Source organism: Achromobacter sp. Bel (assembly GCF_012928505.1).
Taxonomy (GTDB): Bacteria; Pseudomonadota; Gammaproteobacteria; order Burkholderiales; family Burkholderiaceae_B; genus Achromobacter.
In genome coordinates, this window is record NZ_JABBJN010000041.1 from 1 (window position 1) to 53235 (window position 53235).

Genomic DNA, 53235 nt, shown 5'->3' on the forward strand with positions numbered 1-53235 from the left:
TTCCTGGCGTTCGAACGCGGCGGCGCTGGTGGGCGACGGCGTCCAGCCTTCGATGGGCTTGCGCTCGATCGTCTTCTTGATCAGGCGTTCGATGTCCTTCAACAGCTTGATTTCGCTGTTGTCGACCAGCGAGACCGCGGCGCCGGTGGCGCCGGCGCGGCCCGTGCGGCCGATGCGGTGCACGTAGTCTTCCGGCACATTGGGCAGTTCGAAGTTCACGACCTGGGGCAACTGGTCAATGTCCAGGCCGCGGGCGGCGATGTCGGTCGCGACCAGCACGGTCACGGTGCTGTCCTTGAAGCCGGCCAGCGCGCGGGTGCGGGCCGACTGGCTCTTGTTGCCGTGGATCGCGGCGGCGGTCAGGCCGTCCTTGACCAGCTTTTCAGCCAGGCGGTTGGCGCCGTGCTTGGTGCGCGTGAACACCAGCACCTGGTGCCAGCCGCTTTCGCGGATGATGTGGCTGATCAGGTCGCGCTTGTGGTGCTGTTCCACCATGTGCACCGTCTGGGTGACCAGTTCGGTGGCGGTGTTGCGCGGGGTGACCGAGACTTCGCCCGGGTTGTTCAGGACGCCGCGCGCCAGCGTACGGATCTCTTCGGAGAACGTGGCCGAGAACAGCAGGTTCTGGCGTTGCTTGGGCAGCAGCGCGAGGATCTTGCGGATGTCGCGGATGAAGCCCATGTCGAGCATGCGATCGGCTTCGTCCAGCACCAGGATTTCCACGCCCGACAGGTCGACCGTCTTCTGGCCGCAGTGGTCCAGCAGGCGGCCGGGGGTGGCCACCAGGATGTCCAGCGGCTTGCGCAGCGCGGAGATCTGGGGGTTGATATTGACGCCGCCGAACATCACCATGGACGTCAGCGAGGTGTACTTGCCGTAGGTCTGCACCGATTCCGCGACCTGCGCGGTCAATTCGCGCGTCGGGGTCAGGATCAGGCAGCGGGGGCGGCCAGGCTTGCGCAGTTCCGGCTTCTGCTGCATCAGCAGGTGCAGGATGGGCAGCGTGAAGCCGGCGGTCTTGCCGGTGCCGGTCTGTGCGGCGGCCAGCAGGTCGCCGCCTTTGAGCACTTGCGGAATGGCTTGGGCTTGAATGGGGGTGGGTGCGGTGTAGCCGGTATCGGCAATGGCGCGCAACAGGGAATCAGCCAGCCCGAGGTCGGCAAAAGGGGAAGAGGTAGTCAAAACAACTCCAGCGGCAGCCCGTCGCTCAAGTTGAGAGACTCCAATCCAGGCGGACGAATAAGGAGAAAAGGGAAGCGCCCTGATGGGCGAAGCTTGGCAGCGAAGGGCCTAGCGGACGTGTGCAGATTGGCAAAGCACACAGGGCGATTGTAGCTGATGTGGCATTGCAGCACCGGGGGTTTTTTTGCTGGGCGGTATCACCACGTAACATATTGCATCGCCTATGCACGAAATAAGTGTTTTCCCTAGGCGGCACTCCCTATAATCCCTGCGCTTATATCCATTTGAAGAATAAAGGATCGCTATGAAGAAATCGGCATTAGTGGGTGTCGTTGTCGTACTGGGTGCAGTGTGGACCGGCACGGCCTGGTACACGGGCCAGAAGGCCGAGGACTTCGTCAATCAGTCGATCGCGAACGCCAACGACAGCCTGAAGACGTTTAGCGACAAGTGGGGCATCGCGTCCAAGGTCGAGTTGGTGTCGTTCGAGCGCGGCGTGTTTTCGTCTACCGCGCGCTACCGCGTGAAGTTCACCGCGCCGGCCACCGAAGGCAAGCCGGCCGAAGATCGCGACGTACTGTTCGTCGAGCACCTGAGCCACGGCCCCCTGCCCCTGTCCAACCTGAAGACGGGCGCCTTCGTGCCGGCCATGGTGGCCAGCGACTTCGCGTTGGAAGAGACCCCGGCCGTCAAGGAATGGTTCGCCGCCGCCAAGGGCGCCACGCCGCTGACCGGCCACTACAGCGTCAGCTACGCCAAGAACATCACGGGCACGTTCAACCTGGCGCCGGTGGAAGTCGCCAAGGGCGACACGAACCTGAGCTTCTCGGGCATGACCGGCAACGTCGAATACGCCACGGGCACGAAGCACGGCGTGGTCGACCTGAAGACGGACAAGCTGGTGCTGTCCGGCCAGTCGGAGAACAGCGACATCGTCAGCATGGCCCTGCAAGGCATCACGCTGACCAGCGACATGACGCCGGCCTCCAACGACATGTACGTGGGCAGCCAGAAGGTGACGTTCAAGGATTGGACGATCACGTCCAAGGAAAAGCCGCCTGTCCAGTTCAAGGACACCACGATCGCCGTGGACGTGACCGAAGCCAATTCGCTCATGGGCGCCAAGATGGCCATGGACTTCGGCATGATCAACGTGCAGGCCAAGGACATGGCCGGCATGAAGCTGGCCATCGACGTGCAGAAGCTGGACTCCAAGGCGTTCAAGGCATTGAACGACGTCTACGAAGCCGCTTCGCGCCGCATGATGCAAAGCAAGGGCGAGGAACAGACGCCGCAGTTCACGCCGGAAGAGCAGCAGGTCCTGAAAACCAACGTCGAACTGCTGCTGGCCGGCAATCCGACGCTCGCCGTGTCGCCGCTGGAAGTGCGTACGGCCAACGGCACCTCCACGTTCAACCTGAACCTGGACCTGACCAAGCCGGCCTCCATGGAAGGTGAATTCACGGATACGCTGACGCAGGCGATTCGCAAGCTGGACGCCAAGGTGGTGCTGTCCAAAGGCAACCTGAGCGACCTGATGGCGATCGAACCGCAGATGCGCGGCGTGCCGGCCGAGCAAGCCGCCCAGACCGCCAAGGGCCAGGCCGAAATGGTCGGCACCATGGCGGCCGCGATGGGCATGGCCAAGGTCGAGAACAACAACATCGTTTCGTACCTGAACTACGCTGACGGCCAGGTCGACTTCAACGGCAAGAAGATGCCGGTCGAGCAGTTCCTGATGATGGTGATGAGCGGCGCGATGGGTGGCGCGCGCTAAGGCGCGGGTACCGCAATCCACGCAACGAAAAAAAGGCCGCCGCGCCGATGGGCGCGGCGGCCTTTTTTTATCGCCGGGGCGTTGATATTTGCTAGAACGGCAAGGCGCCCGCCGCCAGTTCCCCGTTGCGCAGCACCGCCACATGGAAGCGCTTGTCGGCCGCTTTCAGGATGTCTTCCGTGGGGTCGCCCTGCACCAGCAGCAGGTCGGCGACTTTTCCCTCGGCGATGATGCCGTGCTGATCCAGGCCCATGAGGTCATGGCCGCGCGACGTGCCGGCGATCAGCGCGTCCACCGGCGTCATGCCGAACTCCACCATGTAGGCCAGTTCCATGGCGTTTTCGCCATGCAGGTTGAATGGCGTGCCGGCGTCCGTGCCCATCGCGATCCGGCCGCCGGCCTTGTAGTACATCTGGAACGACTCGCGGTGGCGCTGTTCCACCGCCCGCGCCTTTTCCACGGCATAGGCCGGGATGCCGTTGTCGGCGTTGGCGATGATGTTGCGCACGGCGGCGATGGTGGGCACCAGGTACGTCTGGGCCTCCAGCATTTCGCGCAGGCAGTCATCGTCCATGAAGATGCCGTGCTCGATGGAATCGATGCCGGCGCGAACCGCGTTCAGGATGCCTTGCGTGCCCTGCGCGTGGCTGGCGGTGCTTTTACGGAAGCGCTTGGCTTCATGCACGCCCGCCTTCATTTCGTCGAAACTGTAGTGCGCGTCCATCGGGCTGACGCCCGGCGTCATGACGCCACCGGTCGCCATGATCTTCACCAGGTCGCAGCCGGCGTGCACCTGTTCGCGCACGGCCTTGATGACGTCTTCACAGCCGTCGGCGATGCGGCCGATGCGGTTGCCGTGTCCGCCCGTCATGCAGATGATGCGGCCCGACGCCTTGATGGTGGGGCCAGGGAACACGCCGCGCGCGATCGCGTCGCGCACGCCGAATTCCAGATAGTCCTTGCCGCCGCAATCGCGCAGCGCCGTGACGCCGCCGCGCAGGCTGGCCTGGGCGTTTTCCAGCGCGGTCAGCGTGATCTGGGCGGGGCCTTGCTTGCTTAACTGCGCGTTGGGGTCAGCGCCGCCGGTGTAGACCAGGTGGACATGGCAATCCGCCAGGCTGGGCATCAGCGTCATGCCCGCCGTATTGACCCGCGCGCCGGCGTAGCCGTCGAATTCGCCCGCCGGCGCCACGCGCGCCACCCGCTGGCCGTCGACCAGCACGCCGTGGCCTTGCAGCATCTTGCCCTCGCCATCGAATACCTGTCCGCCGATGAAGAGGGTCTGTCGTGTCGCCGTCATGTCTCGCTCCGGTTGCGCTCAGGCGTCAGCCTTCCACCACGTCCAGCCCCTGGCGGGACATGGATTGCAGGCGGGGCATCAATCCAAGCAGGTGTTGGCTATAGGGGTGTTGCGGATGGTCGAACAGGCTTTCCGTTTCGGCCACTTCCAGCAGTTCGCCGTAGCGCATCACGCCGACGCGGTCGCACATCTGGCGGATCACCGGCAGGTCATGGCTGATGAACAGCATGGTCAGGCCCAGCTCTTCCTGCAGGTCTTTCAGCAGGTTCAGGATCTGCGCCTGGATGGACACGTCCAGCGCGGAAGTGGGTTCGTCGCAGATCAGGAAGCGCGGACGCGTGGCCAGCGCGCGGGCGATGCAGATGCGCTGGCGCTGTCCGCCCGAGAATTCGTGCGGGAAGCGCTCGGCCGCCCGGTCACCCAGACCCACCACGTCCAGCAGGTCCGCCACGATGCGGCGGGCCTCGGCTTCGCTTGCGGCCAGCTTGTGAAAGCGGATGGGCTCGGCCACGATGTCCAGCACGCGCATGCGCGGATTGAGCGACGAGAACGGATCCTGGAAGATCATCTGGATCTGGCGCCGGAACGGATTAAGCTGCTTTTCGCCCTTGAGGGCGGTCAGGTCGGTGCCGCCGAACGTGACCGATCCTTCCGAGGGCGTGTACAGCCCCGAGATCAGCCGTGCCACGGTGGATTTGCCGGACCCGGATTCGCCCACCAGTCCGAAGACCTCGCCTTCACCGATCGAGAAGTTCACGCGCTTGACCGCGTCCAGCGTGCGCTGGTTGCGTTTGAACAGCGCGCTCTTGAGCACGAAGCGCATGGAGAGGTCCTGCACCTGCACCAGCGGGCCGCCGGTATGCGCGCCGAAGTCGCGCCGTTGGCCCAGCCAGTGCGTGGCCAGGTCCAGGGGCTGCGACGGCGTCTTCACGTCTTCAATGTAGGTGACCAGCGGAAAGCGCTTGAGCTTGATGTCCGGGCGCGGCACGGCCGAGATCAGGCTGCGGGTGTAGGGGTGGTCGGGGTCGCCCAGGATCTTGGCGGTGGGGCCTTGTTCCACGAGCTTGCCGTGATACAGCACCGCCACGCGGTCGGTGACGTCCGCGATCACGCCCATGTCGTGCGTGATGATGATCATGCCGACCTGCTCTTCGCGGCACAGCTTTTTCAAGAGCTCGAGGATCTGCGCCTGGATGGAGACGTCCAGCGCGGTGGTGGGCTCGTCGGCGATGATCACCTCGGGCTCGCAGCACAGCGCCAGCGCGATCACCACGCGTTGCCGCATGCCGCCCGAAAACTGGTGGGGGTACTGCTGCACGCGCAGCTCGGGCTGGTCGATACCGACCTGCACCAGCAGCTGCACCGCGCGTTTCTTGGCTTCGGCATGCGACAGATTCAGGTGCACCTGCATGGTTTCGACCAACTGGCTTTCCACCGTCTGCAAGGGGTCCAGCGAGGTCAGCGGATCCTGGAAGATCATGCCGATGCGGCGTCCGCGCACGCGGCGTTTCTGCGCCGGCGTCAGCGTGTCGATGCGTTCGCCATTGAGCAGCACCGCGCCGCCGGCCAGGCGCCCGGGCGCTTCCAGCAGGCCGATCACCGCGTTACCGATGGTGGACTTGCCCGCGCCGGATTCACCGACCACGCCCAGGATCTCGCCTTTTTCCAGGGACAGCGATACGCCGTCCACCGCCACGAGCGTGCCGCGGCGGCTGGGGAATTCAATACGGATGTCTTCGATGTTCAACAGGGCCATGACGTCCTCAGCGCAGCTTGGGGTTGAGCGCGTCGCGCAGCCAGTCGCCCAGCAGGTTGACCGATAGCACCAGCGCCACCAGCGCAATGCCGGGGAAGATCGATATCCACCACATGCCCGAGAACAAGTAGCTGTTGCCGATGCGGATCAGCGTGCCCAGCGACGGCGACGTGACCGGCACGCCGACGCCCAGGAACGACAGCGTGGCTTCGGTAATGATGGCGATCGCCAGGTGGATGGTGGCGATGACCAGCACCGGCCCCATGACGTTGGGCAGAATGTGGCGGCGCAGGATGGTGACGGGGCCGATGCCGATGAGACGTGCGGCCTGCACGTATTCCTTGTTGCGTTCCACCAGCGTGGAGCCGCGCACGGTGCGCGCGTACTGCACCCAGCCGGAAATGCCGATGGCGAAGATCAGCACATACAGGGCCAGCTGGTCATGCATGTCGCGTGGTAGAAGGCCGCGCGCTACGCCGTCGATCAGCAGCGCGACGAGGATGGCGGGAAACGACAGCTGCACGTCGGCGATGCGCATGATGAAGCTGTCGATGCGGCCGCCGGCATAGCCGCTGATGAGGCCGAGCGTCACGCCCAGCACCATCGAGAAGAGCACCGAGGCAAACCCGACCAGCAGCGATACGCGAGAGCCATACAGCACGGCCGACAGGATGTCGCGGCCCTGGTCGTCGGTGCCCAGCAGGAAATCGGGGCTGCCGCCCTCTTCCCAGGCCGGTGGCGTGTTGGCGTCCATGATGCTGAGCGACGCCAGGTCGAAGGGGTTGTGCGGCGCGATGATGGGCGCGAACAGCGCACCCAGCAGGATGGCCAGCGTCACGGCGGCGGCAATCATGGCGCCGGGCGAACGCTTGAAGCTGTGCCACAGGTCGCTGTCGGCGGCGCGGGCAAACATTGGAGCGATGCGAGCAATCATGTGATTTCCTTATTTGCTCTGCACGCGCAGACGCGGGTCCACGGCGAAATACAGCAGGTCGACGACCAGATTGATGACGACGAACATGAACGCGATCAGCACCAGGTAGGCCGCCATCACAGGAATGTCCACCATGCTGATCGCCTGGATGAACAGCAGGCCCATGCCGGGCCACTGGAACACGGTTTCGGTGATGATCGCGAACGCGATGATCGACCCCAGTTGCAGGCCGGTGATGGTGATGACGGGCACCATCGTGTTCTTGAGCGCGTGGCGGAAATTGATCAAGCGTTCCGGCAGGCCGCGGGCGCGCGCGAACTTGATGAAGTCGGCGCGCAGCACCTCCAGCATCTCGGCGCGCACCAGGCGCATGATCAGGGTCATCTGGAACAGCGCCAGCGTGATGGCCGGCATGATCAGCGCGAGCCAGCCTGACTTGGTCAAAAAGCCGGTGGTCCACCACCCCAGGCTGACGACGTCGCCGCGCCCGAAGCTGGGCAGCCATCGCAGCTGCACGCCGAAGACCAGGATGAGCAGGATGCCGATCAGGAACGTGGGCAGCGAAATGCCGGCCAGCGAGATTGCCATGAAGGCCTTGGACAGCACGCCGTGCCGCTTGAGCGCGGTGTAGATGCCCATCGGAATGCCCAGCGCCAACGCCATGACGGCGGACACGAAAGACAGTTCCAGCGTGGCGGGCATGCGTTCTTCAAGCAGTTCGCTGACGGGCCGGCGCTGGCGGTACGAGATACCGAAGTCGCCCTGCACCGCATTGCCGACGAAGCGGGCGAACTGCACCACGAAGGGATCGTCCAGGCCGAGCTCGACACGCAGCTGCGCGCGTTGTTCAGGCGTGGTGTCCTGGCCGACCATGCTGGCGATCGGGTCGCCCACATAGCGGAACATGGAGAACGCGATCAGCGCCACCGTCAACATCACCAGCACCGACTGGATAAGCCGTTGCGCAATAAAGGAAAGCATTATCAGGTGCCCTCGTTTGCAGATAACGCCGGGCCGCGCGTCCGTTGATGGCGGGAAGCGGGGCTGGGCCGGGCGCGCCCGGACGGCTGTCGCCGTCCGGGGCTCACATCGTCAGAAAATCAAAGCAGCGATTACGGCAACGGGTTACGGCAATACCACGTCGCGCAAGTCCAGCACGTCGTCGGCGCGCTGGATGACCTTGATGTTGTCCTTCACGCCCCAGGACATCGGCTGCTGGTGCAGCGGCAGATAGCCGAAGTCCGTGCGCACGATCTCGAAGGCCTCTTTGATCATGGCGTTGCGCTTGGTCTGATCGGTTTCGACGCCGATCTTGTTGGTCAGGTCGTCGACCTTCTTGTTGCAGTAGCCGCCCAGGTTGAACTGGCCGGCTGCCGTCTTCGCGTCGCGGCAGGCCGCCAGGTTCAGCAGCGCGTTGTGCGCGTCGGTGGAGCTGGGCGTCCAGCCCAGCATGTACATACTGGTCTGGTTGCCTGCCTGCAGCAGGATCTTGCCGAAGTACTTGGACTTGGTCTGCGCCAGCAGGTTGATCTTGATGCCAACGCGGGCCAGCATGCCGGCGACCGCCTGGCAGACCTTTTCGTCGTTGACGTAGCGGTCGTTCGGGCAGTCCATCGTGACCGTGAAGCCCTTGGGGTAGCCGGCTTCGGCCAGCAGCTTCTTGGCGCGTTCGGGGTCGGGCTTGTACGGCGCGCCGTAGGAATCGGCATAGCCGTTGATGGCGGTGGCCACCAGCGAACCCAGCGGCTTGGCCGCGCCGCGCATGATCTTTTCGTTGATGGCCTTGGTGTCGACGGCCAGCACGACGGCTTCGCGCACCTTGGCATCCTTGAAGGGGTTCTTGCCCTTCACGTCCGAGAACAGCAGTTCGTCGCGGTCCTGGTCCATGCCGATGAAGATGGCGCGCGCTTCGGGCGCCGTCAGCGGCTTGACGCCCTTGGCGTCTTCCAGGCGCTTCCAGTCCTGCACGGGCACGGGCTGCACCAGGTCCATTTCGCCGGAGATCAGCGCGGCCACGCGCGTGGCTTCCTGCGTGATCGGCTGGAAGATGACTTCGTCGACGTTGGTCTTGATGTCCTTGTTCCAATAGCCGTCATAGCGCTTGAGCACCGTTTTCACATCGGGCTGGCGCGAGACCAGCATGAAGGGGCCGGTGCCGTTGGCGTTCAGGTTGGCGTAGTTGCCCTGGTTGTCGCCTTTGACGTTGGTGGCTTCGGTGGTCTTGTTCTTCTCGGCCCACGTCTTGCTCATGATGTACAGGAACACCCATTCGCGCGGCAGGATGGGGTTGGGCGTGGGGGTGGTGACTTCAATGGTGTAGTCGTCCACCTTCTTGATGTCGGAGGCCTTGGCGCCATAGCCCTTCATGTCGGAGCCGGGGGTCAGGCTGCGTTTCCACGAAAAGATCACATCGTCCGCCGTGAAGGGCGAACCGTCATGGAACTTCACGCCTTTGCGCAGCTTGAACACCCATTTGGTCGGCTCGGGGTTTTCCCAGCTTTCGGCCAGCAAGGGGGTCAGTTTCAGGTTGCCGTCGTAACCGGCCAGGGTTTCGTAGATGTTGCCTTGGAAGCCCAGCGTGAAGGTCTCGTTCAAGGCCATCGGGTCCATCGACGTGGCGTCGCCTTGATAGGACCAGTGGAACGTCTTGGCGGCCGCGCCGGCGCTGAATGCCAGCGATGCTGCAACGGCAGCCGCGAGCGCAGCTTGCTTTAGGTGGGGGAAAGTACGCATAGCCCTCATGCTCCGTGTGGTGCGCGGATCGCGCGACAGAAGTGACAGGGCCCCGGCCCCATCGGGATCCGGGGCATGGCGTTGCTGCTTACGACGAAAGACGGCGTGGGGTCGGATGGCGCGCGGCGCGGACTGCGCACGGACCGTGGAGGACGATGCCGGGAATCACTGCCGAAGACTTCGACTTCACGATAGACCCAACCCCTTGTGAATGTCATGGCGGGGACGGACCGCGCCGATGCAGAACGAATCTTATAGATCGATTCGTTTAAGCGTCAATCGGTTTGGATTGGGGTTAGTCCGCGCTTGCCGCCGGCGTTGAATGGTGCGTTCCTCGCCGGGAACGGCGCGGTGATCAGGCGTCCGGACGAGGCGCGGCGGCAAGGGTTTTCGCCAACTCGTGGACGGTGCGCTTCCTGCGGTCGCTGTCTTCGTAGTGCTTGCCCAGCGCCGACCATTCGGGACGGCTACGCGCTTCTTTCAGCGCGTCGGGTAAGGGGCCTTTCCGCCAGGTCTCGTCATCCGGAAGGGCTAGTTTCAATGGTTCGCGCGCGGCATGGCCGCGGCGTTCCAGTGCGTCGATCAAGTGCCGCTGGCGCAGGGCCAGCAAGCGCAGCACAGCGTCGTCCACGCTGATCTCGCGCCAGCCGCGCAGTTTGCCGGCGACACGCTTGCCCAGTTTCTCGACGCCTTGCCACAGCCCGCCGGCCGCCGCGCCGATCAGCATGCCGGTACCCAGGCTGAGGCCGGCGCTGAGCAGGTCCACCGCGGCGCCCGCCATTGCGCCGGCGGCGGCACCCATGCCGACCTGCACGCCCATGTCTTTCAGCGCCTGTGGATGGAACAGATCCATGCCCCAGCGTTCGCCTTGCAAGGGCAGCGCGTTGTCCGAAAAATCAGACGGACGGAAGTTATAGAGCGCCAGTAAGGCATTCACGCAGGTCTGTTCGCGTTGCCGGACCTGATCGCGTAACTGATTCGACGTGGCGGCTAGTGCCGCTTCGTCGCTGGCGCTGGACAGGTGCAGCGCCGCGACGTCGACCAGCAGATCGGCCAGCAGTTCGTAGGCGGCGGCGTGGCGTTCGCGGCGTTGCGCGGACAGGCTGTCGGCAAGCCGCGCCAGTGCCTCGGCTTGCCGGTCCAGCAGCACGCCCAGTTTGGCGTACAGCTGCTGTTCACCATCGAGCGGCGGCGCGACCGTGTCGAATTCCACCACCGCATGCAGGCCCAGCCGCGCCATCGCACCACGCCATTCGTCGGCACGGTGGGCGGGCGCGTTCACGAAATTCAGCACCGGCAGCAAAGGCCGGCCGCAGGCGGCCAGGATGGAGAGTTCGTCGCGATGCTTGCCTAGCACGGGATCGCGCGCGTCGATCACATACAGCGCGGCGTCGCAGTCCAGCATCTTCGTCAGGACGCGGGCTTCTTGCTCGTAGCGGCCATGCGCCTCGGGCGTGTCCAGGAAGCGGCGGATGCGCGCCGGCCCGTCCAGCCGTTCGTCGGGGCCGTCCAGCCGTTCCAGGTATTCCAGCAGGGCGATGCTGTCTTCCATGCCCGGCGTGTCGAACCATTCCAGTACGGCGCGGCCTTCCAGGCGCAGCCGCGCGCCTTCTACGTGGCGGGTGGTGCCGGGGCTGTCGGCCACCTCGCCGAACGCGGTGTCCCGCGTGAGGGTGCGCAAAAGCGAGGTCTTGCCGGTGTTGGTGTGGCCCACCACCGCGATTTTGATGACGTCGTCAGCCATGGCCGGACTCCAGCCACGCCAGCGGCGCGGCGGGGGGTTGCAGGATGGCGTCGGCGGCCAGGCCCAGGGCGAGCAGGCGTTCGCGCCACAGTGCGGCGCGCGTGCCGTCCCCGGTCGTCTCGTCCGGGGACGGGGCCGTGATGAGCCAGACGCGGGTGGCTTGCGCGTGGGCGGACAGTTCGGCGATCAGGGACAGGGTGCCGCGGTCGGGCGTCTGGCGGGCGTCGCAGGCGATCAGCAGGCGCGAGGCCGCGGCCTGGGCCAGTGCGTCCAGCACGTGGTTGCGTTCTTCCCGCGTGTCCAGGTTGCCGGCCAGCCGGATGCCCTCGGGTACCTCGGTGGGCGGCCAGGCCACATCGGCGGGCAGTTCCAGGCCCAGCAGCACGGGTTGCCCGGCCAGCCCGGCCAGCGACGGCGCACGCATGCGGGGTTCGTGCAGCGGGTCTACGGGGCGGTCGATGCCGATCGATTGCGCCGGGGGCTCAAGGCGGTCGCGCAGCGGCGCGAAACCGGCCAGCGACGGGTCGATGCGCAAATGGCGCAGGGCGCGCAGCGCGGCGGCCACGCACAGCGTGCCCGCCAGCAGGCGGGGCAGGATGCCGTAGACCACCAGCACGCCGATCAGCCACAGCGACCATTGCACCTGCGCGTCGGCGGACAGCGTCTGCGCGCCGTCGCTGGCGCGGATGACGGCGGCGTCCGGCATGGGGAAGCCCAGGTGCGCGGGCAACCAGCCGATGGCCTGCGTCAGCCCGACGAAGGTGTCGGGCGCCAGAAGCGTGGTGGCCCAGATGAAGCGGTAGCTGGCGGTGGACAGCACCGCCAGCAAGGCCGCCAGCGCGGCGCACAGGGCCGTCAGCCACAACAGATGGCTCACGGCCCCGAAGAGCCAGCGCAACGCGCCTGCGCGTGCCAGGAGGTTCAGGAGGGCCTGCGGCACCAAGGCGCCATCGGGGCCGCGCGACAGCTTGCGGGTGGCCCACAGCCAAAAGCGGCCCAACCCGGTCACGGCCGACGGCCTGAGAAGAAAGCTGGCCAACCACAGCAGGAACGTCAGCGCGTGCAGGCCGAGCAAGGCGCCCAGCGCCCAGAGCACGTTGACGGGGCGCGAACCGTCGCCCAGCGCGCCCAGGGCTACGCCGATGCCGGATATCAGGGCCAGCGCGAACAGCGCGGCCAGGATGCCGCGTGCGCTGCGGCGCCAGGCGTCGACCATCGGGGTGAGGTGTTCGCGTTGCGCCAGCAGGTCGGCGCGGGCCAGGATGCGCGAGGGCAGGTCGGTGTCCAACTGCCGCACGCGCCGGACGGCGTCGGCGTCGTCCAGCGGGCCCCAGTGGGTTTCGCGCAGGCGGATGAGTTCGGCCAGCCAGTGTGCGCGCAGCGGGCGCGAGGCGGCCGGGCCGGCCAGGGGTTCGGAATCGCGAGAGGGCGAAGGCGGCATCGCGTCGTGGGCAAGCGCGGTCGGACCGCGGTGTCAGGCCGCTAAGGGCGATGCGCCATTGTAGACCGCGCGGGTCGGGAAACGGGGCCGGACAGGCGCCGCGTTCAGTGCTGGCGGCGCGCGCTGCGGTACTGGCCAGGCGTGACGCCGATGGCGTCGCGGAACACCCGTGACAGGTGACTGGCGTTGCCGAAGCCGCTGGCCTGTGCGATGCCGGCCAGGTCACCCTTGCCGGCAGCCAGCAGGCTGCGGGCGCGCGCCAGGCGGCGTCCGCGCACCCAGGCGTGGGGCGGCTCGCCGAACGAGGTGTGGAACATGCGGGCGAAATGGTAGGTGGACAGGGCGGCGATTCCCGCCAGTTGGTCCAGCGTCAGGGGCTCTTGCAAGTGCGCGTCCACGTAGTCCATGATGCGCCGGCGCACGGCGGGGGCAAGGCCGCCGCGGGCGGGCGGCGCGGTCTTGCGGGCCACGCCCTGGTTCAGCAGGTGGTGCAGCACGGTTTCCGCGGCGCTGCTGGCCGCCAGCCGGTCCGCCGGCTGCGCCCAGTCGGTGCCCAGCAACTGCCGGCACACGTCGATCAGCGAATCGTCCTGGATGTAGGTGCGGTCGCGCAGTTCCAGGGTGCGGGGCTCGCAGTCCAGCCGCATGACGGCTTCGCGCGCCAGGCGTTGGGGCGCGATGTACAGATGCAGGAAATGCACGGTGTCGTTCATGCACCAGCGCGAATAGTGTTCGGCGGGCAGCACGCAGAATTTGCCGGCGCCGCCGTGCAGCGTGTCGTGGCCGACCCGAAACGACTTGTCGCCGCCGTGCAGGTACAGCGACAGCGTGTGATGGCCGGGCGCGTCATAGCCCAGGGTTTCGTTGGCGCTGCGGCCCCATTGTGAAATGGCCATCCCTTCGCCAAGCGGCGCGGCGCGCTCCAGCGTGGCGGTGGAGCGCGACAGCGTGCGGAAAACGGAGAAGTCGGCGAGGGCCGAGGCGATGGTGCCCATAGGACTGAAATGCTACTGCGATCTCGCGCGCGGCGCGCGCGCGATCACGTAAAAACCGCAAGAACCGGCAATCCCGGGCGGTGGCGGTGGCGCACACTCGTGGCGAACGGACCGGTTGTCTGGCAGGTCCGTATCGCGTCCCTATTTATCTGCCTATCGCATCGTGAATCTCTTCCTGTATTTCCTGACCGTCGTCATCTGGGGCACCACCTGGATCGCCATCAAGCTGCAACTCGGCGTGGTGGCCATTCCCGTGTCCATCTTCTACCGCTTCGCGCTGGCCGGCCTGGTGCTGTTCGCCGCCCTGTTGTTGACCCGCAAACTGCAGAAGCTGGACCGGCGCGGCCATTGGCTCTGCGTGGGGCAGGGCCTATGCCTGTTCTGCCTGAATTTCCTGTGCTTCTATACCGCCACGCAGTGGATCCCCAGCGGACTGGTATCGGTGGTGTTTTCCGCCGCGACGCTGTGGAACGCGCTGAATGCCCGTCTGTGGTTCGGCACCCGCGTCGCGCCGCGCGTGATGCTGGCTGGCGCGTTCGGTTTTTCAGGCCTGGTGCTGCTGTTCTGGCCCGAGTTGGCCAGCCAGCAGGCCAGTCACGAAACGCTGTTGGGCCTGGGCTTCGCGCTGCTGGGCACGTTCTGCTTTTCCACCGGCAACATGTTGTCGTCGTTGCAGCAGCGCGCCGGCATCCGTCCGCTGACGGGTAATGCCTACAGCATGGTCTACGGCGCGTCGATCCTGTTGGCGGGCTGCCTGGTGGCGGGCCTGCCGTTCCAGCTCGATTCGTCGCCGGCGTATGTCGGCGCCCTGCTCTACCTGGCGATTCCCGGATCGGTGATCGGCTTTACCGCTTATCTGACCTTGGTGGGTCGCATGGGGCCGGCCCGCGCCGCGTATTGCACGGTGCTGTTCCCCGTCGTCGCGCTTACCGTGTCGACGGTGGCCGAGGGCTATCAATGGACGTCGTCGGCCTTTGCCGGCTTGGCGCTGGTGATGGTCGGCAACCTGCTCGTCTTCACGAAGTGGTCGCCCTTCATGCGCCGCGCGGTGGCTTAAGGCGGCAACGGCCGGGCTAGCGCGCCAGTTGCCGCAGCCCGTCCAGCAAGCGGGCGACTTCGGCATCGCTTGTCAGATAGCTGACCGAGGCGCGCGCGATCTGGGTCAGGCCGCGCGCCTGCATGTCCAACGGGGTGTAGGGCACGCCGTTGCTGCCGATGGTGATGCCGTCCGCCGCCAGGGCGCGTTGCACGGCCGTCGCTTCCCTGCCGGCCAGGTTGAAGGACACCAGGCTGGATAGTTCCCGGCCCTGATCCAGCACGGTGATGCCCGGGATGGCCGCGATTTCCGTTCTGAGCGACTGGGCTTTCGCATCGATGGTGGCGCGGATGGCCTCCAATCCGATGTCCAGCGCTTCCTGCAAGGCGTGTGCCAGGCCGCAGCGCAACGCCAGCGAGTTTTCAGCGGATTCCAGGCGGGCGGCATCGGCGCGCAATTGCGGCTGGCCGTCCGCGCCCAGCGGGGCCGAATGGGTATCGACGAACGCAGGCGTGAGCTGGTCGAGGAAATCGCGCCGCACGTACAACAGGCCCGTGCCGCGGGGGCCGCGCAAGGCCTTGCGGCCGGCGCCGCTCAAAACGTCGCAGCCGATCTCCGCCACGTCGACGGGCAACTGACCCACCGCTTGCGCGGCGTCGACGAAATACGGGATGCCGTGTTGCCGCGCCACGCGTCCGATGGCGGCGGCGGGGTTGATCAGGCCACCGTTGGCGGGCAGCCAGGTCAGCGCGATCAGGCGCACGCGCTCGTCCAGCATGCTGGCCAGCGCGTCGGCGTCCACGCAGCCGCTGTCGTCCGACGGAATGGTCTGCAGCACCGCCCCAGCGCGTTCCGCCCGCAGCCGCATGGCTGCCAGGTTGCCGCCCCATTCATGGCGGCCGACCAGGATGCGGTCGCCGGGTTGCCAGGGTGGCATGGCGGCAAAGGCCGCGCCCCAACCCGGGGAATTGCCGGTGGTCAGCGCGATCTCTTCGGGCTGCGCATTGAGCAGGCGGGCCGCCAGCGTGCGGGCGCTTTCGGTCAGCGCGCGCGAGGTCACGCCGGCCTCCATCGGGCCCTGCGCCGCTTCGCGCTGCAGATGCGCGTAGATCGCTTCCAGCGTGCCGGAGGACGGCAGCGACGAGCCTGCGTGGTTGAAGTGGACGCTGGTTTGCGTGCCGGGCGTCCGGGCGCGTAGCGCCTGGATGGCGTCGGGGGTCAGAGGGGCTGGCATGGCAGGGGCGCTCAGGCGGGCGTCAAGGCGATGACGGCTTCGATTTCCACGGACACGCCTTGGGGCAGGGACGCCACGCCGACCGCGCTGCGCGCATGGCGCCCGGCATCGCCGAATACGTCCACCATCAGGTCGGATGCGCCGTTGGCGATGGCGCTCTGGCGGTTGAAGTCGGGTGTGCTGGCCACGAAGACACCCAGGCGCACGACACGTGCCACCCGGTCCAGGCGGTCGCCGGTAGCCGCGGCGATCTGCGCCAGGATGCCGAGGCCCGACAGCTTGGCGGCTTCGACGCCGTCAGCGTCGGACACCTGGTTGCCCAGCTGGCCCAGGTAGCGCGGCTTGCCGCCCTGGCGCGAGATCTGGCCCGAAATGGTGAGAAGGTTGCCTTCCAGGACGTACGGCACGTAGTTGGCGGCGGGGGCGGCGGCGGCTTCCAGGGCGTAGCCCAGTTCGGCCACGCGGCCGGAGATGGTGCGGGTCATGTCGATTCACCTGCGAAAGAGGTTAGCGGAAAAGGGGCAAGCTTCGATGCTATCGGCCGCAGCGGTGCGTGACCAATCAATTCTTGTCTTGTACGCATGAGTAAAACTAATGCGTGCCGCGGCCACCGGGGGGCGCGTCCGCCGTTGCCGAGGCGGCCAGCCAGTCATGCAAGGCCCGCGCCGGCGGCGTCAGCGTGCCGCGCGGGGCGACGAACCACCAGCCGATGCGGGGATCTTCCAGCATCGTGCCGGGCAACGCTTCCACCAGCGCGCCGCTGGCCAGTTGCGCAGCGATCAGCCGGTGCCGGCCCATGGCCAGGCCCTGGCCGGCCAGGGCGGCTTCGACGACGATGTTGTAGTCGTGCAGGTGCACCGTCTGCGCGCGGCCCAGGTCCATGCCGAAACGCCGCGACCAGGCATCCCACTCAAAGGGCTGCTTGGCGTGCGAGGCCAGGAGCGGGTGGCGCAGCAGGTCGTCCGCCGTGCGCGGGCGCTTGCGGCCGGCGACCAGGGCGGGGGCGCACACGACGGACAGCCGTTCGGCCATCAGCAGCCGCGAGGCGACGCCGGGCCAGCCGCCGCGGCCGTAGCGGATCGCTACGTCCACTTCGCCACCGGCCACGTCGGCCAGGCCAATGTCGGTTTGCAATTGCAGGTCAATGTCCGGGTGCGCGGCGGCGAATGCCGGCAGGCGCGGGGCCAGCCAGCGTGTGGCGAACGACGCCAGCAATCCGACCTTGAGTGTGCTGCGGGCCGTGGCCGGCGCGCGGATGCCGTCGGTGCCCTGGCGCAGCAATTCAAAGGCCGCATGCACGTGTTCGTAATAGGCCTGCCCGGCAGGCGTCAGCGCCACCGCGCGCGTGCGCCGTTCGAAGAGCGCAACGCCCAGTTCGCTTTCCAGTCGCTGGATGTGATGGCTGACCGCGCTTTGCGTGACGAAGAGTTCTTGGGCCGCCAGCGAAAAGCTCAGGCGCCGCGCCGCCGCTTCGAAGGCGCGCAGGGAAACCAGGGCAGGCAGGGATCGCGTGGAACGCATGGGCGGTAGTGGACAGCGTCGGGACGGGATGCGCGTCATGCTACGCGTTGTGGACCGCAATGCAAAAAGCCCGCAAACAGGTTGCGGGCTTTTTTAGGGGTACTGCGGGTACTGTTTGTCTTGCTAGCCATGCGGGTAAACATTGCATGGCTGAATTCTTGGCTCCCCGAGCTGGGCTCGAACCAGCGACCTGCGGATTAACAGTCCGTCGCTCTACCGACTGAGCTATCGGGGAACAGGTAGAGGGGCCGAATTATGCACAAAAAATCGGAAGAATGCAAAACGGCCTGAAAAATTCCGGTCAGGCGTGTTGGATCGCCTGCGCCGTGCGGAACAGCTGCGGCACGATATCGCTCAGCAAGCGGTCACTGGGATAGTCGTGGCGCGGCGCCCTCACGCTGATCGCGGCCAGCGGCGTGTCCCGCGCGTCGCGCAGCAGTACCGCCGCGCCCACCTGATTTTGCAGCACCTGGTCTTCGGTCAACGCGTAGCCGTCGTCGCGGGCCTGGCGGATCAACGCCAGCAAGGCGTCCGGGTCCACGACGGTACGCGGCGTGAAAGCGCGTGGCGGCACGCTCCGGAGCACCTGCCGGATGGCGTCATCGTCTTGCGCGGCGAGCAGCATGCGCCCGCCGCTGTTGCACCAGGCGGGCATGCGACGGCCAGGCAGCATTTCGGCCAGGGTCAGTTGCCGGCTGGGCAGGCGCAGCAGATAGATCATGTCGCCGCCGGCCAGCACGCTCAGGTGCACGGCCAGGCCGCAGCGGTCGCGCAGCGCCACCAGATGCGGCGCGGCCATGGACACCAGCCGGTCGCTGCGCAGGAAGAAGTAGCCCAGTTCCACCACGCGGGGCGCCAGGCGGTAACGGCGCGAGGCCGGGTCCTTGATCAGGTAGCCCATGCGCTCCCACGTGTGGATAAAGCGTTGCGCGGCGCTTTTACCCAAGCCCGTGACCGTGGCGATATCGGTCAGGCCCAGTGAATCCGAGGCGTCGCGGAACGCGTCCAGCACTCGCATGCCCTTTTCCAGCGACGCGACGAACAAGGGGTCGTCGGCATCTGCGGGGGCGGGATCGGCAACGGGGGGCGGGCGTGTCGTCATGAGGTTCCGCGCCGGGCGGCGCAAGGGATCGGATGCGGTGGCGTCAGAGGGCAGCGCTAGTTTCCCCGAATTGTCCGGGGGCGCAATACCCACTATAAAGTTGATTATTCAATACTTTATATCGCATAGCAATACATCGACGCTGCACATGACCCAGATTTCTTCCCTTTGTGAAATGACCGCCGTGGCCCTGCGCGCCGACATCGCCGCCGGCCATGTCAGCGCCCGCGAGGTGACGGCCGCGCACCTTGCGCGCATCGACGCCTGCAACGCCCATGTAAATGCGGTCGTCACCCTGGACGCCGAAGGCGCCCTGGCGCGCGCCGCCCAGGCTGATGAACGCCAGGCGGCCGGCCATCCGCTGGGCCTGCTGCACGGCTTACCCATCGTGCACAAGGATTCCTTCCTGACGGCCGGCATGCGCACCACTTACGGTTCGCCGCTATATCGTGATTTCGTGCCCGAGCGCGACAGCCTGATCGTCAGCCGCGAGCGCGCGGCAGGGGCGATCACGCTGGGCAAGACCAACCTGCCCGAGTTCGGCGCCGGTTCGCAGACGTTCAATCCGGTATTCGGCGCCACCCGCAATCCCTACGACCTGCGCCTGACCGCCGGCGGCAGCAGCGGTGGCGCCGCCGCTGCGCTGGCTGCCCGCATGGCGCCTTTGGCCGATGGCACGGACATGGGGGGATCGCTGCGCAACCCGGCCTCGTTCTGCAACGTGGTGGGCCTGCGCCCGTCGCCGGGGCGCGTCCCGCAATGGCCCACCGCCAGTCCCTACAACGCCTTGACCGTCGCGGGCCCCATGGCGCGCACGGTCGCCGACGTGGCGCTGCTGCTGGCCGCCACGGCGGGCGCGGATGCGCGCGACCCGCTGGCCATCGAGCAGGACCCCGCCCGCTTCCTGGATAGCCTGTCGCGCGATTTCAAGGGCGTGCGCATCGCTTACGCGCCGACGTGGGGCGGCCTGCCAGTACAAGCCGCGGTAGTGCAGGCGCTCGCGCGCCAACTGCCGGTGTTCGCGGACCTGGGCGCCCAGGTGGAACCGGCCTGCCCGGATTTCACCGGCGCGGACGCTGCCTTCCAGGCCTTGCGCGGGCAAACCTTCGCAGTGGGCTACGAGGCGGTGCTGCGCGAGCACAGGCACCTGCTCAAGGAAAGCGTCATCTGGAACATCGAGCTGGGCCTGCAGCAACCGGCCGCGGCCGTCGTGCAGGCCGAGCGCGACCGCGCGGCCCTGTTCGCGCGCATGCACGCCTTCATGCAGAACTACGAATTCCTGATCGGGCCGGTCAGCCAGGTGCTGCCGTTCCCGGTCGAACAGGAAACGGTGAGCCGAATCGACGGCACGCCGATGCACAACTACATCGACTGGATGCGTTCGGGCTACTACCTGTCGCTGACCGGCCATCCGGCCATTTCGGTGCCCTGCGGCTTCAGCGATGCGGGCCTGCCCGTCGGCATCCAGATCGTCGGCCGCTATCGCCAGGAACATGCGCTGCTGCAACTGGCGCACGCATTCGAACAAGCCACGCAGTATTGGCGCCAGGCGCCCGTGCTGCCGCATTGACCACTACGCCAACAACACAAGGGGAAAACCATGAACCACACTGCCGCCCGCGCCCTCGCGCTGTGCGTCCTGGCTGCGATGCCGCTGATGGCCTCGGCACAGGCCTATCCGGAAAAGCCGATCACCATGGTGGTCCCGTTTCCACCCGGCGGATCCACCGACGTCATTGGCCGCCTTTTCGCCGTGAAGCTGGGCGCGCGCCTGGGCCAGACCGTCGTCATTGAAAACAAGCCCGGCGCCAATACCGGCATTGGCGCCGCGGCCGTCGCCCGCGCCACGCCTGACGGCTACGCGCTGATGATCACCGGCGCCCCGACCTTCACGTCGAACCCGCTGCTGTATCCAAACCTGAACTACGACCCGATCAAGAGCTACGAATACGTCGCCGTCGCCGGCAGCACGCCGTTCGTGATCCTGACGAACCCGCAGACAGGCATCGGCACCGTGGCCGACATCACGAAGCAGTCAGCCGCGCAGCCGCTCAGCTTCGGGTCGTTCGGCAACGGCTCCACCCCCCACATGGCGGGCGAATCGCTGGCCCAGCGCACCGGCGCCAAACTGCTGCACGTGCCCTACCGCGGCAGCGCCCCGGCCATGACCGACCTGATCGGCAACCAGATTCCGTTGTCGATCGACACGCTGGTGGCGGGCCTGCCCCAGATCAAGGCCGGCAAGGTCCGCGCCGTGGCGCTGACGGGCCGCGCGCGCTCGTCCCTGGTGCCCGACGTGCCCACCGTCGCGGAAAGCGGCGTGGCCGGCTACGACTTCGAGACCTGGTTCGGCGTTGTCATGCCCAAAGGCACGCCCGCGCCCATCGTCGCCCGCATGTCCAAGGAGATCGAAGCGGTGATGGCGGAACCGGATACCCGCGCCAAGCTGCAGGAGCTGGGCTTTGACGCCACCTATCAGGACCCGGCCGCGTTCCGCCGCAAGGTGGAAACGGAACTCGAGCGCAACGCGGCGATCATCAAGGCGGCGGGGATCAAGCCGGATTGACGTGTGAGGGGATGGGCCGCGCAGCGCGTCCTGACGCGTGGTCCCCCGCCCGCCGCCCTGTGACCGGCGGGCGTAAGGCCGATCCCTTATGATGGCACCCGGAAGGCTCGCGACCTCTCTCGTTTTTTCTGGGTTCACACATGTCATCGTTCGACATTCAATTGCTGCTCACCGCCCTGGTGAGCGTCCTGGTGCTGGTCGCGCTTATTGTTTCGCGCATTCGCATGCACCCGCTGCTGGCGCTGCTGATCGTTTCCATCGGCGTCGGCTTTGCCACCGGCATGGAGCCGGTGGCCATCGTCAAGAACCTGACCGATGGCGCGGGCAAGACCCTGGGCGCGGTCGGCGTGGTGATCGCGCTGGGCGCGATGCTGGGCAAGATCCTGGCCGACTCGGGCACGACCGAGCGCCTGGCTAACGCCATCCTGCGCCACACGTCCCCCCGCATGATCCCGTGGGCCATGACGCTGGTGGCGTTCGTCATCGGCATCCCGATGTTCTTCGAAGTGGGCCTGGTGGTGATGCTGCCGCTGATCTTCAGCGTGGCGCGCAAGCTGGAAAGCCAGCAGCGCTTCAAAGGGTCGGCCTATGTGTATGTGGGCGTGCCGGTGATTGCCGCGCTGGCGGCCATGCACGGCATGGTGCCTCCGCATCCGGGGCCACTGACCGCGATCGCTACGCTGAAGACCACGGTCGGTCCGACCATGATCTATGGCTTCATCGCCGCGCTGCCGGCCATGGTCTTCGGCGGTCCGCTGTATGGCGCATTCATCGCGCCGCGCATGACGACCCGTCCGGACGAGGCCCTGCTTGAGCAGTTCACCGCCACCCGCGAAGCGGCTGCCGGCAATGGCGTGCCCAGCGTGGGCCTGGGGATCCTGGCGGCCCTGCTGCCGGCGCTGCTGATGCTGGTGCACGCCGTGGCCGAAATGCTGTTGCCCAAGGGGTCTACCGGGCTGCATGTCGCCGCCTTCCTGGGCAATCCCGTCGTCGCCATGCTGCTGGGCGTGCTGTTCGCGGCCGTCACGCTGGTGTTCATGCGCCGCGGCGACGCGGAAAAGCTGCGCGAGGCGCTGGGCCAGAGCTTAAAGCCCATCGCCGGCATCATGCTGATCATCGCCGGCGGCGGCGCTTTCCAGCAGGTGCTGACCAGCGCCAAGGTCGGCGACGCCATCGTCCACCTGACGCACCAGTTCGCCTTCCCGCCCCTGATCCTGGGCTGGTTGATCGCCATGCTGCTGTCTGTGTCCACGGGGTCGGCCACGGTCGGCATCGTGGGCGCTGCCGGCCTGCTGGCGCCGCTGGCGGGCGCTGATCCCACATTGAATCTGCCGCTGCTGGCGCTGTCGATCGGTTGCGGTTCGTTGTTCTTCAACTATGCCAACCACGCCGGTTTCTGGATGGTGAAAGAATCCTTCGGCATGACGATGGGCGAAGCCACCAAGACGATCTCGGTGGTGCAGTCGATCGTGTCCGTGGTGGGCCTGATCATGGTGCTGCTGTTCAACCTGCTGCCCCCGCTGGGCTGAAGGCGCCGGGGCCGGATGCGGCCGTGTAAAACGCAAAAAGCCCAACCGGACGGTTGGGCTTTTTGTTGGGCGCATTTCGTTGGATGCGATGGGATATTCTTGGTGCCGGTGAAAGGAATCGAACCCTCGACCTTCTCATTACAAGTGAGCTGCTCTACCAACTGAGCTACACCGGCACGGCGTGCCGGGGCACGCGCAGGGACTGCATTGTAATGAAAAAACGCGGCCGGCGTGCATGGGCCGATGCGCCCCGGAATATGGCATTCCCTGTTGCGGTGGTTCAACGCGACCGTGTCGCGGCGATGCGCGTAAACGGCGCGCAGCAAAACACTCCGCGCGGGCAGGATGGACATCCTGTCTGGCACGGAGTGCGGAAATCCGTCTGGCTTGCAGGGACATCGCGCCAGGCGCGCTGTCCCTGCTTCGCGGCGGCTATTTGACGATGGTCAGGCGCGGACGCTTGGGTTCGTCGTCGCCGCCGTCGTCGCGAGGCGCCACGTCGGCATCGGTGCTTTCTGGCGCGTCGGCATCCGCCACGCCTTGCGCACCCGCTGCCGGCGGTTCGTAGGGCTGCACTTCGAAGCCCATGCCGGCGCCGGTTTCGCGCGCATAGATGGCGCTGACGGCGCCGACGGGAACGTAGACGTTTTCGGTCACGCCGCTGAAGCGGGCCTGGAATTCGATGAATTCATTGCCCAGCACCAGGCGGTTGGTGGCCAGCGTGCCCACGTTCAGTGTGATCTGACCATCACGGACATGCGCGACGGGCACCATGGTGTGCTCGTCGACCTGCACGGTGATGTACGGCGTGTAGCCGTTGTCAGTGCACCATTCATGCAGCGCGCGAATCAGATACGGTTTGGTCGAAGTTTCACCCATCACACGACCAGCCTTAACGACGCATCACTTTTTCCGAAGGCGTCAGCGCTTCGATGTAGGCCGGACGCGAGAAGATGCGTTCGGCGTACTTTTGCAGCGGGGCCGCGTTCTTGGGCAGTTCGATGCCGTAGTGGTCCAGGCGCCACAGGAGCGGAGCCACGGCCACGTCCAGCATGGAGAACTCTTCGCCCAGCATGTACTTGTTCTTCAGCAGCATGGGAGCCAGCTGAGCCAGGCGGTCGCGGATGTTCTGGCGGGCATGAGCCAGCTTCTTCTCGTCCGGCTTGGCGCTGCGGTCTTCCAGCGTCGAGACGTGAACGAACAGTTCCTTCTCGAAGTTGTAGAGGAACAGGCGGGTGCGGGCGCGCATGACCGGGTCAGCGGGCATGAGCTGCGGGTGCGGGAAGCGCTCGTCGATGTACTCGTTGATGATGTTCGACTCGTACAGGACCAGGTCGCGCTCGACCAGAATGGGCACTTGACCGTACGGGTTCATCACCGAGATGTCTTCGGGCTTGTTGTACAGGTCGATGTCGCGGATCTCGAAATCCATACCCTTTTCGAACAACACGAAGCGGCAGCGTTGCGAAAACGGACACGTGGTTCCGGAATAGAGCACCATCATGGTGAAAGTCCTTTATGAAAAACGAAAGGCCAGCGCCTAAATCTAGCAGGCGCTGGCCCCGATTGCCAGGCGGGATAGGCGTACAGCCCTATCCGCCACTGCCGTCCCCTTTTTTAAATGGGGACGGTTTTCATGCCTGGCGGGGCGTTGCGGTTAGCGCACGTGCTTCCAGTACGAAGCGTTCAGGCGCCACGTAACCAGGAAGAACAACAGCAGGAACAACATGACACCGACGCCGATGCGGACGCGTAGCGTCTGGACGGGCTCGGCCATCCAGGACATGAACGCGGTCAGGTCTGCGACGTCGTTGTCGTATGTTGCGACTTGGGCCGGGTTGGCGGCCTTAAATTTGGCATCAAAGGTGGCATGGCCGTGGTAATCAGCTACCGGTTCGGCCTTGACCGTGGAAAAACCTTGAGCATCGTACACCGTCGTGACGCGTTCCCAGGTTTTGGGCGCGCCTTCCTTGGCATCCTTGACTTCCACTTCATGCATGGCCACGGTCGTCAGCTCTCGCGGACCCTGGAGCTCCCAGAGCGCATGGGGCATGCCCACGGCCGGGAAAACCAGGTTGTTCCAACCCGTGGCGCGCGACGAATCGCGGTAGAAAGTGCGCAGGTAGGTGTAGATGTAGTCGGCGCCGGACGGGCCGGCGTTGACCGATTTGGCGCGGGCGATCACGGACAAGTCCGGGGGCGTCGTGCCAAACCACTTCTTGGCGTCCTTGGGCGACATGGCGACCGTCATCATGTCGCCCACCTTTTCGCCGGTGAACAGCAGGCTTTCCTTGATTTGCTGGTCGGTCAGCCCGATGTCCTTCAACTTGTTGTAGCGCATCGACGATGCGCTATGACAGTTCAGGCAGTAGTTGACGAACAGCTTGGCGCCGTTTTGCAGCGACGCCATGTCGTTGACGCGATACGGCGCCTTGTCCAGCGGGAACCCGCCTTCTGCGGCGAGTGCGGCGGTACACGTGAGCATCAAAGCCACGGCACCAATCAGCTTCTTGATCATGGTTAGTCCGTTATCTGGTGGGGCTCAGTGGGCGTGGAACGTAACGCGCTCGGGCACTTGCTTGAAGGTGCCAAGGCGGCTCCAGACCGGCATCAGGAAAAAGAATGCCAGGTACAGCAGCGTGCCGATTTGCGACGTGATGTTCAACGGCGGACTGGGCGGCTGCGTACCGATGTAGCCAAGCACCAGGAAGTTGACCATGAAGATGCCGTAGATCCACTTGTGCCACGTGGGGCGGTAGCGGATCGACTTGACCGGGGAATGGTCCAGCCACGGCAGGAAGAACAGGATGACGACCGTGCCGCCCATGGCGACCACGCCCCAGAACTTGGCGTCGATCACGCGCAGCAGCACGGCCACGACGATCAGGATGCCGGGGATGGCCACGCGGAGGATGCCCTTCAGGTTGCTCTTGACGAGCAACGCGATGGCGCCCAGCACCGATGCGCCTGCCAGCACCCACGTGAATTCGTCGGTGGTGGCGCGCAGCATCGAGTAGAACGGCGTGAAGTACCAGACCGGCGCGATGTGCGGCGGCGTCTTCAGCGAGTCGGCAGGGATGAAGTTGTTGAACTCCAGGAAGTACCCGCCCATTTCCGGCGCGAAGAACACGATGAACGCGAACACGAGCAGGAAGCCCGCCACGCCCATCAGGTCATGCACGGAGTAGAACGGGTGGAACGGGATGCCATCCTTCGGCCGGCCGTACTTGTCTTTCGGGCCCTGCTTGATCTCGATGCCGTCCGGGTTGTTCGAGCCGACTTCGTGCAGCGCCACCAGGTGGGCCGCCACCAGACCCACCAGCACCAGCGGAATCGCGATGACGTGGAAGGCGAAGAAGCGGTTCAGGGTGGCGTCCGACACGACGTAGTCGCCGCGGATCCAGATCGACAGTTCAGGGCCGATGAACGGAATGGCCGCGAACAGGTTCACGATCACCTGGGCGCCCCAATACGACATCTGACCCCAGGGAAGCAGGTAGCCGAAGAAAGCTTCGGCCATCAGACAGAGGAAAATCGCCACGCCGAAGATCCACACGAGCTCGCGCGGCTTGCGGTAGGAACCGTAAAGCAGCCCGCGCAGCATGTGCAGGTAGACGACGACGAAGAACATCGACGCGCCGGTGGAGTGCATGTAGCGCACCAGCCAGCCCCATGGGACCTCGCGCATGATGTATTCGACGGACTGGAACGCGCGTTCAGCGTCCGGCTTGTAATGCATGACCAGGAAAATGCCGGTCACGATCTGCAGCACCAGGACCAATAAGGCCAAAGAGCCAAAGAAATACCAGAAGTTGAAATTCTTCGGTGCGTAGTACTCGGACAGATGGGCTTTCCAGGTGGATGTCACCGGAAAGCGCCGGTCCAGCCAGCCCAACAGGCCTGTCGTCTCGACGGTTTTCTCGCCAGCCATGTAACGGCTCCTTCTCTAATACGTGGCGTATTTGTTTTACTTACGTAATTCGGGAAAAAAGCGCGACGCGAGCGTCAGGCCTTGTTGTCTTCATCGACACCCACGATGATGCGGGTGTCGCTGAGATATTGGTAAGGCGGTACTTCGAGGTTGTCGGGAGCGGGCTTGTTCTTGTAGACCCGGCCGGCCAGGTCGAACGTGGAGCCGTGGCAGGGGCAGAGGAATCCGCCTTGCCAATTGGCGCCCATGCCGCCACCGCCGCCTGTTTCGAAGTGCGAGGTGGGCGAGCAGCCCAGATGCGTACAGATGCCGACACAGACGAAGATCTCGGGCTTGCGCGAGCGAGCCTCGTTTTCGGCGTATTTGGGAGTGAAGCCAGGCCGCTTGGAATCAGGGTCGGCCAGTAAAGGGTCCAGCGTTTTCAAGGAGGCGAGCTGTTCGGGAGAACGGTGAATGATCCACACCGGCTTCCCGCGCCATTCCACTGTCTTCATGGTGCCGACGGGAATGTCGCCGATATCCACTTCTACAGGGGCCCCGGCCGCACGGGCCTTTTCAGAGGGAGAAAATGTGCTCACAAGCGGCAATGCCGTTGCGACACCTGCTACGCCACCCACAGCACAGGCGGTGGTAACCCAGAAACGTCGCGAAGGATCAGGTGGCAGGTTGGGATCAACCGCACCGTCATCGTCGTGCACCAGCGTATCCTGACTCATCTTCCTATCCTTGTTGATGCGCCCGCTCTACGAGTAGCATCACTTCTGCGGCATCGGGTTCGCGGGAATATGTAACAACATAGCAACCGCGTATTATAGCGCCAGCCCACTGAAGGGCGTATCACGAAGGGAGTGCTTTTATGAGCAAAGCAACTGGTTTCGTCAAAGAATTCCGAGATTTCGCCGTAAAAGGCAATGCGGTCGACTTGGCGGTGGGTGTCATCATCGGTGCGGCGTTCGGCAGGATTGTCGATTCGCTCGTCAAAGACATCGTCATGCCGCTCGTCAACTTCATCCTTGGCGGCTCGGTCGATTTTTCGAACAAGTTCCTGGTGCTGTCCATGCCCGCCGGCTACAACGGCCCGATGACGTATGCCGAGCTGAGCAAAGCGGGTGCAAACGTCTTCGCGTGGGGTAATTTCGTCACCATCATCATCAACTTCGTGTTGTTGGCGTTCGTGATCTTCTGGATGGTCAAGGCCATCTACAAGGCCCGCACCAAGGCCGAGGAAGCGCCGGCCGCACCGGCCGCAACGCCGGAAGACGTGGCGCTGCTGCGCGAAATCCGCGACCTGCTCAAGAGGCCCTGACCCGTCGCTGCCGCAGGCCCGGGATCCACAGCGGTCCGGGCTGCGGCGGGCGGACGTTCCCGCCGCCGCCTTTCTGCGCCTTCGGCGCGGACACCGGCCCCGCGTAACGATCCGCCGCCTGTTCTCCCCCCGCTCGCCCTATTCCGCAGCCATTTGCCGTTCGACGCGACGCGCGAACATGGCGAAGCTCGCGCGCACGATGCTGGGCTTGAGCAGGAAGTCGTGTGATTCGGCGGCCAGCTCGTCGTTCACCGGTTTCACCTCGCCGTAGGCGGCGGCGGCCAGCAACTGATTGCGGGCCGCGCGCTCGATCAGCACCGACAGGTACAGCGCTTCTTCCACGCAGGACCCGGCGGCCAGGAAACCATGGTTGGCCAGCAGGATGCTGCGCTTGCCGCCCAGCGCCGCCGAAATGATCTCGCCTTCCTGGTCGGCGATGGGCAGGCCGGGCCATTCCTTCAGATGGGCGCAGTCGTTGTGGAACGGCGTGGCGTCCATGTGCGCGACAACTAGCGGCTGGCCCGTCATCGACAGCGTCGAAACATGCGGCGGGTGCGTGTGGATGATGCATTGCACGTCGGGGCGCTGGCGGTAGACCCAGAAATGGAAGCGTACGGCGGGGTTGGGCGTGCCCGGGCCCTCAAGCACTTCCATGTTCTCGTTGATGCGGATGACCGAGGCCGGGACGATTTCGTCGAACGCGTGGGCCATGGGCGTGGTCAGGAACGTGCCGTCCTCTTTGCGCACGGTGATCTGGCCGGCCAGGGTTTCCGAATGGCCTTCGCTGGCGAGAACGCGGCAACTGAGCGCCACCTTTTCCTTCTCGCCCCAGTTCCCGAAGTCGAGCTTGTTCGCGGAACGCGCAAAAAAGGCGTCGGCGTGGTCTTGTTTTTCCAGCATGGGGTCTCCTTGGGGATAATGGCCTTATTACACGCCCGCCTCCGTTGCTTGCGATTGACCGATCCCGAACGCGGGTTGACTCCATGCGACAGGAAGGCAGGCGCCTTTCGGCCCTTGTCGGCCGGCCCGACCGAGAGTTCCGAGCATGCCAAGCGCCAGCCAGACCGTGAACCCACCCGCCCGGCCCGCCTGTTCCGAGGCGGATCTCAACTTTGCGCCCCGGTTCCGCCCTTTTTACGCCCAGGAGATTGCCGGCTACGAGCGCGAGCTGGACAAACTCGTCCTGCCGGGAGAGTTCCGGGCGTTGACGGAACAGCCCCGGCTGCAATTGCAGGCCTGTCGCCTGCGCGCGGGCGGGCTGGTGGTCAGCCTGGAGTCCACGCCGATCAGCGTGCACCACCGGGCGGAGCACGCGGCCGACCTGGACCATGCGGAGTTCCTGGCGAGTTTCGTGATCGCGGGGCATGGCGTCATCGTCCAGAACGACGCCACCCTGCCGCTGGAACCCGGGGACATCATCTTCCGCACGACGGCACTGCCATCCGAGATCCGGATGTACACCGATTCGCGCATCGTGGTGGTGAAAGGGCCGCTTTCGCGCCTGCTCGGCGCGCACAGCCTGGCGATGTCGCAGTTCACCGCGCAGCGCGGCGTGGCCGGCCTGCCGATGGTGCAGACCGCCCACCGCTGCCTGCATCACGTGTTCTTCGACAAGGCGGAATCCAATCCTACGTCGGCGCTCTTCGCCGAGCAGGCGCTGCTTGCGCTGCTGGCCTCGATCTACACCAGCCAGGCGTTGGAGAAGATACCGGGCGACGCGCGGGCGCCGGCCGACAACTGGCAGGTGCTGGCCAGCTACATCGATGCCCACATCACCGATCCGGACCTGTCGGTGCAGGCCGTGGCGGATGTGCTGCGCGTCACCACGCGCTGGGTGCACCGGCTGTTCAAGATGCGTTCGCTGCAATACACGAGTTATGTACGCGAACGCCGCCTGCAACTGGCCAGAGAGGCGCTGGAGGACCCGCGGCGCTCACATGTCGAGGTCAAGGAGATCGCCGTTTCTTGCGGTTTCCAGCACGCCAGCCATTTCACCCGCCGCTTCCATGAACGCTTCGGCATGTCTCCCGCCTTGTACCGCAAGAGGGCCAGAGGCGGCAGCGGCGGCGCGTAGGTCCGCGCCGCCCGCCGGCCGCTTTGGCGGGTCACCCGCGGCGCAAGTCCTGGGGCGTGGGCTTCATGAGAAAGGCCGAGGTGCCGGCGACGATGCCGAGGAACGCCAGGTAGACGCCGACGGGAAGGATGCTGTCGAACTTCTGGACCAGCGTGGCCGAGATCAGCGGCGCCAGGCCGCCGCCGATGGCCGCCGAGAACTGGACCCCGATGGACAGTCCGGAATAGCGCAGCTCCGCAGGGAACTGGGCGCTGTAGAGGTTGGACTGGGGGGCGATCATGATCGCGTAGTTCAACGCCATGGCGACGAAGACGGCAAGACTGTATGCCGCCAGCGAACCGCTGCCCACCGCCATGAAGATCGGAATGGCCATGAGCCCCAGCAACATGCCGCCCCAGCCGCAGACGCGGCGCGCGCCGATGCGGTCGGCCAGGACGCCGAACAGCGGGATGGTGAACATCAGCACGCCGGCGCCGTAGAGCAAGGCGTGCAGCGCGTCGGCGCGGCTGAACCCCAGCTTGGACACGGCGTAAGACACCGAGAACACCAGGAAGGTATAGATCAAGGTGACCTCCGCGATCTTGCAGCCGATGCACAGCAAGAGCGATTTGCCATGCGCGCGCAGCAGCTCGCGCAGCGGCACCTTGTGGGTGAGGGGTTGCCTGGCCTGCGCGCGCTCGCGCTTGACCTGTTCGAACTCGGGCGATTCGTCGATCCCGTGGCGGATGAACAGGCCGACGACGATGAGCACGGCGCTGGCGAGGAACGGCAAGCGCCAGCCCCAGGACAGGAAGTCTGCCTCCGGCAGCCGCGTCACCAGTGCGAAGGAGCCTACCGACAGCAGGATGCCCAAGGGCGCGCCGACCAGTGGCAGGCTGCCGAAGAACGCCTTCCACTTTGGCGGCGCGTGTTCGACCGCCATCAGCATGGCGCCGCCCATTTCGCCGCCGAACGACAGCCCCTGGCCGATGCGCAGCACGACCAGCAGCACCGCCGCCGAGATGCCGATCTGTTCATAAGTGGGCAGCAGCCCGATGAGCACCGTGCATATGCCCATTAGCAGCAGGCTCAGCGTCAACATGGACTTGCGCCCGACGCGGTCGCCGAAATGGCCGAACAGGATGCCGCCGATCGGCCGCGCCAGCATGCCGCTGGCGAACGCGCCAAAGGCCGCCAGGGTGCCGGTGGCCGGATCGAACTGCGGAAAGAAGATCTTGTTGAACACCAGGGCCGCGGCGGTTCCATAGGCAAGGAAGTCGAAGGCTTCCACGGCGGTGCCGATGACGGTCGCGACGGCAACCCGGAACAGGTTCGGCTTCTTGTGTGAGCGGGCGGCGGGCTGCGCGGCGGGTATGGCTTCCATGTGTTTTCCTCTTGTCTTGTCGTAATGGTTTTTGTTGTGGTGTGCGGGGCTCAGGGGCCTGGGGGCACGTAGCCCGGCAACTGCCGTATGCGCTCGCGCCACGCCGCGATGGCGGGATAGGTGGCGATGTCGATGGCGGCTTCCTCGGCCAGCGCCGCGTAGCCGTAGCAGGCGATGTCGGCGACGGTGGGCGCATCGGTGCCGGCCAGCCACCTGCTTGTTGCAAGGCGCTTGTCCATGCGGTGCAGGACGCGGTCCGTACGCGTTTGCATGCCGGGGATGTCGAGCAGCGCTTCGCTCACGCCCAGGTGGTGCGCGGCCTCGGCGTGGCTTACGACGTGCGTCAACCGCAGCGGCTGCAGGCTGTTCGCGATCTCGTTGGCGGATACCGATATCCAGGCGTGCATGGCGCCGGTTTGGGGCAGCGGCGCCAGCCACCCGGGGGCGTAGTGGTGGGCAAGGTGCAGCAGGATGGCGTGGCTGTCCCAGATGTCGGTGCCGCCATCGGTCAGCGCGGGGACCTGCTGGAAGGCGCTGATGCGCTCGAATTCCGCCGTCTGGTTCTTGCGGGCCAGCACGTCGACAAATATGCGTTGGTAGTCCTTGCCGATGAGCGCGAGGAAAAGCCGGACCTTGTAGCAGTTGCCGGAGCGGGGGTGGTCGTAGAGGGTCAGCATGCAGTGGCTCCGCGTGAAGGAGGCCCGGCCGGAAAGGGAAGGCTGCGGGCGGCTGCATGGAATGCTAGGGCTGCGGACTTCGGCCAGAATTGACAGGGAGAGAACCGCGATTGACCAGATGCGACGTACAGGCGCGGCTTTGATCCAACCCTCTGGTTTTCCCGGGGCCGGGTCCGGCGTATCCGGGGCTGTCGGCGCGCGTGGCGGCCGCGGGCGTCATGAAATGAAAACGCCCCCTTTCGGGGGCGGATGGCGGGTTGTGCGCGACGCTTTCTAGGCCGGATTGTCGATGTCGACGAACTCGACCTTGATGCCGAAGCGCTCGGCCACGGCATGCCCCAGTGCTTGTGCGCCATAGCGCTCGGTCGCGTGGTGGCCGGCGGCGATGAAGCCCACGCCGGTTTCGCGCGCCAGGTGCACCGTGGATTCCGAGACTTCGCCCGTGATGTAGGCGCTGGCGCCCGCGTCCACGGCATCGGCCAGCATGCCTTGCGCGCCGCCCGTGCACCACGCCACGCGCGAGACGGGCTGGTCGGGGTCGCCCACGACCAGCGGCTGACGGCCCAGGCGTTCGGCCACGCGTGCGCCCAGTTGCCCAAGTGTCTCCAGGCCGGCGGCCTCGCCCAGCCAGACCAGATTGTCCTGGCCACAGGTGCGCGGCGAGCCGTCGTCGCGGCGTTCCGGCGCCAGGCCCAGCACCCGGGCCAACTGCGCGTTGTTGCCAAGCGTCGGGTGCGCATCCAGCGGCAGGTGGTAGGCGTACAGGTTCAGGTCGTTCTTCAAGGCCAGCGCCATGCGCGTGCGGCGGGTGCCGATGACGCGGCGGTCTTCGTTGCGCCACATCCAGCCGTGGTGCACCAGCACCGCGTCGGCCCCGCGTTCGACCGCGATGCGCAGCAGCGCTTCGCTGGCGGTGACTCCGGTGATAATGTGTCCGACTTCAGATCGGCCCTCCACTTGCAAGCCGTTGGGGCAGTAGTCCTTGAAGCGCGCCGCTTGCAGGGTGTCGTCCAGCCAACTGGCCAGCACGTGGGAGTCCACTTTTTTCATTGCTCGTCCTATCAGAATCATGCGCCGATATTGGCTGATATTCGCTCAGGCCGTCACGGTCTGCCTGGGTATTCTATTCGTGGTCACGACCCTGCGGCCCGACCTGCTGCGCCTGGCGGGCCCGGGAGCCGCCCCACCCGCCGTGTCCGCCGCCGGGGCGGCGCGCCCGCCTGGGGGCGGGGGCGTAGGGCTGGTGTCCTATGCGGACGGCGTGGCCCGCGCGGCGCCGTCGGTCGTAAACGTCTACACCACCAAGCACGTGAATGTGCCGCTGATCCCGCTGCCCGACGATCCCGTGCTGCGCCAGCTGTTCAGCCAGGTGCCCGGCGTCAGCCGGCGCCAGGCCACGACCAGCCTCGGGTCCGGCGTCATCGTGAACCAGGACGGCCACGTGTTGACGAACTATCACGTCGTGCAGGCAGCGGACGCCATCGAGGTGGCCCTGGCCGATGGCCGCCGCGATACCGCCAAGGTGGTGGGCGCGGATCCCGATACCGACCTGGCGGTGTTGAAGCTCAGCACGTTGCGCGCCCTGCCCGCCGCTACCCTGGCGGCCGACCGCGGCTTGCGCGTGGGCGACGTGGTGCTGGCGATCGGCAATCCGTTCGGCGTGGGGCAGACGACCACGCAGGGCATCGTGTCGGCGCTGGGCCGCAACGGGCTGGGCCTGAACACCTACGAGAACTTCATCCAGACAGACGCCGCGATCAACCCGGGCAACTCGGGCGGCGCGCTGGTGGATGCCGAAGGCAATCTGGTCGGCATCAATACCGCCATCTATTCCGAATCGGGCGGGTCGATGGGCATCGGGTTCGCCACGCCCATCGAGATCGCGCGCAAGGTCATGGACGACATCGTCAAGACCGGCGGCGTCAAGCGTGGCTGGCTGGGCGTGGAGCCGCAGGACGTCACGCCTGAGCTGGCGCGCGCCTTCGGGCTGGGCGCCGATGCGAAAGGCGCGATCATCGCGGGCGTGATGCGCGACGGGCCGGCGGCGCGCGGCGGCCTGCGCGTGGGCGACATCGTGCAATCGGTCAACGGCAAACCCATGGCCGACACGGCCCAGCTGCTGTCGGAAATCGCACAAACCCCCCCCGGCCAGCGCGCAACGTTGGGCATCTTGCGCGGAGGTAAGCCGCAGGACGTGTCCATCGTGGTGGGCACGCGGCCCGGAAAGCCCCGTTAGGCTGTCAGGGAAGGTGCGCGGTGCCCTCCACCATCAGCCGCACCATCGACAGCACGGTCTTTTTCGTGCTGTCGGGTTGCTGGCGCAGCAGGGCGCAGATTTCAGCGCAGTAGCCGTCGATCGCCGGCGTGGCGGCCGGCAAGGCGGGTAGCACGCCCTCGCTGGAGGGCACGCCGTGAGGGCCGGGTTCGGTGCCGCTTAGCACGCCGTCTGTCAGCCAGGGGACGCTGGTTTCAAGCGCGACGGCCAGGCGCAGCAGCGTACCCCGAGACGGCGAATACCGGTCTTCGCGGGTCAGGATGCGATGGATGCAGGATTGCGGCACGCGGGAGATGCGTGCCAGTTGATTCTGGCTGTGGATGCCGCGCCACCGCATCAGGGCGCGCAGCCTTTGGGCAAGCGACATGCCTGCAATGTAGGATTGCAGGCAGACGCGGGCAAGAGTCAATCAGTCCTATCTTGCCCGGCCATCCTCGTCAGCGACCGTCTCAGTGCCGTTCGGTCAGCGAATCCGCGGCATCGTCGGCTGCGGCCGCACCCGGTTTGGGTGACACCATGCGGGCGCAGATCAGGCCCACTTCATAAAGCAGGCACAGTGGCACCGCCAGCATGAACTGGCTGACCACGTCGGGCGGCGTGACCACGGCGGCGATGATGAAGGCGCCGACCACGACGTAGCCGCGCGCGGCCCGCAGCTTGGACAGTTCGACGATACCCATTTTCACCAGCAGCACCACGGCCACGGGCACTTCGAAGGTGATGCCGAAGGCCATGAACATCGTCATGACGAAGCTCAGGTAGGCCTCGATGTCCGGCGCCGGGGTGATGGATTGCGGCGCGAAGGTGGCGATGAAGTGGAAGACCGTGCGGAACACCACGAAATAGCAGAATGCCATGCCCGCGATGAACAGGAACGTGCTGGAGATGATCAGCGGCAGCGCCAGGCGCTTTTCGTGGCGGTACAGGCCGGGTGCGACAAAGGCCCAGGCCTGGTACAGCACGACCGGTAGGGCCACGATGAAGGCGGCCATCATCGTGACCTTGACGGGCACCATGAACGGCGTGATGACGCCCGTGGCGATCATGCGGGTGCCTTCGGGCAGCGAGGCCAGCATGGGCGCGGCCAGCACGTCATAGATGGCGGACGCGCCGGGGTAGATGAACAACACGATGAATACGGCCACGACGGCGCCGACGGCGCGTAGCAGGCGAGTTCGCAATTCGACCAGGTGGGAGATGAAGGTCTCTTGCTGGCCTTCTTCTTGGGAGGCGTCCTGGGTCACGTCGGTGTTCCAGAGGGCGTGACGGGCTTGGCGGCGGGCGCGGCGTCGTCGGCCTTGGGCGCGCTGGGCGCCGGGGCGGGTTGTGGGGGGGCGGACGCGGCCGGCACGGGGGCCGGGGCGGTCGCGGCGGGCAGGTCCAGATCCAGGCTGTGGTTCTGGCCCGGCGGGGCGATCGTGCGGGCAGGCTCGGCCGGGGCGTCCCCGACCGAAGCGTCCCCGACGATCACCGGCGCGACCTTGCCGCTGGCTTCGCGGGCGACTTCGTCGAGTTCCGCGCGGAATTGCTGGACCGGTTCCTGCAGCGAGGCGTGCGTGTCGTTCAACGACTGTTGCACGCCTTGCGCGGCGTCTTCCATTTCGTTTTTGAACTTGCGCAGTTCGTCGAGCTCGATTTCGCGCTGGATATCGGACTTCACGTCATTGACGTAACGCTGCGCGCGCCCAAGCAGGTGGCCGACGGTGCGGGCTACCTTGGGCAGGCGTTCGGGGCCAATGACGATCAAGGCGACGACGCCGATCACCATCAGTTCAGTGAGGCTGACATCAAACATTCGACGGCCGCTCGGGAATTGAAGCAATAAGGGCCGGCCCGTTCAGGGCTGGCCCGGGAGACGAGCCGCAGCTCAGGAGTTGGTCTTTTCCTTGGCTTGCACGTCGATGGTTTCACCGGAAACGCGCTGCTGCGCGATCGGGTCGGCCGGCTTCTCGCCGTTGGCGTCCTTCATGCCTTCCTTGAAACCCTTCACCGCGCCGCCCAGGTCCGAGCCGATGTTGCGCAGTTTCTTGGTGCCGAAAATCAGCGCCACGATAACCAGAACGACCAACCAATGCCAAATGCTGAAACTACCCATGATGTTTCTCCGAATTACGCGGTGGGGGCTACGCGCCCTTTCCAGGGCCGCGAGCCGCCGATGATGTGGAAATGCAAATGCGGGACTTCCTGGCCGCCTTCGACGCCAGAGTTGATCATGATGCGAAATCCGCCATCAGGGCCCGGACGGCAACCGTTTTCGGCTGCCAGCCGCGGCGCCAACGACATCATTCTACCCAACCAACCTGCGTCCTCACCCGTAATATCCTGCATGGATGTGACATGACGTCGAGGGATCAGCAGTAAATGCACCGGTGCGGCCGGATTGATATCGTGGAATGCAACAAAGTCCTCGTCTTCATAGACTTTCTTGGACGGGATGTCGCCAGCGGCGATCTTGCAGAAAAGACAGTTGTCGCTCATTGTCCGGGCTCCGGGGTCAGTCTTTGGGGCGGCTTGCCTTCTCGGCCAGGCCCGACAGGCCTTCGCGGCGGGCCAACTCGGCCAGCACGTCTTCCGGCCGCAGGTTGAAATGCGTCAGCGCGACCAGGCAATGGAACCACAGGTCGGCGGTTTCGCTGACGATGCGCTCGGGCACGCCGTCTTTGGCGGCCATGACCAGTTCGGTGGCTTCTTCGCCGATCTTCTTCAAGAAAGAATCGGGGCCTTTGGCCAGCAGCTTGGCGGAGTATGACGCCGTGGGATCCCCGCCGTTTTCGGGGCGGCGGGTTTCCAGCGTGTCGGCGATGCGCGCCAGGATATCGGCGGCGCTTAGGGCTTGATCGGTCATTTGTAGATCATTTCCGGGTCTTTGAGCACCGGGTCCACGGTGACCCAGGACGCCTGGTCCGTCTGGCCTTCCAGGCGGCGGTAGAAACAGCTGGCGCGCCCCGTATGGCAGGCGATGCCGCCTTCCTGGTGGATTTTCAGCAGGATGACGTCGCCGTCGCAGTCCAGGCGCAGCTCGTGCACTTCCTGGACGTGGCCGGATTCCTCGCCCTTGCGCCACAGGCGCTGGCGCGAACGCGACCAGTACACCGCACGGCCGGTGGCGGCGGTTTCGGCCAGCGCTTCGCGGTTCATCCAGGCCACCATCATGATCTGGCCGTTTTCAAAGTCTTGGGCGATGGCGGGGATCAGGCCGTTTTCGTCGAAAACGACGTCGGTCATCCAGCTGGGTTCAGTGCTCATATCAGTCCAATCTTACGGCAATGCCTTGTTCAGCCATGAAGCGCTTGCATTCGCCGACGGTGTGCTGGCCGAAATGGAAGATGCTGGCGGCCAGCACGGCGCTGGCGCGGCCGGTGGTGACGCCGTCGGCCAGATGCTGCAGATTGCCCACGCCGCCCGATGCGATGACGGGCACCGGCACGGCGTCGGACACGGCGCGGGTCAGTTCCAGGTCGAAGCCCGACTTGGTGCCGTCGCGGTCCATGCTGGTAAGCAGGATCTCGCCCGCGCCGTAGGCGGCCATGCGGCGCGCCCACGCCACGGCGTCCAGCCCGGTGGCCTTGCGGCCGCCGTGCGTGAAGACTTCCCAGCGCGCGGGTTCGCCCGCGGCCGACACGCGGCGCGCGTCGATGGCGACGACCACGCATTGCGAGCCGTGGTAGTCGGAAGCCGCGCGGACCAGTTCCGGATTGGCCACGGCGGCGCTGTTGATGCTGATCTTGTCGGCGCCGGCATTCAGCAGGCGCTGGATGTCGGACACCTGGCGCACGCCGCCGCCCACCGTCAGCGGGATGAAGACCTGCGAGGCCACCTGCTCGATGATGGGCAGGATCAGGTCGCGGCCGTCGCTGGTGGCGGTGATGTCCAGGAACGTGAGTTCGTCGGCGCCCTGCTCGTTGTAGCGGCGGGCGATTTCGACGGGGTCGCCCGCGTCGAGCAGGTTGACGAAGTTCACGCCCTTGACGACGCGGCCGGCGGTGACGTCAAGGCAGGGGATGATGCGGCGGGTCAGCGCGCTCTGGACGGGCGCGCCGGCCCCGGGGGTGCTGCTGGAGGTGGTCATTTTGCCAATTCGTCGGCGCGAGCCTGGGCTGCCTGGAAATCAAGCGTGCCTTCGTAGATGCTGCGGCCCAGGATGGCGCCTTCGACGCCCTCTTCCTCGACGGCGCACAGGGCTTCGATGTCCTGGATGCCGGCGATGCCGCCCGAAGCGTACACGGGGATGCGCACGTGCTGGGCCAGGCGGACCGTGGCTTCGACGTTGACGCCCGACAGCATGCCGTCGCGGCCAATGTCGGTGTAGATGATGGCTTCGCAGCCGTAGTCTTCGAACTTCTTGGCAAGGTCCAGCACGTCGTGGCGGGTCAGCTTGCTCCAGCCGTCGGTGGCGATCTTGCCGTCGCGGGCATCCAGGCCGACGATGATCTGGCCGGGGAAAGCGCCGCAGGCATCTTGCAGGAAGCCCGGGTTCTTGACCGCGGCGGTGCCGATGATCACGTAGGAGATGCCGGCGTCAAGGTAGCGCTCGATGGTGTCGAGGTCGCGGATGCCGCCGCCGATCTGGACGGGGATGTCGTCACCGACGGCTTCCAGGATGGCCTTGATGGGCGCTTCGTTCTTCGGTTTGCCGGCGACGGCGCCGTTCAAGTCGACCAAATGCAGGCGGCGCGCGCCTTGGTCGAGCCAACGGGTGGCCATGGCGGCGGGGTCTTCGGAGAACACCGTTGCATCGTCCAGGTCACCCTGGCGCAGGCGCACGCAGCGCCCGTCTTTAAGATCGATGGCGGGGATCAGCAGCATGGTGGGCAGCAAAAAAGAAAGAGGGGTTGAATGGGCTGGCGCAGCAGGCTCAAGGCCTACGGCTGCCAGTCTACAAAATTGCGATACAGGCGCAAACCGTGCTCGGCGCTCTTTTCGGGGTGGAACTGCACCGCGAAAATGTTAGCTGCCGCCACTGCGCAGGTAAAGGCGACGCCGTAATCGGTTTCACCAACAATCAGGCCGGAATCGTCCGGATCGGCGTAGTAACTATGGACGAAATAGAAGTGCGTGTCGTCCGGAATGCCGTCCCAGATAGGATGAGAGCGCGTTTGGCGGACTTTGTTCCATCCCATGTGCGGCACTTTCAGCCGTTCCGGGCGGGTGTCGACCGCGCCCGCCGCGCCGGTGTCGGCGAGGCACGCTTCGTCATCGGCGGCGATCAGGTCGGCAAAGCGCGGGCCCGAGAAGCGACGCACGACGCCGGGGAACAGGCCCAGGCATGACGTGCCGCCCTCTTCAGAGGAGTCGAACAGCATCTGTTCGCCCACGCAGACGCCCAGCAGGGGCTTGTTGCGGGCAGCGCGCACGACGGCTTCGCGCAGGCCGGATTCATTCAGGGTGCGCATGCAGTCCGCCATGGCGCCCTGGCCCGGGAAGACCACGCGGTCGGCCGCGTCGATGTCCTGGGGCTGGTTGCAGATGCGAATGTCCGCATCCGGGGCGGCGAACGTCAGGGCGCGTGCGACGGAGTGGAAATTGCCCATTCCATAGTCGACGATGGCGATAGTGGTCACTTCTTTTTGCCTGGTGCGGTGGGTTTGGCGAACGGTTACAGCACGCCCTTGGTGGAGGGCACGACGTCGCCCATGCGCGGGTCGACTTCCATGGCCATGCGCAGGGCGCGGCCACAGGCCTTGAACACGGTTTCCGCCTGATGGTGGGCGTTGAAGCCGCGCAGGTTGTCGATGTGCAGCGTGATCAGCGCGTGATTGACCAGGCCCTGGAAGAATTCGCGCGTCAGGTCGACGTCAAAATTGCCGATGTGGGCGCGCGTGAACGGGATGTGGTATTCCAGGCCGGGACGGCCCGAGAAGTCCACCACGACGCGCGACAGCGCTTCGTCCAGCGGCACGTAGGCGTGGCCGTAGCGGCGCAGGCCGGCCTTGGTGCCGACCGCTTTGGCGATGGCCATGCCCAGCGTGATGCCCACGTCTTCCACCGTGTGGTGCGCATCGATGTGCAGGTCGCCCTCGGCTTTGATGTCGAGGTCGATCAGGCCGTGGCGCGCGATCTGGTCCAGCATGTGGTCCAGGAACGGCACGCCCGTGTCGATCGTCTGCTTGCCGGTGCCGTCGATGTTGATGGCCACGCGGATGCGGGTTTCGTTGGTGTTGCGGGTGATCTCTGCGGTACGCATGTTAAGCACTCAAAATCTCTTGCAGGGCAGCCAGCAAGGCGGCGTTCTCGGCCGGGGCGCCCACCGAGATGCGCAGGCAGTTGGCCAGGAGCGGATGGGCGTCGGAGAAGTTACGAATCAATATTTTGCGCGTTTTCAGCGCAAGATGCACGGCGTTGCCGTCCAGCTTGCCGGAAAAGCGCGCGAGTATGAAGTTGCCGGCGGAAGGGAATACCCTGACGCCGGGCAGCGCGGCCAGGGCCTGGGCCAGTGGTTCGCGGTCGGCGCGCAGGCGCGCGGCCTGTTCGTCCAGCACGTTCTTGTGGCGCAGGACCGTCATCAGCGTGGCCTGGGTCAGCACGTCCAGGTTATAGGGCGGGCGCACCTTGTTCAGTTCCGCGATCCAGTCCGGATGGCCGGCCATGTAGCCGAAACGCAGGCCGGCCAGGCCGATCTTGGATACCGTGCGCATGACGACCACGTTGGGCGCGTCCAGCACCTGGGCCATCCAGCTGCGGTCGGCGAAGGGCTGGTAGGCCTCGTCCAGCACCACCAGGCCGGGGGCGGCGGCGATGATCGCCTGCACGTCGCCGTCGGACCAGAGGCCGCCGGTGGGGTTGTTGGGCACGGCCAGGAACACAACCTTGGGCTGGTGTTCGCGGATGGCGGCCAGCATGGCCGGCAAATCCAGGGTCAGATCATCCGTCAGCGGCACGCCGACGAAGCGGGCGTGGTCGAAGCGGGCCGCCATGTCGAAATAGACGAACGACGGCCACGGCGACATCACGGTATCGCCGGGGTTGCAGCAGGCTTGCACCACGATGTGGATGAGCTCGTCCGAGCCGTTGCCGAACAGCACGTCGGCGGCATCGGGCACCCCGAATGCCGTCTTCACCGCCTGCTCGAGCGCGGACAGGTCGGCGGCCGGGTAGCGGTTCAGCGCCGTGTCGCGCACGGTGCGGGCAATGTCGTCGCGAACCGCGTCGGGCAGCTCGTAGGGGCATTCCATCGCGTCCAGCTTGATGCAGCCTTCCGCGTTGGCCACCGGATAGGCGGCCAGTTCGCGGATATCGGCGCGGACGGTGCCGGCGATGCGGCCGGCGACATTTGCCGCCGGAACCCCGCTCATGGCTTGTCGATCCGGTACTGGGCGCTGGCGGCGTGCGCCTGCAGGCCCTCGCCCAACGCCAGTTCGGCGGCGATGCGGCCCAAGGTCTGCGCGCCTTCGCGCGAGACCTGGATCAGGCTGGAGCGCTTCTGGAAGTCGTACACGCCCAGCGGCGACGAAAAGCGCGCCGTACGGGACGTGGGCAGCACGTGGTTGGGACCTGCGCAGTAATCGCCCAGCGCTTCCGAACTGAAGCGGCCCATGAAGATCGCACCGGCGTGGCGGATCTTGGCGGTCCAGATTTCGGGCTGCTCGGTCGAGATCTCCAAGTGCTCGGGCGCGATATCGTTGGCAATCTGGCAGGCCTCTTCCAGGCTCTGGACCTGGATCAGCGCGCCGCGGTTGGCCAGGCTGACCCGCAGGATGTCGGCGCGCGGCATTGTCGGCAGCAGGCGCGCGATGGCGGCTTCGACTTCTTCGATGAAGGCGGCGTCGGGACAGAGCAGGATGGATTGCGCCAGTTCGTCGTGCTCGGCTTGCGAGAACAGGTCCATGGCGATCCAGTCGGCCGGCGTCTTGCCGTCGCAGATGACGAGGATTTCGCTGGGGCCGGCGATCATGTCGATGCCGACCGTGCCGAACACGCGGCGCTTGGCGGCGGCGACGTAGGCGTTGCCGGGGCCGACGATCTTGTCCACGGGGGGCACCGTATCGGTGCCGTAGGCCAGCGCACCCACGGCCTGCGCGCCGCCGATGGCGAACACGCGGTCCACGCCGCCGATGGCGGCCGCGGCCAGCACGATGGGGTTGCGCACGCCGTCGGGCGTGGGCGTGACCATGACCAGTTCCTGCACGCCCGCGACCTTGGCCGGGATGGCGTTCATCAGCACCGACGATGGATAGGCGGCCTTGCCGCCCGGCACGTACAGGCCCACGCGGTCCAGCGGGGTGACCTGCTGGCCCAGCATCGTGCCTTCAGCGTCGGTGTAGGTCCAGGTCTCGGCGCGTTGGCGTTCGTGGTAGCTGCGAACGCGGTCGGCGGCGGCTTCCAGCGCATTGCGCTGCGCGGCCGGCAGCGAGGCCAGCGCGGCATGCCAATCTGCCTTGGGGATTTCCAGCGTGGCGGCCGATGCACCAGGCATGCGGTCGAAACGTTGCGTGTATTCCACCAGCGCGGCGTCGCCGCGGGTGCGCACGTCGGCCAGGATGCCGGCGGCGGCGCGGTCGATGGACTCATCCTCGGTGGCCTCGAAGGCCAGCAGCTTGGACAGGGCGGATTTGAATCCGGGATCGCGGGAGTCGAGACGATTGATCAGTGCCATGGCGTCATGCAGCAAAGCGGAAAGCGGCCGCCGCGGCGTCGCGGCGGGCGGAGGTCAGGCATTGCGGGAAGCGGCTCTTTCGAAGGCGTCCAGCAGCGGTTGCAGGCGGGCGCCGCGGGTCTTCAGCGCGGCCTGATTGACGATCAGGCGCGACGAGATCGGCATGACGTCTTCCACGGCGACGAGGTCGTTGGCGCGCAGCGTGCCGCCGGTGGACACCAGGTCGACGATGCAGTCGGCCAAGCCGACCAGCGGCGCCAGTTCCATCGAACCATACAGCTTGATGATATCCACGTACACACCCTTTGCCGCAAAGTGTTCACGGGCTGAGTGGACGTATTTGGTGGCCACGCGCAAGCGCGCGCCCTGGTGCACGGCGCCTTCGTAGTCGAAGCCGTTGCGCACGGCCACGGCCAGGCGGCACTTGGCGATGTTCAGGTCGATGGGCTGGTACAGGCCGCCGGGCTGTTCCTTGGCGTGCTCGATCAGCACGTCTTTGCCCGCGATGCCGAGGTCGGCCGCGCCGTATTGCACGTAGGTCGGCACGTCGGAGGCGCGCACGATGATCAGGCGCAGGCCAGGATCGCTGGTCGGCAGGATCAGCTTGCGCGAGCTCTCCGGGCTCTCGGTCACTTCGATGCCGGCTTCGGCCAGCAGCGGCATGGTTTCTTCAAAGATCCGGCCCTTGGACAGGGCCAGGGTCAGGGGACTATTCATGCCTGTTCCTTGCCGGTAACGCGTTGGATGTTCGCGCCCAGGGCGCGTAGCTTGACCTCCATCTGGTCGTAGCCACGATCCAGATGGTAGATGCGGTCGACCAGCGTGTCGCCGTCGGCGGCCAGGCCGGCAATGACAAGGCTGGCCGAGGCGCGCAGGTCGGTGGCCATGACGGTGGCGCCCGACAGGCGGGCAACGCCGCGCACGACGGCGGTGTGGCCGTCGATGTCGATGTCGGCGCCCATGCGGCGCAATTCCTGCACGTGCATGTAGCGGTTCTCGAAGATCGTCTCGGCGATGACCGAGGTGCCTTCGGCAACCGCGTTCAGGGCCATGACCTGGGCTTGCATGTCGGTGGCGAAGCCGGGGTATTCATGCGTGCGGAAACCCACGGCTTTCGGGCGCGAGGACATGGCGCCCCGGATCCAGTCCGGGCCGGTTTCGATGGTCAGGCCGGCTTCGGCCAGCTTGTCCAGCGTGGCGCCCAGAATGCCCGGGTCGGTGTTCTTCAGCGTGATGTCGCCGCCTGTCGCGCCCACGGCGCACAGGAAGGTGCCCGCTTCGATGCGGTCGGAGATGACGCGGTGTTCGGCGCCGTGCAGGCGGGCGACTCCGTCGATCACGATGCGGTCGGTGCCGTGCCCCTGGATGCGGGCACCCATCTTGATGAGCAGTTCGGCCAGGTCGACCACTTCGGGTTCGCGCGCCGCGTTCTCCAGCACGGTCCGGCCGTCGGCCAGCACCGCGGCCATCAGCAGGTTCTCGGTGCCGGTGACGGTGACCATGTCGGTGCGCACGGATGCGCCCTTCAGGCGTTTGGCGCGCGCGACGACGAAGCCGTGCTCGATGCTGATTTCGGCGCCCAGCGCGGCCAGGCCCTTGATGTGCTGGTCGACCGGCCGTTGGCCGATGGTGCAGCCGCCCGGCAGGCTGACGCGCGCTTCACCGAAGCGGGCGAGCAGCGGGCCCAGCACCAGGATGGACGCGCGCATCGTCTTGACCAGGTCGTACGGCGCCTCCAGGTTGTCGAGGCGGTCGGCCTGCAGCGTGACCACGCCGTCCGCGCCGCGCTCGGCGCGCACGCCCATGCGGCCAAGCAGGCGCAGCATGGTGGCGGTGTCGTTCAGGTGCGGGACGTTGGCGAGCGTTAGCGCGTCGGCGGTCAAGAGGCCGGCGCACAGGATCGGCAACGCCGAGTTCTTGGCGCCGGAAATCGAGATTTCGCCGTGCAGCGGCGTGCCGCCGGTGATGCGCAGTTTATCCATCACTTGCCTGCTTGCTGGTACTCGCCAGGGGTCAGCGTGCGCATGGACAATGCATGGATCTCGGCTTTCATGCGGTCGCCCAGGGCGGCATAGACCATCTGATGGCGCTGGATCAAGCGCTTGCCTTCGAAGGCGGTGCTGACGATGACGGCGTCGAAGTGCGAGCCGTCGCCCTGCACGTCAAGATGTTCACAGGACAGGCCGTCCGCGATGTATTGGCGGACTTGCGCGGGAGTGGGAAGCATGGACGTCAGTTCCTGAGTTTGTAGCCGCTGGCCAGAAGCCGCAGCGCGTAAAGCGATAGAGCCAGGAACACCGCCGTCACGACCCCCAGGCTGCGCCAGGGCGAGACGTCCGACACCGCGAAGAATCCGTAGCGGAATCCGTCGATGGCGTAGAAGATGGGGTTCCAGTGGGACACGCTTTGCCAGAAGGGCGGCAACGTGTGGATGGAATAGAACACGCCGGACAGGAACGTCGCGGGCATGATCAGGAAATTCTGGAAGGCGGCCAACTGGTCGAATTTTTCGGACCACAGGCCTGCGACCACGCCCAGCACGGCCATGATGCCGCAGGACAGCACCGCAAACGCCAGCAGCCACAGCGGGTTGGCGGGGACGAGCGACACGAAGAACAGCGCCACCGCCCAGACGCACAGGCCCACGGCCAGGCCGCGCACGATGGCCGCCAGCACGAAGGCGCCGAACATGTCGCGGTGCGACAGGGGCGGCAGCAGCATGAAGACGAGGTTGCCCGTGATGCGGCTTTGGATCAGCGACGAGGACGGGTTGGCGAACGCGTTCTGCAACATGCTCATCATCATGAGCCCGGGGATCAGGAACGCGGTGTAGGGCACGGTGCCGTACACCATCAGGCGCCCTTCGAGCACGTGCGCAAAGACCAGCAAGTACAGCAGCGCCGTGATCACGGGGGCGGCGATGGTCTGGAAGCCGACTTTCCAGAAGCGCAGCAGTTCCTTGCGCAGCAGGGTCGGGAAACCGGAGCCCGCGTCCAGGCGGGGCTGCACCAGCGGTTGGCTGGTGGTCGCGTTGGGCGGCGTCATGACGAAATCTCTTCGGGTTGCAGGGCGGGCGCGGCGGGCTCGTCGCCCTGATGCATGATGCGTACGAACGCGTCTTCCAGGTCGACGCCGCCCACGCGGGCCATCAGGGCCTGAGTGGTGTCCAGCGCCACGATCCGGCCGCGCTTGAGCATTGCGATGCGGCCGCACAGGGCTTCCGCTTCTTCCAGGTAATGCGTGGTCAGCATGATGGTGTGGCCCGCCTTGTTCAGGCGCGAGATGAATTCCCACAAGGTGCGGCGCAGGTCCACGTCCACGCCCGCGGTGGGTTCGTCCAGCACGATCACGGGGGGGCGGTGCACCAGCGCCTGCGCCACCAGCACGCGGCGCTTCATGCCGCCGGACAGCGCGCGCATGTTGTTGTCGGCCTTGTCGGCCAGTCCCAGATTGAACAGGATCTCGTCGATCCAGTCGTCGTTGTTGCGCAGGCCGAAGTAGCCGGACTGGATGCGCAGGGTTTCGCGCACCGTGAAGAACGGGTCGTAGACGAGCTCTTGCGGCACGACGCCCAGCGCGCGGCGCGCCGACTTGTAGTCGGCCACGACGTCGTATCCACAGACGGTGGCCCGTCCGGACGATGCGTGCGCCAGGCCGGCCAGGATCGAGATCAGGGTGGTCTTGCCCGCGCCATTCGGGCCGAGCAGGCCGAAGAACTCGCCATGCTCGATGTTCAGGCTGACGTGGTCCAGCGCCTGGAAGCCGGGAGCGGGCGTGCGCCCAAGCAACTTCTGCCAGCCAGGCTGGCGTGGCGAATAGACCTTGGAGACGTTTTCTAGACTGACGGCTGACATGACGGCGCGGGGATGCCCGGAAAGAGCGAATTGACCATTATATAAGCGCCCTGTGACGGCAAGCGCCTATGGCCCCGGGAGCCGTAAGGGATGGAGACTTGATCCGTCCCTTAAATAATCGGCCCGGCGGGCCACTAGGGGCGCGCCGGGCCGGAGGCAGCCGGAACCGGGGGGTTACTGGTTGCGCTGGTTCAACGCCTTGATCAGGCCGTCGATGCCGTTCTGGTTGATCTGCTGCGCAAACTGGTTGCGGTAGTTTTCGATCAGCCAGATGCCTTCGACGTTCATGTCGTAGATCTTCCAGCCTTGCGGCGTCTTTTCCAGGCGGTAGTCCACGCCGGTGGGCTGGCCGTTGTCCTGGCTGATCAGGGTGCGCACGACCACGTCGTCGGCCTTTGGGTCGCCGCGGAACGGCAGGGCCTTGACGGTGGTGCTGGGCGTGACGCGGGTCAGCGCGCCGCTGTAGGTGCGGACCAGCGTGCCGCGGAACGCGTCGGCCAAGGCCGTCTTCTGCGGTTCCGTCGCCTGGCGCCAGTAGCGGCCGGCGGCCAGGCGCGTCGTCTTCTGGAAGTTGACGTAGGGCAGGATGTGCTGGTTGACGACTTCGTTGATGCGGGCGGTGTTGCCGGCCTTGACGGCGCCGTCCGCTTTCAGCACGTCGAGCGCTTCATTGGCCGTGGCGACGACGAATTGGTCCGGGGGACCGTTGGGGTTGGGCTTGGCCTGCGCGGCGCTGGCCGTGGCCAGGCCCAGCAGGCCCGCGAAAGCCAAGCGCTGCAACAGGGAAACAAAAGCAAATCGCATCAAAACTCCTTACTGTACCGATGAACGCAAGCGACAGCTTACTTGGTTGCCGGCGCGGGCACAGGGGCGCCCTTGGCGGCAGCGGGGGCATCGCCATCATCGTCTTCGTAGTTGGGCAGCGTGTCTTCGTCGTTCACGCGCTGGCCAAGCACCATGGCGTTGCGGCGTTGCAGGTAGGCGTCGCGGATGAAGCTGTACGGATCCAGCGCGACGCGGTCGATCGTGTCGGTGGCGCTCAACAGGCTGGCGCGCGTATCGACGATACGCAGGCCCCACAGCGAGTTGCGCAGGGGCACGTTGTCGATGGAGTCGACGCCCATGTAGCCGTAGGTCGTGCCGTAGAAATCGCCGATCAGGCCCGTGCCGTCGCGCACCGTGGACGAACCGAAGAACGGCAGTACCAGGTACGGGCCTTGGCCGAAGCCCCACACGCCCAGCGTCGTGCCGAAGTCGTTCGGGATCTTGCGTGCGCCGTTGGCCGAGGCGACGTCGAAACAGCCGCCCACGCCCATCGTGGTGTTGAACAGGAACCGGCCCAGCGTGTTCACGAAATCGTGACCACGGCCTTGCAGGAAGCTGTTGGCGCCGGACCAGAGGTCGCCGACGTTGCTGAAGATGTTGTGCACGCAGCTGCGAACGGGCTGTGGCGTGACAAAGGTGTAGGCCTGGGCGACCGGCTTGAAGACCGCGCGGTCGACTGTGTCGTTGAACTTGTAGACGCCCCGGTTGAAACCTTCCCACGGATCGCGGGGATCCGGATTCTGCGGCGCGGCGCAGCCGGCCATCAGTGCACCCGCCGCTGCGATGGTGGCAATTCGGGAAAGTGCGTTCTTGTTCATGATCAGGACATCCCTATCAACGATTCTTATGATATTGCGATGGGCAAGCGCAGCCTGTTACGGCGTCTTTCGCATCGTCTTCAATTTGGCGCTTTCGCGGCGGGAGCGGCCTCGGAGGTCGCGCCCTGCTTTTCGGCGGAGCCGTACAGGAACTGGCTGATCAGCTGCTCCAGCACAACCGCGCTTTGTGTATAGCGGATTTTTCCGCCGTCGGTAAAGTTCTCTTCTTCGCTGCCCGCCGTCAGGCCCAGGTACTGTTCGCCCAGCAATCCGGAGGTGAGGATCGAGGCCGAGGTGTCTTTCGGGAACTGGTAGGCCTTTTCCAGATTCACCGAGACGACCGCCTGGAACATCTTGTCGTCGAAGGTGATGCTGGACACGCGCCCCACCACGACGCCGGCGCTTTTGACCGCCGCGCGCGGCTTGAGGCCGCCTACGTTATCGAAATTGGCCGACAGCGTATAGGTCGGCGCGAAGGAAAAGGTGCTGAGGTTGCCGGCGCGCAACGCCAGGAATACCAGCGCGATCGCGCCCAGCAGTACAAACAGGCCTACCCAGAAGTCGGTTTTTTCGCGTGACATGATCGATCCGTTTCAATTTCCAAACATCAAGGCGGTGAGCAGGAAGTCCAGCCCAAGTACCGCCAAGGAGCCCACCACCACGGTGCGCGTGGTGGCGCGGGCGACGCCTTCGGGGGTGGGCCGGGCCTGCCAGCCTTCGTAGAGCGCCACCAGCGTCACCGTGACGCCGAACACCACGCTCTTGATGACGCCGTTGGCGACGTCATTCCAGACATCGACGCCGTTTTGCATCTGCGACCAGAACGCACCCGCGTCCACGCCGATCATCACGACGCCGACAACCCAACCGCCCAGGATGCCCACCATGGAGAACACCGCCGCCAGGATGGGCATGGCGATAATGCCGCCCCACAGGCGCGGCACCAGGACGCGGCGGATCGGGTCGACGGCCATGACTTCCATGGCCGACAGTTGTTCGCCGGCCTTCATCAGGCCGATCTCGGCGGTCAGCGAGGTGCCCGCGCGGCCGGCGAACAGCAGCGCCGTCACGACAGGACCCAGCTCGCGCACCAGCGACAGGGCCACCAGCAGCCCCAGCGCTTCTTCGGAACCGTAGCGGTTCAGTGTGTAGTAGCCCTGCAGTCCCAGCACGAAGCCCACGAACATGCCGGACACGGCGATGATCAGCAGCGAATAGTTGCCGATGAAATGGACCTGCTGCGACACCAGGCGCGGGCGCGAGAACACGATGCCGCTGCGCGCCAGCATGCCGGCGAAGAACCGGGTGAAGTAGCCGATGCCTGACACGATGCCGCGGACCCATCCGCCCAGCGCGCTGACGGGGTTGTTCAAGCCGCTCATGCTTTGCGCCCTTTTTGTTCGGAAAGCCACTTCTGGAAAGCCGGCGTTTCAGGGTATTGGAACGCGACCGGGCCGTCGGGCTCGCCTTTCAGGAATTGCTGGACATACGGGTCTTGCGACGCCGATAGCGTTTCAGGCGTGCCGGAGGCGGCAAGCCGGCCCTGCCCCACCAGGTACACCCGGTCGGCGATGGCGAAGGATTCCTGCACGTCGTGAGTGATCAGCACCGAGGCGCATCCCAGGCGGTCGGCCAGACTGCGGATCAGGCGGGCCGTGATGCCCAGCGAGATCGGGTCCAGTCCGGCGAAGGGTTCGTCGTACAGGATCAGTTCGGGTTCCAGCACCACGGCGCGGGCCAGGGCAACCCGGCGCGCCATGCCGCCGGAGATCTCGGCCACCTTCAGGTGCGCGGCGGCGCGCAGGCCCACGGCGTCCAGTTTGTCCAGGACGCGCTCGGTGATGTCGGCTTCGGACTGGCGGGTGTGTTCGCGCAGCGGGAACGCGACGTTTTCGAATACGTTCAAGTCAGTGAACAGCGCGCCCTGCTGGAACAGCACGCCCATGCGTTTGCGCAGGGATTGCAGTTCGGCCGGCGCGGCGCGCCCGATGTCCTGGCCAAACGCCAGGACACGGCCTTGCTGCGCGATGAGCTGGCCGGTGGCCGCTCGCAATAGCGTGGTCTTGCCCGAACCCGAGCCGCCCATGACGGCGACGACTTGGCCCGCGCGCACGTCCATGGAGATATCGCGCAAGACGGTGAAATCACCGTAGCCTAGCGCCACACCTTCCAGGCGCAGGGCGAATTCCGGGGTGCTGCTTGATTGAGCGGGCATGGGCAACGAAATGGGGTTTTGCGAGGACCAAGGCGGACTCTGGCCCCCAAGCGGCGAGGCGCCATTGTAGCCCGACGCTTTGTAATCACAATCCGATACGTCGCCAGTGGAACAGTGTTTTCGGTATCAGGGACAATCGCCCGCCCGGGCGAGTGCCCGGCGGGGCGCCGGGACAGGGCCCCGCCGGCGGTCAGCGGCGCGCCTGGGCCGCCTGGGTTTCCCGGACCAGCCGCTGGACCAGGTCCGCCGTGCTTTCCCGCCGGGCCAGCGGCGCAGCCTGGCCCGCCCATAGGGACAGCACGTTGATATTGCCCGCTTTGCCGCCCGCCGTGCGCATGGGGCGCGTCAGCGCATTCTGCAGGGGATACGGCAGGATGTCGGCGGCGATGGCGTCGGCATCCCGCATGAAGGCGTTGGAGATGCCGCGCGCCGGACGGCCGGAAAAGGCGCGGGTCACGCGTGACTGCTCGGAGCGCGATGCCGGCAGCACAGCCTTGTAGGCGTCGCTGATGCCGGATTCGTCCGTCGTCAGGAAAGCCGTCCCCATTTGTGCGGCGTCGGCGCCCAGCGCCAGGGCGGCAGCGATGCCGCGGCCGTCCATGATGCCGCCCGAGGCGATCACCGGCACGGAAACCGCATCCGCCACCTGCGGCGTGAGCGCCATGGTGCCGATCAGCGATTGCTCGAAATCCTCCAGAAAGGTGCCGCGGTGCCCCCCCGCTTCGGCGCCCTGGGCCACGATGGCGTCCACGCCGTCCTGTTCCAGCGCGATCGCCTCGCGCACGGTGGTCGCCGTGCCGATGGTCAGGATGCCCAATTGCCGGCAGCGCGCCAGCACGTCGGCCGGGATCCGGCCGAAGGTGAAGCTGAAGACTGCCGGGCGCAGCCGCAGGACGGCCTCGATCTGCCCCGGCAGCGGGTCGGCCTGTGGGCCCGGCGCGGCGGGGGCCGGCAAGCCCAGTTGCTCGTGGTAACGGGCCATCAGGGCCAGCATGCGGCCGGTGTCGCCCTGCATGGGCTGGTCCGGCACCGATGCGAAGAGGTTGATGGCAAACGGCCGCGGCGTGCGGGCGCGGATGTCCGCGGCTGCCGCATCGATCTGCTCGGGACTCATGTAGGCCGCCCCGAGCGATCCCAGGACACCCGCTTTCGACGCCTCGGACACCAGTTCCACCGTCGTCGCGCCGCCCGCCATGGGAGCCTGGATGATGGGATGGTCCAACTTCAGAAGGTCAAGCAGACGGGTGGCCATGGGAAGACTCCTAAGGGTTATTGAAGCTGGATGTTCCCAGCCTTGATGACGTGGGCCCACTTCTCGGTTTCACTCTTGATGAAGGCCGCGAATTCCTCTGGCGTGCCGCCGCCGGCCTGGCTGCCTGTGTCGGCGATGGCCTTCTGCACATCCGGTTCTTTCAGGATGCGGTTGAATTCCGCGTTCAGCTTGGCGATGATCGGCGCCGGCGTGCCGGCGGGGGCGACGATGCCCTGCCAGTTGTAGGACTCGAAGCCCGGCAGGCCGGATTCGGCCATCGTGGGCACATCGGGCAGCACGGCCAGACGCTTGGCGGACGTGACGGCGATGGGATGGATCTTGGCGCCCTGGATGGCCGGCAGCGCGGAATAGCCCATCTCGAACATCATTGAGATGTGGCCGCCCATCAGGTCGGTCGCGGCCAGGCTGCCGCCCTTGTACGGCACGTGCACAATGTCGATCTTGGCCTGCTCGCGGAACATTTCGCCCGACAGGTGGTGCGCGCCGCCCACGCCCGACGAACCGAAGGACAGCTTGCCGGGCTGCTTCTTGGCCAGCGCGATCAGCTCGGCCAGCGTCTTGACCGGCAGCTCGTTGTTCACGCTCAGCACCAGCGGGCTGTTCTCGATCAGGATGATGGGCGCCAGGTCCTTTTGCGGGTTATAGGGCATTTCCTTCATCAAGGACGGGTTCACGGCCATCGGGGCCAGATTGCCCGTGCCGATGGTGTAGCCGTCCGGCGCCGCCTTGGCGATCAGGTTGGTGCCGACCACGCCGCCCGCGCCCGCCTTGTTCTCGACCACGATGGGCTGGCCCAGCGTTTCGCCCAGCTTGCGCGCCAGCAGCCGCACGCGCGTGTCGGCGAAGCCGCCCGGCGCGTAGGGAACGATCATGGTGATGGGCTTGGCGGGCCAGTCGGCGGTCTGGGCCTGCGCGGCGCCGCTGAAGGCGGCAACGGCCGCTAGTGCGGCGATCAGGGGGCGCAAAGATCTCATGCTGGGTGACTCCTCGTTCTTGTCTCTAATGTGTGCAGCCCTGGGGGCCGATCGCATTATGCCCAGCGCCTATGTCATCTGTCGTGATTTTTCCCAAGCGCCAGGCCGATAGCGCCAGCAGCGCCGCGCCGGCCCCCAGCACTTGCGGCAAGCCCGCGCCCCAGTGCGCGGCCCACGAGGCCAGCAGCGGCCCCAATATCTGTCCTG

General features: G+C 66.0%; 55 protein-coding genes, 2 tRNA genes and 1 pseudogene. 8 read left to right on the top strand and 50 right to left on the bottom strand.

Annotated elements, in window-relative coordinates:
• Positions 1-1182 (bottom strand): DEAD/DEAH box helicase (locus tag HG262_RS22050; protein ID WP_169273061.1); only part of this gene is annotated, 1182 nt, incomplete at its 3' end.
• 304 nt (positions 1183-1486) lie between these two features.
• Here HG262_RS22050 and HG262_RS22055 point away from each other — a divergent pair.
• A complete protein-coding gene (locus tag HG262_RS22055; protein WP_169273062.1) occupies positions 1487-2959 on the top strand; it encodes a YdgA family protein in 1473 nt (490 codons plus the stop codon).
• Positions 2960-3050: 91 nt separating this feature from the next.
• Here HG262_RS22055 and HG262_RS22060 read toward each other — a convergent pair whose 3' ends face one another.
• The 8 genes from HG262_RS22060 to HG262_RS22095 all read right to left on the bottom strand — a co-directional run bounded on the left by HG262_RS22060 (position 3051) and on the right by HG262_RS22095 (position 13862).
• Positions 3051-4259 carry an amidohydrolase family protein gene (locus HG262_RS22060; protein ID WP_169273063.1) on the bottom strand — a complete coding sequence of 403 codons (1209 nt, stop codon included), beginning with the start codon at positions 4257-4259 and terminating at the stop codon, positions 3051-3053.
• Positions 4260-4284: 25 nt separating this feature from the next.
• The gene (locus HG262_RS22065) at positions 4285-6015 is read right to left on the bottom strand and encodes an ABC transporter ATP-binding protein (RefSeq protein ID WP_169273064.1); all 1731 of its coding nucleotides are present in this window, start codon (positions 6013-6015) and stop codon (positions 4285-4287) included.
• Between the two features lie 7 nt (positions 6016-6022).
• Positions 6023-6949: an ABC transporter permease gene (locus HG262_RS22070; RefSeq protein ID WP_169273065.1), complete on the bottom strand. Its 927-nt coding sequence runs from the start codon at positions 6947-6949 to the stop codon at positions 6023-6025.
• Positions 6950-6958: 9 nt separating this feature from the next.
• On the bottom strand, positions 6959-7930 hold the full coding sequence (locus HG262_RS22075; RefSeq protein WP_006224503.1) for an ABC transporter permease: 972 nt from the start codon (positions 7928-7930) through the stop codon (positions 6959-6961).
• A gap of 144 nt (positions 7931-8074) precedes the next feature.
• Positions 8075-9682, bottom strand: a complete 1608-nt coding sequence (locus tag HG262_RS22080) for an ABC transporter substrate-binding protein (protein ID WP_169273066.1) — start codon at positions 9680-9682, stop codon at positions 8075-8077.
• Between the two features lie 355 nt (positions 9683-10037).
• Positions 10038-11426 (bottom strand): GTPase/DUF3482 domain-containing protein, encoded by a 1389-nt coding sequence (locus tag HG262_RS22085; RefSeq protein WP_169273067.1) that lies wholly within the window; start codon positions 11424-11426, stop codon positions 10038-10040.
• Positions 11419-12867 (bottom strand): DUF2868 domain-containing protein, encoded by a 1449-nt coding sequence (locus HG262_RS22090; protein WP_169273068.1) that lies wholly within the window; start codon positions 12865-12867, stop codon positions 11419-11421. Before HG262_RS22090 ends, HG262_RS22085 begins: the two co-directional genes overlap by 8 nt.
• 104 nt (positions 12868-12971) lie before the next feature.
• Positions 12972-13862, bottom strand: coding sequence for an AraC family transcriptional regulator (locus tag HG262_RS22095; RefSeq protein ID WP_169273069.1), 891 nt, complete (start codon positions 13860-13862; stop codon positions 12972-12974).
• Between the two features lie 163 nt (positions 13863-14025).
• Here HG262_RS22095 and HG262_RS22100 point away from each other — a divergent pair, with 163 nt between their 5' ends.
• Positions 14026-14919: an EamA family transporter gene (locus tag HG262_RS22100; protein WP_169273070.1), complete on the top strand. Its 894-nt coding sequence runs from the start codon at positions 14026-14028 to the stop codon at positions 14917-14919.
• A gap of 16 nt (positions 14920-14935) precedes the next feature.
• On the opposite strand, the gene HG262_RS22105 is transcribed toward HG262_RS22100, so the two are convergent.
• The 5 genes from HG262_RS22105 to HG262_RS22125 form a co-directional block, all read right to left on the bottom strand.
• On the bottom strand, positions 14936-16132 hold the full coding sequence (locus HG262_RS22105) for an aminotransferase class V-fold PLP-dependent enzyme (protein WP_169273071.1): 1197 nt from the start codon (positions 16130-16132) through the stop codon (positions 14936-14938).
• 11 nt (positions 16133-16143) lie between these two features.
• A complete protein-coding gene (locus tag HG262_RS22110; protein ID WP_169273072.1) occupies positions 16144-16617 on the bottom strand; it encodes a RidA family protein in 474 nt (157 codons plus the stop codon).
• A gap of 106 nt (positions 16618-16723) precedes the next feature.
• On the bottom strand, positions 16724-17653 hold the full coding sequence (gene gcvA, locus HG262_RS22115; RefSeq protein ID WP_169273073.1) for a transcriptional regulator GcvA: 930 nt from the start codon (positions 17651-17653) through the stop codon (positions 16724-16726).
• 159 nt (positions 17654-17812) lie between these two features.
• Positions 17813-17888 (bottom strand) — tRNA-Asn (locus HG262_RS22120).
• 66 nt (positions 17889-17954) lie between these two features.
• Positions 17955-18755 (bottom strand): IclR family transcriptional regulator C-terminal domain-containing protein, encoded by an 801-nt coding sequence (locus HG262_RS22125; protein WP_169273074.1) that lies wholly within the window; start codon positions 18753-18755, stop codon positions 17955-17957.
• 148 nt (positions 18756-18903) lie between these two features.
• On the opposite strand from HG262_RS22125, the gene HG262_RS22130 reads away from it, so the two are divergent.
• From HG262_RS22130 to HG262_RS22140, 3 genes are all read left to right on the top strand, one after another.
• Positions 18904-20325 carry an amidase gene (locus HG262_RS22130; protein WP_169273075.1) on the top strand — a complete coding sequence of 474 codons (1422 nt, stop codon included), beginning with the start codon at positions 18904-18906 and terminating at the stop codon, positions 20323-20325.
• A gap of 30 nt (positions 20326-20355) precedes the next feature.
• A complete protein-coding gene (locus tag HG262_RS22135; protein ID WP_169273076.1) occupies positions 20356-21321 on the top strand; it encodes a tripartite tricarboxylate transporter substrate binding protein in 966 nt (321 codons plus the stop codon).
• A gap of 140 nt (positions 21322-21461) precedes the next feature.
• Entirely contained in the window at positions 21462-22850 is a 1389-nt protein-coding gene (locus tag HG262_RS22140) for a gluconate:H+ symporter (protein WP_169273077.1), read from the top strand.
• A gap of 100 nt (positions 22851-22950) precedes the next feature.
• Here the strand turns inward: HG262_RS22140 and HG262_RS22145 are convergent.
• From HG262_RS22145 to petA, 6 genes are all read right to left on the bottom strand, one after another.
• Positions 22951-23026, bottom strand: a tRNA-Thr gene (locus tag HG262_RS22145).
• Between the two features lie 256 nt (positions 23027-23282).
• Positions 23283-23729: a ClpXP protease specificity-enhancing factor gene (locus HG262_RS22150; protein WP_169273078.1), complete on the bottom strand. Its 447-nt coding sequence runs from the start codon at positions 23727-23729 to the stop codon at positions 23283-23285.
• 13 nt (positions 23730-23742) lie between these two features.
• Positions 23743-24354 carry a glutathione S-transferase N-terminal domain-containing protein gene (locus HG262_RS22155; RefSeq protein ID WP_006224517.1) on the bottom strand — a complete coding sequence of 204 codons (612 nt, stop codon included), beginning with the start codon at positions 24352-24354 and terminating at the stop codon, positions 23743-23745.
• Positions 24355-24507: 153 nt separating this feature from the next.
• The gene (locus tag HG262_RS22160; protein WP_169273079.1) at positions 24508-25368 is read right to left on the bottom strand and encodes a cytochrome c1; all 861 of its coding nucleotides are present in this window, start codon (positions 25366-25368) and stop codon (positions 24508-24510) included.
• Between the two features lie 24 nt (positions 25369-25392).
• Positions 25393-26781 (bottom strand): cytochrome bc complex cytochrome b subunit, encoded by a 1389-nt coding sequence (locus HG262_RS22165; protein ID WP_006224519.1) that lies wholly within the window; start codon positions 26779-26781, stop codon positions 25393-25395.
• Between the two features lie 74 nt (positions 26782-26855).
• Entirely contained in the window at positions 26856-27497 is a 642-nt protein-coding gene (gene petA / locus HG262_RS22170; RefSeq protein WP_105560497.1) for a ubiquinol-cytochrome c reductase iron-sulfur subunit, read from the bottom strand.
• A gap of 140 nt (positions 27498-27637) precedes the next feature.
• On the opposite strand from petA, the gene mscL reads away from it, so the two are divergent.
• Positions 27638-28087, top strand: a complete 450-nt coding sequence (mscL, locus tag HG262_RS22175) for a large conductance mechanosensitive channel protein MscL (protein WP_169273080.1) — start codon at positions 27638-27640, stop codon at positions 28085-28087.
• Positions 28088-28225: 138 nt separating this feature from the next.
• Here the strand turns inward: mscL and HG262_RS22180 are convergent, their stop codons facing one another.
• Complete coding sequence (locus HG262_RS22180) at positions 28226-28987, bottom strand: aldolase (protein ID WP_169273081.1); 762 nt, start codon at positions 28985-28987, stop codon at positions 28226-28228.
• Between the two features lie 145 nt (positions 28988-29132).
• On the opposite strand from HG262_RS22180, the gene HG262_RS22185 reads away from it, so the two are divergent.
• Positions 29133-30161, top strand: coding sequence for an AraC family transcriptional regulator (locus HG262_RS22185; RefSeq protein ID WP_169273082.1), 1029 nt, complete (start codon positions 29133-29135; stop codon positions 30159-30161).
• Between the two features lie 31 nt (positions 30162-30192).
• Here the strand turns inward: HG262_RS22185 and HG262_RS22190 are convergent, their stop codons facing one another.
• The 3 genes from HG262_RS22190 to HG262_RS22200 form a co-directional block, all read right to left on the bottom strand.
• Positions 30193-31524 carry an MFS transporter gene (locus tag HG262_RS22190; protein ID WP_169273083.1) on the bottom strand — a complete coding sequence of 444 codons (1332 nt, stop codon included), beginning with the start codon at positions 31522-31524 and terminating at the stop codon, positions 30193-30195.
• A gap of 50 nt (positions 31525-31574) precedes the next feature.
• Positions 31575-32201: a glutathione S-transferase family protein gene (locus HG262_RS22195; protein WP_169273084.1), complete on the bottom strand. Its 627-nt coding sequence runs from the start codon at positions 32199-32201 to the stop codon at positions 31575-31577.
• A gap of 273 nt (positions 32202-32474) precedes the next feature.
• Positions 32475-33251 (bottom strand): Nif3-like dinuclear metal center hexameric protein, encoded by a 777-nt coding sequence (locus HG262_RS22200; RefSeq protein WP_169273085.1) that lies wholly within the window; start codon positions 33249-33251, stop codon positions 32475-32477.
• A 19-nt stretch (positions 33252-33270) separates the two neighbouring features.
• Between HG262_RS22200 and HG262_RS22205 the strand changes: the two genes are divergently transcribed.
• Positions 33271-34437: a trypsin-like peptidase domain-containing protein gene (locus HG262_RS22205; RefSeq protein WP_169273086.1), complete on the top strand. Its 1167-nt coding sequence runs from the start codon at positions 33271-33273 to the stop codon at positions 34435-34437.
• 4 nt (positions 34438-34441) lie between these two features.
• Here HG262_RS22205 and HG262_RS22210 read toward each other — a convergent pair whose 3' ends face one another.
• From HG262_RS22210 to HG262_RS22335, 26 genes and pseudogenes are all read right to left on the bottom strand, one after another.
• Positions 34442-34843, bottom strand: coding sequence for a helix-turn-helix transcriptional regulator (locus tag HG262_RS22210; RefSeq protein WP_169273105.1), 402 nt, complete (start codon positions 34841-34843; stop codon positions 34442-34444).
• Between the two features lie 82 nt (positions 34844-34925).
• Positions 34926-35720, bottom strand: coding sequence for a twin-arginine translocase subunit TatC (gene tatC, locus HG262_RS22215; RefSeq protein WP_169273087.1), 795 nt, complete (start codon positions 35718-35720; stop codon positions 34926-34928).
• Positions 35717-36271 (bottom strand): Sec-independent protein translocase protein TatB, encoded by a 555-nt coding sequence (gene tatB / locus HG262_RS22220; protein ID WP_169273088.1) that lies wholly within the window; start codon positions 36269-36271, stop codon positions 35717-35719. The genes tatC and tatB overlap by 4 nt, the downstream gene beginning before the upstream one ends.
• A 72-nt stretch (positions 36272-36343) precedes the next feature.
• Positions 36344-36571, bottom strand: a complete 228-nt coding sequence (gene tatA / locus HG262_RS22225; RefSeq protein ID WP_006216828.1) for a Sec-independent protein translocase subunit TatA — start codon at positions 36569-36571, stop codon at positions 36344-36346.
• A gap of 14 nt (positions 36572-36585) precedes the next feature.
• Complete coding sequence (locus HG262_RS22230) at positions 36586-36954, bottom strand: histidine triad nucleotide-binding protein (protein ID WP_006224531.1); 369 nt, start codon at positions 36952-36954, stop codon at positions 36586-36588.
• A 16-nt stretch (positions 36955-36970) separates the two neighbouring features.
• Positions 36971-37321, bottom strand: a complete 351-nt coding sequence (locus HG262_RS22235; RefSeq protein WP_006224532.1) for a phosphoribosyl-ATP diphosphatase — start codon at positions 37319-37321, stop codon at positions 36971-36973.
• Entirely contained in the window at positions 37318-37722 is a 405-nt protein-coding gene (gene hisI, locus HG262_RS22240; RefSeq protein ID WP_169273089.1) for a phosphoribosyl-AMP cyclohydrolase, read from the bottom strand. Before hisI ends, HG262_RS22235 begins: the two co-directional genes overlap by 4 nt.
• A 1-nt stretch (position 37723) precedes the next feature.
• Entirely contained in the window at positions 37724-38545 is an 822-nt protein-coding gene (gene hisF / locus HG262_RS22245) for an imidazole glycerol phosphate synthase subunit HisF (protein ID WP_006224534.1), read from the bottom strand.
• Entirely contained in the window at positions 38542-39282 is a 741-nt protein-coding gene (gene hisA, locus HG262_RS22250; protein WP_046805342.1) for a 1-(5-phosphoribosyl)-5-[(5-phosphoribosylamino)methylideneamino]imidazole-4-carboxamide isomerase, read from the bottom strand. Before hisA ends, hisF begins: the two co-directional genes overlap by 4 nt.
• Before the next feature lie 56 nt (positions 39283-39338).
• Positions 39339-40037: an imidazole glycerol phosphate synthase subunit HisH gene (gene hisH, locus HG262_RS22255; RefSeq protein ID WP_169273090.1), complete on the bottom strand. Its 699-nt coding sequence runs from the start codon at positions 40035-40037 to the stop codon at positions 39339-39341.
• A gap of 35 nt (positions 40038-40072) precedes the next feature.
• On the bottom strand, positions 40073-40660 hold the full coding sequence (gene hisB / locus HG262_RS22260) for an imidazoleglycerol-phosphate dehydratase HisB (RefSeq protein ID WP_006216836.1): 588 nt from the start codon (positions 40658-40660) through the stop codon (positions 40073-40075).
• A gap of 1 nt (position 40661) precedes the next feature.
• Positions 40662-41768 (bottom strand): histidinol-phosphate transaminase, encoded by a 1107-nt coding sequence (hisC, locus tag HG262_RS22265; RefSeq protein WP_169273091.1) that lies wholly within the window; start codon positions 41766-41768, stop codon positions 40662-40664.
• A complete protein-coding gene (gene hisD, locus HG262_RS22270; RefSeq protein ID WP_169273092.1) occupies positions 41765-43069 on the bottom strand; it encodes a histidinol dehydrogenase in 1305 nt (434 codons plus the stop codon). The genes hisC and hisD overlap by 4 nt, the downstream gene beginning before the upstream one ends.
• A gap of 54 nt (positions 43070-43123) precedes the next feature.
• Positions 43124-43786: an ATP phosphoribosyltransferase gene (hisG, locus tag HG262_RS22275; protein WP_169273093.1), complete on the bottom strand. Its 663-nt coding sequence runs from the start codon at positions 43784-43786 to the stop codon at positions 43124-43126.
• On the bottom strand, positions 43783-45051 hold the full coding sequence (murA, locus tag HG262_RS22280) for a UDP-N-acetylglucosamine 1-carboxyvinyltransferase (protein WP_169273094.1): 1269 nt from the start codon (positions 45049-45051) through the stop codon (positions 43783-43785). The genes hisG and murA overlap by 4 nt, the downstream gene beginning before the upstream one ends.
• Positions 45051-45296, bottom strand: coding sequence for a BolA family protein (locus tag HG262_RS22285; RefSeq protein WP_169273095.1), 246 nt, complete (start codon positions 45294-45296; stop codon positions 45051-45053). The genes murA and HG262_RS22285 overlap by 1 nt, the downstream gene beginning before the upstream one ends.
• 5 nt (positions 45297-45301) lie before the next feature.
• The gene (locus HG262_RS22290; protein ID WP_169273096.1) at positions 45302-46114 is read right to left on the bottom strand and encodes an ABC transporter permease; all 813 of its coding nucleotides are present in this window, start codon (positions 46112-46114) and stop codon (positions 45302-45304) included.
• Positions 46111-46923 carry an ABC transporter ATP-binding protein gene (locus HG262_RS22295; RefSeq protein WP_169273097.1) on the bottom strand — a complete coding sequence of 271 codons (813 nt, stop codon included), beginning with the start codon at positions 46921-46923 and terminating at the stop codon, positions 46111-46113. The genes HG262_RS22290 and HG262_RS22295 overlap by 4 nt, the downstream gene beginning before the upstream one ends.
• Before the next feature lie 174 nt (positions 46924-47097).
• Entirely contained in the window at positions 47098-47727 is a 630-nt protein-coding gene (locus tag HG262_RS22300; RefSeq protein ID WP_169273098.1) for an ABC transporter substrate-binding protein, read from the bottom strand.
• A 38-nt stretch (positions 47728-47765) separates the two neighbouring features.
• Positions 47766-48566 carry a VacJ family lipoprotein gene (locus tag HG262_RS22305; protein ID WP_169273099.1) on the bottom strand — a complete coding sequence of 267 codons (801 nt, stop codon included), beginning with the start codon at positions 48564-48566 and terminating at the stop codon, positions 47766-47768.
• An 80-nt stretch (positions 48567-48646) separates the two neighbouring features.
• The gene (mlaD, locus tag HG262_RS22310; protein WP_169273100.1) at positions 48647-49147 is read right to left on the bottom strand and encodes an outer membrane lipid asymmetry maintenance protein MlaD; all 501 of its coding nucleotides are present in this window, start codon (positions 49145-49147) and stop codon (positions 48647-48649) included.
• A gap of 12 nt (positions 49148-49159) precedes the next feature.
• Positions 49160-49948, bottom strand: coding sequence for a lipid asymmetry maintenance ABC transporter permease subunit MlaE (mlaE, locus tag HG262_RS22315; RefSeq protein ID WP_169273101.1), 789 nt, complete (start codon positions 49946-49948; stop codon positions 49160-49162).
• The gene (locus HG262_RS22320) at positions 49945-50781 is read right to left on the bottom strand and encodes an ABC transporter ATP-binding protein (RefSeq protein WP_169273102.1); all 837 of its coding nucleotides are present in this window, start codon (positions 50779-50781) and stop codon (positions 49945-49947) included. Before HG262_RS22320 ends, mlaE begins: the two co-directional genes overlap by 4 nt.
• A gap of 190 nt (positions 50782-50971) precedes the next feature.
• Positions 50972-52033 (bottom strand): nitronate monooxygenase, encoded by a 1062-nt coding sequence (locus HG262_RS22325; RefSeq protein ID WP_169273103.1) that lies wholly within the window; start codon positions 52031-52033, stop codon positions 50972-50974.
• Positions 52034-52050: 17 nt separating this feature from the next.
• A complete protein-coding gene (locus HG262_RS22330) occupies positions 52051-53028 on the bottom strand; it encodes a tripartite tricarboxylate transporter substrate binding protein (RefSeq protein ID WP_169273104.1) in 978 nt (325 codons plus the stop codon).
• Positions 53029-53053: 25 nt separating this feature from the next.
• Positions 53054-53235: pseudogene (locus HG262_RS22335) on the bottom strand (MFS transporter); the annotation flags it as partial.

Coding starts and splice junctions, on each gene's coding strand:
- HG262_RS22055 (WP_169273062.1), top strand. CDS start 1,487: ATGAAGAAATCGGCATTAGTGGGTGTCGTTGTCGTACTGGGTGCAGTG.
- HG262_RS22060 (WP_169273063.1), bottom strand. CDS start 4,259: ATGACGGCGACACGACAGACCCTCTTCATCGGCGGACAGGTATTCGAT.
- HG262_RS22065 (WP_169273064.1), bottom strand. CDS start 6,015: ATGGCCCTGTTGAACATCGAAGACATCCGTATTGAATTCCCCAGCCGC.
- HG262_RS22070 (WP_169273065.1), bottom strand. CDS start 6,949: ATGATTGCTCGCATCGCTCCAATGTTTGCCCGCGCCGCCGACAGCGAC.
- HG262_RS22075 (WP_006224503.1), bottom strand. CDS start 7,930: ATGCTTTCCTTTATTGCGCAACGGCTTATCCAGTCGGTGCTGGTGATG.
- HG262_RS22080 (WP_169273066.1), bottom strand. CDS start 9,682: ATGCGTACTTTCCCCCACCTAAAGCAAGCTGCGCTCGCGGCTGCCGTT.
- HG262_RS22085 (WP_169273067.1), bottom strand. CDS start 11,426: ATGGCTGACGACGTCATCAAAATCGCGGTGGTGGGCCACACCAACACC.
- HG262_RS22090 (WP_169273068.1), bottom strand. CDS start 12,867: ATGCCGCCTTCGCCCTCTCGCGATTCCGAACCCCTGGCCGGCCCGGCC.
- HG262_RS22095 (WP_169273069.1), bottom strand. CDS start 13,862: ATGGGCACCATCGCCTCGGCCCTCGCCGACTTCTCCGTTTTCCGCACG.
- HG262_RS22105 (WP_169273071.1), bottom strand. CDS start 16,132: ATGCCAGCCCCTCTGACCCCCGACGCCATCCAGGCGCTACGCGCCCGG.
- HG262_RS22110 (WP_169273072.1), bottom strand. CDS start 16,617: ATGACCCGCACCATCTCCGGCCGCGTGGCCGAACTGGGCTACGCCCTG.
- gcvA (WP_169273073.1), bottom strand. CDS start 17,653: ATGCGTTCCACGCGATCCCTGCCTGCCCTGGTTTCCCTGCGCGCCTTC.
- HG262_RS22125 (WP_169273074.1), bottom strand. CDS start 18,755: ATGACGACACGCCCGCCCCCCGTTGCCGATCCCGCCCCCGCAGATGCC.
- HG262_RS22130 (WP_169273075.1), top strand. CDS start 18,904: ATGACCCAGATTTCTTCCCTTTGTGAAATGACCGCCGTGGCCCTGCGC.
- HG262_RS22135 (WP_169273076.1), top strand. CDS start 20,356: ATGAACCACACTGCCGCCCGCGCCCTCGCGCTGTGCGTCCTGGCTGCG.
- HG262_RS22140 (WP_169273077.1), top strand. CDS start 21,462: ATGTCATCGTTCGACATTCAATTGCTGCTCACCGCCCTGGTGAGCGTC.
- HG262_RS22150 (WP_169273078.1), bottom strand. CDS start 23,729: ATGGGTGAAACTTCGACCAAACCGTATCTGATTCGCGCGCTGCATGAA.
- HG262_RS22155 (WP_006224517.1), bottom strand. CDS start 24,354: ATGATGGTGCTCTATTCCGGAACCACGTGTCCGTTTTCGCAACGCTGC.
- HG262_RS22160 (WP_169273079.1), bottom strand. CDS start 25,368: ATGATCAAGAAGCTGATTGGTGCCGTGGCTTTGATGCTCACGTGTACC.
- HG262_RS22165 (WP_006224519.1), bottom strand. CDS start 26,781: ATGGCTGGCGAGAAAACCGTCGAGACGACAGGCCTGTTGGGCTGGCTG.
- petA (WP_105560497.1), bottom strand. CDS start 27,497: ATGAGTCAGGATACGCTGGTGCACGACGATGACGGTGCGGTTGATCCC.
- mscL (WP_169273080.1), top strand. CDS start 27,638: ATGAGCAAAGCAACTGGTTTCGTCAAAGAATTCCGAGATTTCGCCGTA.
- HG262_RS22180 (WP_169273081.1), bottom strand. CDS start 28,987: ATGCTGGAAAAACAAGACCACGCCGACGCCTTTTTTGCGCGTTCCGCG.
- HG262_RS22185 (WP_169273082.1), top strand. CDS start 29,133: ATGCCAAGCGCCAGCCAGACCGTGAACCCACCCGCCCGGCCCGCCTGT.
- HG262_RS22190 (WP_169273083.1), bottom strand. CDS start 31,524: ATGGAAGCCATACCCGCCGCGCAGCCCGCCGCCCGCTCACACAAGAAG.
- HG262_RS22195 (WP_169273084.1), bottom strand. CDS start 32,201: ATGCTGACCCTCTACGACCACCCCCGCTCCGGCAACTGCTACAAGGTC.
- HG262_RS22200 (WP_169273085.1), bottom strand. CDS start 33,251: ATGAAAAAAGTGGACTCCCACGTGCTGGCCAGTTGGCTGGACGACACC.
- HG262_RS22205 (WP_169273086.1), top strand. CDS start 33,271: ATGCGCCGATATTGGCTGATATTCGCTCAGGCCGTCACGGTCTGCCTG.
- HG262_RS22210 (WP_169273105.1), bottom strand. CDS start 34,843: ATGTCGCTTGCCCAAAGGCTGCGCGCCCTGATGCGGTGGCGCGGCATC.
- tatB (WP_169273088.1), bottom strand. CDS start 36,271: ATGTTTGATGTCAGCCTCACTGAACTGATGGTGATCGGCGTCGTCGCC.
- tatA (WP_006216828.1), bottom strand. CDS start 36,571: ATGGGTAGTTTCAGCATTTGGCATTGGTTGGTCGTTCTGGTTATCGTG.
- HG262_RS22230 (WP_006224531.1), bottom strand. CDS start 36,954: ATGAGCGACAACTGTCTTTTCTGCAAGATCGCCGCTGGCGACATCCCG.
- HG262_RS22235 (WP_006224532.1), bottom strand. CDS start 37,321: ATGACCGATCAAGCCCTAAGCGCCGCCGATATCCTGGCGCGCATCGCC.
- hisI (WP_169273089.1), bottom strand. CDS start 37,722: ATGAGCACTGAACCCAGCTGGATGACCGACGTCGTTTTCGACGAAAAC.
- hisF (WP_006224534.1), bottom strand. CDS start 38,545: ATGACCACCTCCAGCAGCACCCCCGGGGCCGGCGCGCCCGTCCAGAGC.
- hisA (WP_046805342.1), bottom strand. CDS start 39,282: ATGCTGCTGATCCCCGCCATCGATCTTAAAGACGGGCGCTGCGTGCGC.
- hisB (WP_006216836.1), bottom strand. CDS start 40,660: ATGCGTACCGCAGAGATCACCCGCAACACCAACGAAACCCGCATCCGC.
- hisC (WP_169273091.1), bottom strand. CDS start 41,768: ATGAGCGGGGTTCCGGCGGCAAATGTCGCCGGCCGCATCGCCGGCACC.
- hisD (WP_169273092.1), bottom strand. CDS start 43,069: ATGGCACTGATCAATCGTCTCGACTCCCGCGATCCCGGATTCAAATCC.
- hisG (WP_169273093.1), bottom strand. CDS start 43,786: ATGAATAGTCCCCTGACCCTGGCCCTGTCCAAGGGCCGGATCTTTGAA.
- murA (WP_169273094.1), bottom strand. CDS start 45,051: ATGGATAAACTGCGCATCACCGGCGGCACGCCGCTGCACGGCGAAATC.
- HG262_RS22285 (WP_169273095.1), bottom strand. CDS start 45,296: ATGCTTCCCACTCCCGCGCAAGTCCGCCAATACATCGCGGACGGCCTG.
- HG262_RS22290 (WP_169273096.1), bottom strand. CDS start 46,114: ATGACGCCGCCCAACGCGACCACCAGCCAACCGCTGGTGCAGCCCCGC.
- HG262_RS22295 (WP_169273097.1), bottom strand. CDS start 46,923: ATGTCAGCCGTCAGTCTAGAAAACGTCTCCAAGGTCTATTCGCCACGC.
- HG262_RS22300 (WP_169273098.1), bottom strand. CDS start 47,727: ATGCGATTTGCTTTTGTTTCCCTGTTGCAGCGCTTGGCTTTCGCGGGC.
- HG262_RS22305 (WP_169273099.1), bottom strand. CDS start 48,566: ATGAACAAGAACGCACTTTCCCGAATTGCCACCATCGCAGCGGCGGGT.
- mlaD (WP_169273100.1), bottom strand. CDS start 49,147: ATGTCACGCGAAAAAACCGACTTCTGGGTAGGCCTGTTTGTACTGCTG.
- mlaE (WP_169273101.1), bottom strand. CDS start 49,948: ATGAGCGGCTTGAACAACCCCGTCAGCGCGCTGGGCGGATGGGTCCGC.
- HG262_RS22320 (WP_169273102.1), bottom strand. CDS start 50,781: ATGCCCGCTCAATCAAGCAGCACCCCGGAATTCGCCCTGCGCCTGGAA.
- HG262_RS22325 (WP_169273103.1), bottom strand. CDS start 52,033: ATGGCCACCCGTCTGCTTGACCTTCTGAAGTTGGACCATCCCATCATC.
- HG262_RS22330 (WP_169273104.1), bottom strand. CDS start 53,028: ATGAGATCTTTGCGCCCCCTGATCGCCGCACTAGCGGCCGTTGCCGCC.